Origin of the sequence: Geofilum sp. OHC36d9, from assembly GCF_052400685.1 — a bacterium.
In the GTDB taxonomy this organism is placed as follows: Bacteria; Bacteroidota; Bacteroidia; order Bacteroidales; family Marinilabiliaceae; genus CAZHHH01.
Genome location: NZ_JBQTGJ010000017.1, coordinates 1 through 57,671, shown reverse-complemented (window position 1 = coordinate 57,671; position 57,671 = coordinate 1). Strand labels below are relative to the sequence as shown.

Below are 57,671 nucleotides of genomic sequence, written 5' to 3'. Positions count from 1 at the left end.
TTCGCCAATTAGCTTCCTCCGAAACAGGCTGTAACGAGACACAATCCTGCACAGTAACCTTACGTCCGGTTTCGAATACGGCCACTGCCGAACCCGCAAAATGCTTAAACTGTATTTGACGTACCCACACATTTTCAGCATTCTCAATAGAAATGGCATCAAAGCAATGTGACTCATCCTTGCTATTAAGGGTATTATAAGAAGATTCCAAATTCAAATTTTCAATACCTATTTCTGAAATCCGTCCCGGCCATTTCTGTAAATTTATAACCGATTGACCATAGACTGTATCAAGCGCCATGGTTAAAGGCACGTCCCAAAAAATTGTATCACGTGATATTTTAGTAATTTTGCGCTCCCAACGAACGACTCTCTGTCCCGGCTTCCAGCCCAAATACCCGGTTTCTTCACCACCAAATGTCTTCATACCCAAAGCCTCAATCCACTTAATGGTAGAAGGCCTTTTTATTTCGATAGACTGTCCGACTTTAAACAACGATGCATTTTCAACAATAGTGTAAAACGAATTAACCGGCACAAAAGGCTGTTTAATTGGTCCTGCATCCTCAAATATCCTGTCATCCTGTCCAAAAATTCTTATTAGGGTTTGCCGATTGGTACCAGTTGCTACCAATGTTGTTCCTCCTTCGCCGAACCCAGATCCTCGTAGAACAATACCAGATTCTTTTATTTGTAACCGACCCGCCAATTCAAAAACACCAGCAGCCAATTGCACCGCACCCCGAAAACCATTTGCTTGTATGGGCATAGAAGCCACCCTATCAATAGCCTCCTGAATAACATCCGTTGCATCGCCATCTGCATAAGGAACAAAAACTTTGGGCTCTACCCATAAAATATTCTTTTCGGAAGCGTGGTAACCGCAATAAGAAAAATCAATAATTCTGTTACCCTTCTGATCCTGCTCATATTGCAAGATTCCATTTTTATATCGTACGGGTACTTCCATTTGCGCCTGCATAGACAAAAAGCACAAAACGGCTATTCCAAGGCTCCAAAGACGCCTTGCGTATGAAAACGTTTTCAGAAATGAAGTAAAAAAAAATTTAAATAACATACTTGACTAAAATTAAAATGGCATATGCACAAAAAGGCTTTTCGCAAAATATCAAAAATGATTTTAAAACCAAAAGAATTACAACAACTCCTTTAAACGCTCATGCCACTCTTTACTTGCCTTATTCAAATCATACCCCTCTCCAGACAAATAATTATTAATACGCCCTTTGTACTTCCCGAATACCGCATGTTTGGCATGCGAAGAGCCCTGATCCATGGCAATCTCGCGTGCCTCAAGTAGCCAAGTCTCAATTTGGCTAATCTGCTCTTCTGTAAGATCAGGCAACATATCCTTATAACCATTAAAAGTGTGATTATAAACATTGTAAGTCATACCATTTTTCACCTGATCAACTTCATCATCCGACAAAAGTCGGGATAGATTCCGAATATAACGGCGATGCAGCCTGGCCAATCGTTTCATTGCCATTGACTCTACTTTGCTTTTCTCACGGTTGAAAGTTTCACCCGTCAATTCATTTTTTAATTGTTTAATTTGGGTCTCTTTTGAATCTTGAACTTTATTCAAATCCCAGTACTGCTTAACAATCAGATCACGAACAGATAATGCTTTTTCCGGACTGTCTAAAACCAAATAGTCATCAATAATTTTTTGTGCCCGTACTCGCAATACTTCAACATATTTTACTTCCTCAGCAGTTTTTGGTTTTTGTGCACTGACAACAGGGAAATATAAAACCGCCAACAAAAATAATCCGCTAAACCGTACTAACATTTTGTATTTTTTTAATTATTCAATGAGAAAAACAACCATCCAAATAAAGATCAAGAATGGTTGTTTTTCTTAAACCAGCTCTCTAACTACATCATCGATGTTTTATCTTTCAAGGTATCGTGGTTATTGCTAAGATCAGACCAATCAATATTTTGGGTCGGATCAATACCATTGATATACTTTTCAATATTGGTATATCCATCACCGTTGATGTCTCCGTTGGCATCAGACGAATTTTTAGGATCAAGTCCATATTTTTTCTCCCAGGTATCTGGCATGCCGTCACGATCGGTATCTTTATAAGCTTTACCCACATAATCGGGATAACCACCAACCTGATCAGGATGTGTTATAATTCCCATTTTATATGAATCATCTGGTAGCCGTCGGTATTTAAACTTAGGAATTTTATCCAGATTAACATTCTCGGCATACTCAATAACCCCAGTTTTGACCTCGCGAGTAATACGTTGATCAACAGCGTCACGAACAGGCCAGGTAGCCCCCACGTTCTCAATCACATAATTAAAAGCCTCGTCAGCCGACATAATTGTTAAATATGGCATAGCCCAGGGTTCGTGCCAACGGATTTCATCGGTGTAACTACCTGCGTCAGGCATACTTTCTATTTGAACGCCGCCATCCCAATTATCTTTGGTAACGCGCTCATTTCCTTCAACCACATTTCCATGCACATATGCCATGCCGTAAACCTTTTTATCCAGCTGGCTACGACCTGATTCAGGTTTCAAAATACGATGACTGATAGCTTCGTCCAATTGAGTAATAGGTCCTGGTTTAAAATAATTATTGATAATATTATATTTGGCGGTATAATCACCGCCATCAACTGAACGATGCCTCCAGTTAAAAACAACATTATTTACAAAATTAAAAATGCCATTCCAGCCTATGGAAGGATTCCTTCCTGTATTATTGGCGTAAAGATTGCGCATAAAAGAACAATTTTCACCTCCCAGGGTAGCTCCGAAGGCATGATTCCAGGTATCCAAAGCCTCCGCGAAAATAGAATTTTGAATGGTAATATTAACAGTTCCCAGTTTTACATCTTTCTTTCCAGTACTATCATTCCACATGTGGCGATAAATTGACATATTTTCATCTAAACCCCATGTTGCAGAAATATGATCCAACATAATATTACCAACAGGATTACCTCCAAGCGAATCATCACGTCGTCCAACCCAGGTCTCCCCTCTGCGAAAACGCATATGACGAATCACCACATCATGCGTGTTAATCCAAACCGATTCGCCGGCAATACAAACACCATCACCAGGGGCGGTCTGACCAGCAATTGTCACGTAAGGTGCACGAATGACCACGGGGCTCTTGATACGTATGATGCCTGAGACATTAAACACGATAATTCTGGCACCACCTTGTTCGCATGCCCATCGAAAAGACCCCGGGCCACTGTCGGCAAGCGTATTAACCACTATAACTTTTCCGCCTCTACCACCAAAAGAAAACATTCCGCCACCCTCTGCTCCGGGAAAAGCAGGAATATTGGCCTGCGGTAAATCTGTAGGTCTTGCCGCCCAAGGGATATATGGTTTTCCCTCTTTAGCTTGTTGCTCAACAATAGGCCAGGCTACTTGCCAGGCACTATCCGAATGCTGGTAAACATGTTGCATTAATTCGGCTGAAGCTTTTTGATCCTTCTCCGAAATGGTAGGATACTGGGCAGTAACAACCAGACTCCCTCCCAATAATAAATACAATGCAATAAAAAATCTTAAATCCATTTTCATTTATATTTTAGTTTGCCAAATAATACCTTCATTCCAATGTTATAAGTTTAGGAAACTTTTAATATTGAAGCTGTTTATAGTATGTTTTTATAAAAAAAATAAAACTCTTCAAAGAATCATTCCTTGGGCTAAGTCATCCTTTACCAAAACCGTTTCATGTCTCAGAAATTTGCTTATATAATATCAGTAAAAAAGTGCCATTTTTTCGTTACTCTCGTTTTCAAAGTGATTATTTACAACAGTAAATCCACATTTTTCAATTTTTGAGACGAACATGCTCACAGAAAAACGGAAAATGAAATTTTCTTAACTGATCTAACGCATACTTAAACAAATTATCGTAACTATAAGACAACAAACCTGTTATTTAAACTCACCTTCTGATAACCAATTTATCAGAAAAAGGCATTTCACCTTCAGATTCACAATACAAAAAATACACACCTGTGCCGAGTTCTGATAATGAAACCTGCATGACATCCTGCTCATATATGATCCGGCATCCAGAGATGTCAAACAACAAAAATTTGGTTGGATGACTAAAAAAAATCTTATTGTTGATTAATTGGTAACTTTTTTTATCAGCAATGCGACCGGCATCAGATAAAAATCCGGGGATAACTTCTGTTCCGTCACTCAAAGCGCCATATTCATCAATGGAAAGCACTTTAAAAACAGACAAATCAGAAACAGGCTCAGAAACCACGAAACTATTGCCCGAGGCAAAATCAATAACACGCCCATTCTTATATATTGCATAACCGATGGCTTCGTCCACTGGATCCCAGACTAATTGAATTCCATCAATCGAAACATTCAAAGGTGCATGTAAAGCAGTAACCACTGGCTTTGGGAACCAATTAACATTTTCTTTACGAAGGAAAAAACTGGAAAGATAAAGTACTGTTGCCTCATATTCAGTCAACTGAGTACTCCACGAAACCCGTTGAGTCACATCAGCCAAATTGCCATCTACATTTTTATTTAAATACTCTGAAAAATAAGCTGATTCATGATTATCATTGGTGCTCCATTCACTCCATCCAGTCGGACTTATATGATCCCCAAGTATACAATAAATATACGCAACAGAAGCGTTGGCCTGCCATGGACGGGCTAAGTATACAGAGCCAATATCAACTCCAGCCTCTGCTGTTAAATTACAATTGGAAAACAGAAAACCATGATAAAAATCTCCCGTACTTAATGGAGTTATTAACTTACTATCGGCAGGGGCGGCAATATAATTTCCACCATTAAGACTTTTGATAATGCAGCTATCAAAAACAGCAGTAGCGTCTCCATAAATGAAATCCGTATTACCTTCCACTATACATTTAAAATTGTACTGCCTATTTTTATGAGCATAATAAGTATCCTGATGACCTTTAAATACACAATTTTTAAAGACCTGACGGTCACCGGTTGTACGTATAGCAACTGCCTGAGACCCTGAACCATAAGAATTAACAACGGTAATATTTTCCATATAAAAATCATCACCTTCTGCTAAAAAAGTATAGCTGTCAGCGCCAGACAAACCATCTTTCCCCTGATAATCGTCCCAATTGATTACAACGTCATCCACATTTTCGCCAACCAGACTAACCGATATTTTAGAAGGACCAAGCCAAACCTTTTCATTATAAACGCCATTCCTTACAAATATCAGAGTACGAGTCGTGCTATTCTCAGATATAGAGTTCAAAGCCTCGTTAATGGAGGTGAAATTTCCATTTCCATTAATATCAACCACATAATCATAAACCTGCGAAAAAACAGGCGCAGCTGAAAAAAAAAACAGAAATTTCAAAAAATACATTAAAACTTTACTATTCATATGTTTATAATTTATTTCTCAGTTGCCATATGAAACTCGTCGGGATAATCATTTCCCTTTTTGAGAGTTGCTCTCATGCTCGTTTCATAACTTTACAATTTTTTTAGTGAGAATCTGGTTTCCCTCTAAATAAACCCGAATAATGTAAACACCCGGATACAGATCCGTCAATGATATTTGTCCGATACTGTCAATGTTTTTAAAAACAGCAAGAAGAAGGCCTGTACTGTTATATAATTCGACCTTTATCAGATATGCATAAGTTGAGATAAAAAGTTTATCAGCCACAGGATTGGGGTAAAAACAAACATCGTTGTTCGTCTCTGTAAATTTCACCTCGGTTGGCACGTCTTCTCCTGATAAGTCAAATAAATAAAGTTCAAGCCAAGAATAACCGGAAGCAGAAAGAATCCTTCCATCCGTTTCATCCTGATAATTAAGTCCATTAATGATCTCCCATTCATCTGGGATTCCATCTCTATCAGTGTCAACAGGAGCCAGTTCGCTGGTTGAAGTGCTGTAAACATCCCAGGCTGTTGTTCCTTCCGGATCAGATGGAGAGACCAAATTAACCTGCGTATCAATAATACCCGACGTCACACCTTTCAATGGCGTAGTCTGATCATCAACTGTAGTATAGGCATATCTAACAATAGGGATTTCTCCTTTAGTTTCAGCAACCACTCGCGCGTCAATAGCATCACGCATAGGCAAAACAGCGCCTGCATTAGCGAGTACCGTCTCCCATGCTTGCGCCGCAGTTTCGGTATACTGATCATAATTCTCCAGATAACCAGAAATATCCTGTATTTCAACAGTTTTAAGAAGCACCTCATCTGATTGTATATTATCAATTCCCCCAACCTCAGACCCATCTACTCCACTCCAATTATCAACTGATATAATCTCATCGCCTTCCATCGTATTTCCATCAAAAAACCATTTGGCATATCCATCAAGCGTGACACCTGAACGGTTAAGGGACGGGCGTGCAAAAATAGGGTCGCTAGGTGTCGCCGGTCCGGGTTTAAAATAATTGTTCACTACGTTGACATGGCTAAAACCCAAGCCATTGGTACCTTCCCATTCGCCGCCATAAAAAGCACCGACGCTCCCCCAATTATAGTTAATATTATTGCGGTAATCCACCAACGATTCCACATCGTTGCTATTTGATCCGTTGATACGCGGCATACGAGAATTATGATGAGCCAGCAAGTTATGATGATAAGAGGCATATTCGCCCCCCCATTGTGTGCCATAACCACGTGCGCCTTTTTTATGAATAGAATTGTAAAGCGATTCACTTATAATGCACCATTGAACGGTAGTCCCGTTATTGCTTGAAAAATGAGTTGTTTCCTCAATGGCCCAGCTAAACGAGCAGTGGTCAATAATAAAATTGCTTCCGTTTTCAATTCTGAAGGCCGATACTTCTTCACCTAATTCATCGCCCGGACGAGATCTTATATAACGAACAATAAGATTATTGCTCCCGCTAAAATTAAGAGTTGCACCTCTAAAGCAAACACCATCACCGAGAGCGGTTTGTCCTGCAATTGTCAAATTATCACGTTGCACACGAATATCTCCTTTTAGATTTATGACACCCCCAACCTGAAATACAATTGTCAAAGGACGTTTAACTTCAATTTCTCCCACATAAGGGTTTATCACCACATCAACCCCCTGCTGAAGCGCCCAGCGAAAAGACCCTTCTGGTGGATTTTCAAGGTCATCTTCAAGATTTGTGACAATAGCGACTCTGCCTGACGTGCCATTTCCCCTTCCTCCCGAGGCAAAGCGTCCATAACCATGGGCGCCTGGAAACGCAATCAATTGAGCATTTCCAATACCGTCGAAAAAAATTAGAAAAAATAAAATAATAGATACTATTGTTTTCATACTATAACATTTTAATAGTTTATTCAGCTAAAGGATCAAATGTCCCATAAATCCAGCCTTTCGTCTGCTCAATGGCAGGACTTCTTCGTAAAACACTTTGACTAATACCAAAGTAATAGTATAAATCCTGGTAATTTATAAATGCGCTCTCATTTTCCAAACCGAACGCGGCAAGTGTCGCATCCATCTCCTTCAGAGTTCCGGCAAAATATGTTGTCGCATCTCCTTCTCTTTCAATATCCACATATCCCAAATAAACGGCTGTATCAATCCGTCTCCATCCTGCATACTCACCGGTTCTTACTCGCCCTGTCTTCCAAACGCCATTACCGTCAATAATCAACCCATAGCGTTTTGAACCGTTTAATTTCGGCGTATTAGGGCCCAAATCTTCGGTAAACATTTTTCGCCGACGCAAATCCCAGTAGCGTTTATTCTCAAAAGCAAATTCGACAGCTCTTTCATTCATTATTAGCTCGCGCATTTGCGCGATAGAGAGGTTTGAACCAAGACCATAGTTCTCTGCAGCATCGATCCCAGCCCTATCCCTAATATTACTTAAAAGCTCAACGGCAACACTTGTTTTACCTATTTCATTGGCACACTCAGCCAGATTCATAAGTACTTCGGCATATCTTATCTCAACCCAGGCTGTAGATGTGTTTCCTGTATTTTCAATAGTAACGGTTGGATTACTCGCCTTTTTACAATAAAAACCGGTGGCAGGAGTTCTTCTATTCTCTCCAATATACTGGTTGAAGGTCCATAATACATTCGTTGAATGACCTGCCATTTGCCACGAACAACCATTAAAACCAATAGTTGCGTAAAAGCGAGGATCACGATTCCTCCAAAAATAAACAGAGTCGTAACCAGACGTTATATCTGAGATAGGCTTCCCATTGACCATTGAAAATGTCTTAACCAAATTCCAGGAAGGCGCATATGACATGTTTCCACCTCCGGAGGGAGGACGAATAGAAGCTTCCCAATCATTGATGTAATCTTCTGTATCGGATTTATAGGCCCTATACATCACAGCTTCAGGGTTATCCACTGGAGAATCGGTAAAAATATCGGTAAAAACAGGATTCAAACTATAACCATTGTCATCCAATATTTTTCTCGCATCTACATTTGCGTCATAGGCATCAGTCCAGCGGTCGATATTATTATCAGGGCTAAACATAGGACTGGCCCAGGCCAACAATACCCGACCTTTAAAAGCAGCTGCAGCCCCACTGGTAATACGCCCCTGATCTTCCTGCAAGTCCCATCTTGCAGGCAACATCGTTATTGCATTATTCAAATCAGAAACAATTGCTTCTACTGAAGCTTTCGTACTGCTGCGAGCCACATCAAAATCGTCGAAATATGGATCCTGAACAGCAAAAATAAGTGGAATACCACCATATAACTTAACTAATTCCCAATTTCGCCATGCTCTAAAAAACAAAACCTGGCCCAATAATAATTGCTTATCGTCATCGTTCATGTCTCCGTCACGAATTCCCTTTATGGCAATGTTAATAGACCTAATAAGTTGAAATGTTTCCAAACTGAAAGCGTTCATATAGCTAATACCGTCATCCCCTACCAGACCATACATCAGCATAGTAATTGCTTCATTACTCGAATAACCTTCGTCAGTGTAACCAATATTCGATGCCATAGAAAAAATCGGCATATTGTCAGCATAAATATTGTTGATATATGTTTTGGCGGATGAATATTCATTCCAGATACTGTCGTCCACTTTGTTTAAATCTCTTTTATCAAGGACATCCTCGCAAGCGAAACAAATGACGGCCACCAAAGCAATAAATATTATTAAGACCTTTTTCATATTATGTCATTTTTTAATTAATATATCCTTTTCAAATTATAGAGTAAGACTTACGCCAAGATTAAAAGTCTTAAGCAAGGGGTATGTATTGTAACGAGAAATTGCGTCTTCTTTATAATCGAAAGTGCTAATAGGAGACCACAAATTAGTGCCGGCAAAGAAAATTCTAAATGACGACATACCCCACCTTGATACAAGCCTTTGAGGTATTGAATATGAGAGATTCAAAGTACGTAATCTCAATTGAAAGACATCTTTCATCCAAAAAACCGAAGACCGAGCATTATCAGAAGCGTAAATAGGGCTGGGATATTTTGCATCACTATTGTCATCAGTATAATAATCACGCCAGAAAGATGGGCTATTTTCCAATAAAGTAGGGGCAGTTCTAGCCAGTTTATCAACAATTCCGGAGGAAGTACCAAAGGCCATGTTGAACTGCATACTCAGTGAAAGGCCTTTCCAGTTTCCGCCTAATGATATTGAAGATGGCAACAAATTTTTCCAAACAAAATTTTCATTCACATTTTGAATATAGGTAATATCAACATTTTCAGTCACCTTGCCATCAGGTTCATAAACGATGTCAGGTTCTCCCGCATCGCTGTTACCGGGACGAGCAATATCCTGAAAATATAGCATCCCAACAGCAAGAGAACTTCCGAAAACATTATAATCGAAACCATATTTCTCCAAATTAGCTGCATTAATAGCATCAATCTCTTCCTGTGTACGAATAATTCCATTTGTGACATAACCTTGTTCAGCACTACTCATATAAGTACTTTTACCAATGGGATACCTAAAATCCGATTTCTGATAGTCCGTAGGAATATCCAAAACCTTGTTATTATTATAACCAAAAATCCCCTTGATAAACCAACTTCCATTTTTCCCAATATCCTGTTTATACTCCATTTCCATATCGAACCCGCATACTTCCATACGGCCTAAATTTTCACTCACCATATCAACAATACCGGAGGTTGATGCAAATTCCACTTTCCTGTTAGTTAAAATATCAAAATTGTAATTATAATATCCGTCAATGGAAAAAGACAACCGGTTATCTAAGAATCTGGCATCTAAGCCAATATTTGTTTTGTCTGACTTTTCCCAGGTTACCCCCGAAGAAACCACACCTTCATTTTGAACGGCAATCCCTGATTGAGCGGTAGTTGCGAAAAGGTAACTGTCATCAATACCATATTGTAACCTATATTCATAGGCTCCAGAATAATCTGTTCCTGTACGCCCATACGATCCACGAAGCTTTAAATAATCGATAGGCAAATTTCTGTCTTTAAAAAAATTCTCCTCGGAAATAACCCACCCGGCTGCAAATGCCGGGAAAACTCCGATACGCTGACCAGGGGCAAATTTGGTAGAACTCTCAATCCGCACAACACCCTCAAAAATGTATTTACCGGCATAACTGTAGTTCAAACGACCAATGCCCGATAAGCGTCCACCTTCTGACAATTCCCCTTTTGAAATCGCTGATTCATTATTAAAACCCAATTGTGTTTCGACGCCCTCCAACACCTGGGTTTTGGCTGTAGCTCCAAAACTGTTACCTTCAGACTCGGTCTGTTCATAATTAGCAAAGATTTTAAAATTGTGGAGATTTATTGTTTTGTCGTAGGTTAATCCCGCATTTAGCTGATAATTCTGGGCATATCCATAGCTTTCACTAATGGCATTACGATTCTCAATGTAACGGGCTTCCAATAACTCGTCAGAAAATAGATAGGTCGACTCCTCCTGCGTTGCAAATTCATAAAGATAATATGGAACCGAATACTCTTTACTATAACCATGTCCCTCTCTGCGACTATAAGTTGCCTGAGCTTCCAAACCGGGAATTTTATCAAATTCATATTTTAAGCTCATATTAACGGTATTACCTTTATTTTGGCTCCGGCGATAACTCTCAGTTTCGAAAAAAGCAAAAGGATTTTCACCAACCACATCATCATAAGTTGGGTATACCGCATAGCCATTGATGTGGTGAGGCATCCATTTTGGTGCTTGCAACAACGGTTGAAAAAGGTTCTCCATAGTATTGGTTCCAACCGACTGATTGTAAGGTATATCAACTATCTTATTATCAATACTAAGCGTAAGCGAAGCTGTTAAATTTTTAACAACTTCAATATCTAACCCCAACCGGTAAGAATACTTTGTAACATCAAGATTATCAAAATTACCCGTTTCGTAAACATGTGTCCCGGCGGCAAAATAACGTACCTTATCAGTCCCTCCGGACAAGGTCACAGAATGTCTGGATATGGAAGACAATTTCCAGGCATCGTCCAGCCAATTATAGTTTAAATTTCTGGTCTCCTGAAGCTCTGCATCTGAAAATGGCGTGTAATCGGTATTCGCAGAGTATCTGTCATTTAGCATCTTAGCCTGATCATAGGCGCTCAGCATCTCTGTTTGGCAAGTAGCATCTCCTATTCCGTAGCTTCCAGAGTAAGACACTTTCATTTTACCTTCTTTACCTCTTTTGGTTTGAATAAGCACAACTCCATTAGCGCCTCTTGCCCCATATACAGCAGCAGAAGCATCTTTCAAAACTGAGAAACTTTCGACTTCCGAAGGATCCAGTAAATCGAACTCCTCCTGTGTAACAACAAATCCATCAACCACATAAAGCGGATTAATTTCTTTTGAAGCCCCGCCTGCAGTCCCAAAAGTTCCTGTTCCATGAACTTGTATTCGGGTGGATGCACCCGGTCTCCCTGTCGGTTGAGCAGGCTCAACAGATATGCCAGCCATCTTTCCATCCAGCAAACTGGTAATACTTGTCGCTGGAAAATCTTCAAGTTCTTCCACAGATATACTTGCCACAGATCCAACAATATTAGCCCGTTTGGAAGAACCATAACCAACTAGAACCACTTCGTCCAGCGAAGTTACAGATGTTTCGAGCATAGCATTAATCTCAAGCCTTCCATTAATAGGTATATTTTTTATTTTGAATCCTATAAAAGAAAATGTTAACACATCATCTGAAAATGCTTCCATTAAATACATTCCTTCAAAATTGGAAATAGTTCCTTGCATAGGGTCTCGTTCGGTAACAATATTAACCCCTGGTAATGGTTCGCCTGCTTCGTCGGTTACAATACCTCGTACCACAATCCGTTGGGACATTTGGGCTTGAGCAGGATTCATTGACTTGTATAGAAAAAACAAAAGCAACACAACAACCAATGGAGCAAACGGACGAGAGATAGCACATCCGTCAACTCTATTTTTTGGGGATATCAGGTTTTTTTTCATGTGTTTATAATTTAATTTTTAAGGACACGTGGAACTCGCCGGAATTAATCACACTTCTGTGTGTGAAACAATTTCTCAGCGCTCGTTTCATGTGCTTATAATTTGATCAGTAAGGGGACACAAAACTTAGGAGAATCAGTCATGCTCATGTATGTTAAAAAATCCTCATAACTCGTTTCAATTTTTTCTCTCTTTAAGAAAAAAGTTAGTTTAATTGAAACTCAAGTCAGGCTCAAAATTCATTTAGTCATATTTATACCCAATGTTTGCGGGTTTATATTAGAAATATAATCTACACGTTATCATAACTCTACCCAATGCAGATCCAAATCGTATTAACACGATCTGAATCTGCATTTATCTTAATCAAAAACAACTATTTTCTTAAAATTTTTGTAACTGCAATTTTTGAATCTACCTGAGCTTTAATAACATAAATACCACTTACTAAATCTTTAACTGAAACAAACCTGGCCTTTTCAACATGTTTAATTAATGTACCGGTAAGACTATAAATACTAATATCACAGGCTTCATTAACTGAAACTAAGTCGCCGGTGTAAGAAATACCTAAATCTTGAGAAAGAACAGGATTCAAAGCCGTTGGAAGATCGCCATAAACTATAAAATCATGAATACGCAAAGACTGAGAAACAGCCGTCGAAAATCTTATTTTAAGATGTTCATTAAGTTCGGGATCGGGTGAAAAATAAAGCTTATCCTCCCAAAGCATGCCATATGAGGAAGGATCACACCTATAGATGTTTGGTGTTTTTTCAGAAGTAAATATATCTTTAGTAAAAGCATCGTTATAAGCTGCATCGGGTTGGTAACGTAGTGTATCCCAGGAAACGCCATTATCAAGACTAAACTCAACCATTAAACCGCGCTTATTGCCTCCCGTACTTGAATGTGAATACTGAATCATCTCAATATATGGCAAATTCCCCAAATCAATTTCAAAATATCCAGGTATTGTATATTGTGATTCATACTCACGGCTAATTTCCACAAAACCATTGGACACGCCAACTGTATTAAATCCAGTTCCTGGAATGGCAACCTCATCTCTGTAAGCATAAGCAGTCATCCATTCCGGCGCAAAAGCACATTGATAAAAAATAAGATCAACAGAGCTGCTCGATCCAATAAAAGATTTAGTTTCCTGCAAATCCATGTAACCAGGCGTAATATATTCAGGATCTGTCGGATCTAACTCAGGATTGACAACCCCACGACTATTCCCTGAGTTAGCGTCCGCCTGAGAATGAAAATGCTCAAAATTCTGAAATTTCAAGTTAAGAAGAAGACTTGAACCAGCTTCTGACCAACCGGTACCAGTACCTGTATCCTGTGCCAGTCCATTAGAAATAAAAAATAAAGTCATTGTTCCAACAACAAAAAACTTAACAAATTGTCTCATTTTTTTCATAATCATTTAATTTTAAGGTGAAACTGATAAAAGATATTTTTTAGATATTAGAATTATCTTTAACGATATTCCGCCACCCAACATAAGTAAGATGTGGGTCTATAATTTTGCCTTTAAATAAGAAACTGGTCAGCCAGCCAACAAAGAAGACAATAATGTGACTATACACGCCAATCATATATTTATGCTGTGTATAGTTAAAGAAACCTAAATTAAGGATGAGTTTTTCTTTTCCATCTACATCCATCGATGTAGATGTTAATAAAGCATAAGCAGTGAAAACGACACAGACCCCAATTCCAAAATAAAGGCCTTGTTTATTAGCACGTGGCACAAAAATGCCCAACAAGAAGATACCAGCAACCCCACCTGAAAAAATTGCATAGAGAGCGAATACAATTCCCAATACCCCTTCACCACCTGCATGGACATAAAACAGGGCTACACCAATAGCTGCAATACCTGCCATTAAAACAAAAAATCGACTCATCCACATTTTGTTATCCTCCGAAGCATGCGGTTTAAATCGCATATAATAGTCTTCGAGACAAACGGCAGACAAGCAATTTAAGTCAGAATCAAGGCTGGAAATTGCGGCTGCTATAAGTGCTGATAAAACCAAGCCAACGACACCGACGGGTAGTTGAGTCATGATAAAATGGGGGAAAACCGCATCTGGTCGAATGCCTTCCGGCAATGTATTTCCGCTAATCTGGTAGTAAGAAAACAAAGCCGTGCCAATAAACATAAATAGGGCCCACACCGGAACACTCAATAAAACGCCCATTAAAGAAGCCTTAACAGCAGATTTATCTGATTTTGCTGTCAAATATCGCTGAACAATGGTTTGATCGGTTCCGTATTTCTGGATGGCATAAAAAATTCCATTGAGAACCATCACAACAAAAGTCAGATTTACAAACTCCATATCAAATGGGCCAAAACCTATTTTGCCATTTTCCATAGCCACATTCCAAACTGCAATAGGACCTCCTTCAGTCGTAAATAGCAAAACCCCCAACGATACCAGACCTCCAATTACAAGTAATCCACCCTGAATAACATCCAACCAAATAACGGCCTCAATACCTCCTAGCAGCGTAATAATCACAACCGTAACTCCCATAATAATAATGACCGTAACAATATCTATCCCCATCATTTTACCCAAAGCCATGGCAATTAGATAAAACACCGTTCCCATTTTTGAAAAATGGGTTAAAACAAAAGCCAGAGAACTGTAAACTCGTGCAAAAAAACCAAACCGTTGTTCAAAATATTCGAAAGCACTTAATTTTATCACTCTTCGAAACAAAGGCACAATGAACCATATCATAAAGACCAATACTAAAGGCACCATTAACCCTTGCACCAACCGAATCCAGTTTGACGAAAAACCCTCACCGGGGTAGGCCAAAAAAGTAACACTGCTAATAAGAGTAGCTAAAATAGACATCGCGATGGCCCAGGAAGGAAGAGTTCCTGATGCCTTAAAATAATTAGAAGTATTTTTTTGACGCTTGGTAAAATAAACACCAACACCTATAGAACCTAACAACGAAAAAATGATAATCAGATAATCAATTAAGTGAATATAACTCATTTTTTTATTATTTAACAATTAATTCTTTCTTAAAAAAAAATATCCTGTGGCCAATCGTAACTACCTGGTTTTGTGGTTATACAAAACCCATTATACTTATCTGTTAGCATTTGTATTACCCCCGGTTTTATTTCCCGAAAAGGATATAAACTTTTAATTTTAAGCCTATTGATAATCTCATATGCCGTAGCCCCCCCCTCTATAAAAAGATCTTGCAACTCTGTTTTTGCCATAACGAACTCAACCAATATGGCAATGCTTTTTTGAATACGTAAAGCCAACTCCGAGCCAGTTAAATCATTAAAATTAATAGCAACAGCCACTTTTACTTTATTCGTTATTAAATGAACAACTTCATCAGCCCAATTTTCAATTGATTTATAATCAAAACAATTATTCATATAAACCTCTCTGGGCATAAATGAAAAGACGAGCCCATTAGAAATTAACCCAGTCATTATTGCTTCACTTTTGGGGAAGGCACTGCCAAATACAAAAAGTGAGTGATCGCCGACCTTGTAGTCTTTTACAAAATTTTCTACTTCAGGTATCTGAAGGTTCAAAATAGCATCAAAAAAACCAGCGCCTCCTGCTGGAATCGTTTCATCATTTAATTTCAAAACCCATTTTTGCATGTCAGCTTCATTAGCAACATCTCCAAAAATAATTCCTTCTTCAGGAATCACATCATCAGGCCCCAAAGATGTATAAACACAAAGTGCTGATAAATGTAAAATACGATTAATATCGCTTGACTGAACCGGAAACCCGGGATCATTGGCAAAAAATGTTTTATGAAGAGGCACTTCATTTACATAATAATTTCCACCGATAATCAAACGACCAAAAGCCGGATTACCAGCTACAATAATTACCCTTTTTTTCTTCATAACTTTTGCCTGAGCAATGATTTCAGAAATGATATATCCTCTCAATACGGAATCCAATTTTTTAAATATATACTGAGGTTTAAACCGTCTCAATTTATGAATCACCCGTTCCACTTCCCGCGCTGCTTCATCTTCCGGCATAGATCGGGTATTGGTAGCCACTACAATTAAATCTGCATCTTGCGGATGATTTAATTCAGTTTCTATAATAACACGTAAACCATGTCTTAAACCAACTCCACCAATCTCGGCGGCACCCGTAAAATCATCTGCTATAACAGCAATCATCCCTTATTTCAGTTTATTATTGTATAACTTAATTGCATAATTTATAGCCAAAATCAATGCCTCAGGACTGGCTTTTCCTTGTCCTGCTATTTCAAAGGCCGTACCGTGATCCACAGAGGTTCGGATTATTGGCAACCCTAATGTGATATTAACCCCTTTAACACTTTTCATTGCTTTAGTACTTTTATCCCACTGAAAACCCAAAACTTTAAAAGGGATATGCCCTTGATCATGATACATCGCCACACAGCCGTCAAAACGGCCACCATTAGCCAACGCAAACAGAGAGTCGGGCGGAACCGGGCCTTCAACATTTAATCCTTTCTTTTTAGCGATCTCAATAGCAGGACTAATTTCAAGCGCCTCTTCGTTACCAAACAAACCACCATCACTGCTATGAGGATTTAAGCCAGCCACTCCGATTCGAGGATGCGTAAAACCCAGTTGCCGAAGTGCATCATTCAATAATAAAATCACCTCAATAATTCTGTCTTTTTTTACCAAATCACAAGCTTGTCGCATTGAAACATGCGTACTAACATGAACCACTCGCAAATTTTCATCGGCCAGTAACATCCCATACTTCTTGGTATTGGTATAGTGTGCATAAATTTCGGTGTGCCCTGAAAAAGAATAACCCGCAGCATGAATCGATTCTTTATTAACAGGGCACGTTACAGTGCCATCGACGTCTTTATTTAATGCCAGATCAATCGCTTTTTTAACACACATAAAAGCCAGTCTGCCAGCAATTGGGGACACAACACCTGGTAAAATTTCTGCGACACCATCATTATCCGGACAAATTTCATATACATCCATTGTTCCGTGGATAAACATCGCCTTGCTAACATCTGTAATACCATTAATTTTTAAATGAAGACCAGTTAATTTCAAAGTCTTTTTCATCAATAAAACATTCCCAATAAGAAGAGGACGACATATATCCAAAACAGCCGCATTGGCAAACGCTTTTGCTGCAATTTCAGGCCCTATTCCGGCAGCATCTCCCATTGTAATGGCCAATATTGGTTTTAGACTCTTCATATCACAAAACATTCAATTCTTTTAACGTCGCATTCATCTCCTTTAGATAAAGCTGTTCTTCGTCTTCTTTCATTCTATACATTGGAGGTACCACTTCCTTTCCACATAATCCTTTTAATGACATCAAAGCCTTGAGAGCCGGAATTGACTCACTCAAAACCCTCCCCTCCTGATATAGCCTGGAAATATTATTTGTGAGATGTTGCAACCTGTCTGCATTAATTTTATCACCTTTTTGTAGCGAATCAACCAATTCCCTGTACAAAACAGGCACTATATTTCCCGTACTGGGAACGATACCTGAAGCGCCCAAAGTAAGTGCCTTAACGGACATTGCAGCCCAACCCAGCAAATAAACAAAATCGGTTCTGTTTTTAAACTTGCTAATTAAAATTTCAAGCCGTTGTTCATCTCTTTCTGAGTCCTTCAAACCCACAATATTCTCATGACGACTAAGAACTTCAACCACCTCGACAGGGATATTGTGTTTGGTCATTGCCGGCATATTATAAAGGATCAGGGGTTTAGGCAAGGCATCAGCCAACGCTGAAAAATAGGCAATCATCTGATTATTGGTCATAGGATAATACGCTGGAGGCGTCGCCACTAAAATATCAGCTCCCATCTCAGCAAATAACTGTCCATCAGCAATACTTTCAGACAGACAGTTGCCGGATATACCAACGAATAAAAGACTTTGTTTTTTAATTGCTTTTACAGATGCTTCAACTAAACCACGTTTTTGGATTACCGATAAAGAAGGAGCCTCTCCTGTTGATCCCAAAATAAAGGGGCTAACCCGCGTCTGAATAAATGACCTAATGATCTTTTCAACCGCTGGTTCATCAATTTTCCCGGATGAACCTATGGGGGTAACCATAGGCACAATCACGCCGTTATATATTTTTCTATAATCCATCAAAAGCTCTTTTATATATATTTATTGCATCACCAAGAGTTACTTCACGCAAATTATTATTCAGTAAACGTTGTACTTTTAGTGCTTCTACCGCCATTTCAGGAATAGAATCTTCTGGAATGTCAAAAGAGGAAAGTCCGCCTTCAATGCCGCATCGTTGCAAAAAACGTCGTAAAAAGATTATACCTTTATCAGCTATGGCGACATCGTCCCCGGTCTTCTCCACACCAAGTGCCATCGCGACATCGGCAAATCGCGCGGGGGCCATAGCCACATTAAACGCCATGACGTATGGTAACATCAACGCATTTGCTAATCCATGAGCCATGCCAAACATGCTCCCTAAAGGGTAAGCCAATGCATGAACAGCTGCCGTATTGACGGGACCCAAACACATACCTCCATAAAGACTACCCAGAGCAACATTACTTCGAGCTTCGATATTAAGGCCATCAATACAAGCAATAGGTAGCGACGATGCAATGAGTTTAATACCCTCAAGTGCCAACAAATCGGTCATTGGATGAGCAAACTTATTCATATATGCCTCAATACAGTGCGTTAAGGCATCGATACCGGTACTGGCTGTAACAATGGGTGGAAGTTCAATGGTCAATTCAGGATCTACATAAGCGGCATCAGGCACCAAAAATGGACTTATAACACCTTTTTTCCCACCATCTCTTAAATCCAAAAAAATAGCATTTGGAGAAACCTCACTACCAGTTCCCGAAGTTGTAGGAATGCAAACCAGCCATACATTACGTCTTTTAACCATTCCCATTCCTATTACCTCATCCCACGTCTGATCACTTTTATACAAAACCGATAAAAGCTTAGCGGTATCCATTACGCTTCCACCCCCTATTCCTACAATTCCCTGTGGACCATACTTTTGAATTTTAGTAAGCAAACTATCAAGATCCTGAAAAACAGGTTCCTTTGTAATAGAATAATCAAAATAACAATGAATCCCTGACGCCTCTAGCGCTTGAGAAAACCCGTTCAATTTAGCCTTAAGAGGTTCAATAGTGAATATAAAGAGTCGTTCAATTCCTTTTTCGTTACAATCAGTAATAAAACGTTTAATAACGCCTAATCCAATAATTACTTTTCCCGGATTATAAAATATTAATTCTCGCATCATTATTTTTCTGCTTCTGTATTTTTCCTTATCGTCAAAATGATAACGTTATCATAAGAGTGAAAATATATATCAATATTTAACAAATAAACAAAGTTCTAAACTTTATCACAGCATAATCTGTCATATAATAAACGATGAAATAATCCTAATAAATATCATTATAAGCTATTAACAAAGGCTCAAAAATTAAGACAAAACACAATAAATAATAAAAGCTTATATACAAATGTAATGAAATCGTTTTCAATAATGCAAGTAATTTTAAGATAAAACTATTCATTTCTTAAATTATGTCAACAAAAAAAAGATTATGCACCTACATTTTAGAGGAAACATAATCTTCAAGTTATATTTTTTTTGATAATAATTATTTCTCTACCAAATTAACATGATTTTCTCACCATCAGTTGTGTATTAAGTGTCATTTGAATAGCAGGGCGAGTTGGGTCACTTATACGCTGAATAAGTAATTCTGCGGCTCGTTTCCCAATCTCATAAGCAGGTTGACGAACAGCAGTTAAAGGTGGATTAAGCGAATTGGACCAATACATATCATCAAAACCAACAATTGCTACGTCATCAGGAATTATCAATCCTCTCCGATGTATTGTTTCCAAAGCCCCAAGGGTAATCAGATTATTACCGGTAAAGATAGCATCAGGCGGTTTTGCCAAGGAAAGTAACTCTTCACACAGCAAAATTCCACTTTCATGTTTTGAATCACCATATTTTATATACTCTCTGTCGATGGGTATACCGAACTTTTCCAAAGCCTCAATATAACCAAGTTCGCGATAGCGACTTGAAGGAATTTCTGGTTTACCAGATATATAGGCAATACGTTTGTACCCCAACTTCAAAAGATGTTCTACGGCCATAAATGCCCCTCGCTGATTATTAACCAGCACCACATCAACATCAACATTCCCAAGCCCGCGATCGACACAAACCATAGGGAGTCCACTTTTCAATAACTCAATAACCTTCTTGTCATCTTCTCTTACCGGTGCTACAATGAGACCGTCAACGGACTCGGATTGGAGTATATCCAAGTACATTTCCTCCTTTTTTTCATCCTGACTAAAATTACACATAATAATAGCATAGTTATGTGTATAAACAACATCCTCAATACCTCTCAATACATCTACATAAAACGGATTTTGAATATCAGGCACTAAAACGCCTAATAAATTACCCGATAAAGTTTTTGATCTCAATCGTTTAGCAACCCGGTTTGGCTGATACTTCAATTCCTTAATAACCTTGAGCACTCGTTTCCTGGTTTCATCATTTACATTATTATTATTATTGATCACTCGGGAAACTGTGACGATAGAAACACCAGCTTTCTTCGCAACATCGTTCATGCTTGACATTGTCCAAATAGTTTTAAAATGTAATTCTCAATTAGTAGTGTCAGCAAAAAAACTCCATTTTTTTCGTTACTCTCCCCTTCAAAATGGTCATTTACAATAGTAAACCCATATCTTCCGAGCATCGAAACAATCCTGCCTGCAAAAAAACGCAAATAATAATGGACATTGGACATGTAAATTCCATGCGACCTGTTAAAAACAAATTATTTACGTATAAAAACCTCAAAAATGAAGCTTCCATATCTGCCAACAGAATTTTCGGGCAATCACTGAGTAACAAATATAAAAATATTGAAAACGATAACAATAATAAACAGCAAAATGAGCCTTAATAGATTGAAAAAAAATAGAACTGAGAATGAATCACCATATAATCAATTAAAAAATCAATGATTGATGTTTCAATATTCAATCATTTCCCAAATATTCAAACCAATTATATTGCGCTTGTGTTGATGAGATCCGATCGTTTATTGTGGTTGCAAACATTCCGTATAAACAACCCGTAAAACCACCTGCCGTTTGGGTACTAAGTAAACGGGCGTCCAGATTTTGACCGATTTGATTCCAGACAGAATCGTTATTTGAATAGTAGCAGCGATAAACATCCCGATCTGAAGCAATTTTAAGAAACAAACTATTATGCTGCTTTGGCATTGGTGTGGTATCTAACAATTTCAAACCGCCTTCCTTGGTTGAACTGTACAACTGAATAACATTCACATCATTATCAAGCGATTGACAGAGAAAATAAAAATTACCAGTATTCTGAAAAACCATTAAACCGGCTTTTTCGTCAGATGATTTCGGCGTAAAAGACATTGACACGGATGCCGAACTCTTCAGGTGCTGTTGCCGACGCCCAATAAAAGAAGGATTTCCATCTGTCAAGAAACTGTAAGGCCGTAACTGTAACAACAACCGACCTCCATCGATGGTATCGATATCAAACCATTGTTCATAGGGTGTACGTATCATCAGCCAATACAAATCGAGCGTTGTATTGGTAAATTCATCGCGCATAGCCATGAGTCCATTCCTATTGTTAATATCCTCGGATTGCGGCAAGGCAGCTGTAAATTGATAGTGCAGCTGCACCTCATCAGCATTGGGATTAATGAGTGGCCAGCCATCCTCCCACTCCACCGGCGCCATAAAAGTTTCACGGCCCAAATTATAATGATTACCGTCATAAGGCCGACAAGCCAGAAATACGGCCCACCAATTACCTTGTAAATCCTGAATCAAATCGGCATGCCCCGTCGAAGTCACAGGATTTTTTCTGCCAGCGTCCAAATGACGTTGGGTTAAAATCGGATTCTTTTCCCATGGTACAAATGGCCCATCAACCTTATTGCTTCGAAATATCACCTGTCGATGGTCAACACCGGTGCCGCCCTCCGCTGCACATAAATAATAATACCCATCCTTTTTATAAAGGTGTGGACCTTCAATCCAGGCAGGCTTCTGCGTGAGATCAACCCCTCCGTTTATAAGAATTTTTTCGTTGCCCAACAAAGTCAAGGTATTCTTATCTATCTCAACCATTCGAATGGTTCGATGCCCACTGTAAAGCGACTCATTATTGGGCGGTTCGCTGTTAAAAACCATAAAAAGACGATCATTATCGTCAAAAAAAAGCGACGGATCAATACCACTCACTGGAATCCAGTGCGGGTCAGACCATGAGCCGGCAGGATTTCCGGCTGTGACAATAAAATTTCCTCTTCCGCGAACCTCGGTGCAAGCCACATAATACAAACCATCATGATAATCAATACTGGGGGCATAAACCCCATCATGCGATACATCCAAACCATCGAGTTTCAACTGCCCCGGACGATTCAACACATTGCCCACTTGTTGCCATTGAACCAAATCAGGACTGTAAAATACCGGAATACCTGGGTAATAGCCAAACGTAGAATTCACCAGGTAATAACCATCAGCACCTTTACATACGCTGGGATCAGGATAAAAACCAGGCAATACCGGATTCTCTATAGTAACCGTTGTAAACATTTGTTTTGGTTTTGACTGACACCCACCAAATATTAGCAACATAAAAACACCAGTGTACAAAATAAATTTAAATCGTATAGTCATCGTATTCATCATTAAATCAATTATGGTTTGTCATTTCAAACTTAATTTCTTTCAGTTCCTCCAAATCGTAAATTGGCCGCTCCAACTCTGCGGGAATGGGTCGTTTTGAAAATGTCTGAAAATAAAGCACACAAGCATCCCGCCACCAAATAGCTTCACGAGTTTGTAACTTTAGCTTATATTGTACATCACTAAAACGCTGATGGTCAACATAACCTTCCAAACGATCCCACTCTTTCTGAAAATAACGAACTTCGCCAACTCCATCGTAATATTTATAAACAAGTTCATTCCAAAGCGTTTGCCCATTATGCATCCTATAATCCCATGGGAGATGGTGAAACCAAAGCAGCAAATTCTCCGGACATGTGGAAACATTATTATAAAGATCCTTCACCGGACTGAAATACTGATTCACCGAATTACTTCCTGTTGATGACCGGTCAAAGCCGATTCCATCTTCGGAAGCACGGTGATAATAACTGGGCAACCAATCAGGACGAGCCCCTTCAACGGTGCACCAGGGTTCAGGTCCGTGATGATGATTCCATCCCATAAGATGATGTAACCCCAACGGGGTCATATAGTTAACCACAGCCTCTCGCGAACGCATCATTACTTCAACCACCGGGTCAACAAAATCCGGATCTTCAGTAAAAGTTTGAATCACCCATTCTCGCGCAATCTGATCAGATGAAAGCTGATGATTCCATGATAAACGACCAAATGCATACCAGTTAGCCTGCGCAAAATGATGCCCTGTCCAGTTAACATCCCGGCCAATATTAGACACTCCGGCAATCGCAGATAAAGTATGGTTAAACAAGGTTCCGTCAGTTGCTTTAGCCACTGTTGAGCCGGTCCCTTTAGCATAGGTATCAGCATCCAGCGTCTCCTTCCACATGGTTGACAGGTAGGCCAGGTGTGTTGAAAACCCAAGATACTCCTGGGTTATCTGAAATTCGAGCATTACTGATGCATTTTGCATCGCTCCAAACATCGGACTAAAAGGCTCGCGTGGCTGAAAATCAATGGGGCCATTCTTAACCTGAATAATCACATTGTCGTCAAAAGCACTGTCGAGAGGCACAAACTCAGAATAAGCCTGTCCGGCACGATCATCATGTCCTGCGGCATAAACAAATGCCCGCCACATAACAACCCCCTCATAGGGTTTTAAAACCCTGGCCAGCATATTGGCTCCGTCGGCATGTGTTCGGCCAAAGTCTTGAGGACCAGGCTGACCTTCGGAATTCGCTTTTACCAAAAACCCACCAAAATCCGGGATTATTTTATAGATCTCCGCCACCTTCATTTTCCACCATTCTATTACCTTTTCATTTAAAGGATCGGAAGTCTGTAATCCGCCCAAAATAACCGGTGATGAAAAATTTATTGACATATAAACCTTAATATTATAAGGTCGCAGGACATCGGCAATACGCGCAAACTGGCGGATATACCCATCGGTAAGCACCTGCGGATTGGCATTCACATTATTTAAAACAGCCCCATTTATACCTACCGAAGCATTGGCACGGGCATAGTCGATATATTTCCGTTTCAATTGATCAAATGGTTCTGTACGATTCCACCATATAGAATAACCTGCATACCCGCGTTCAACCGTGCCATCCAAATTATCCCAATGATTAAGAACTCTTAATTGATATTTTGGTGCCTCAACAACGTTAACATCTTTTAAAGAAGCACCGGTCTGAATCATCCGAAGAAGTTCGAACGTGCCATACAACACCCCGGCCTCGCTGCTACCTGCCACCACCATATAATGCCGGCCCTTTACCTGTATGGTTTTAATAATGTAACTCTCACGGCCCAAATCCTTAACGTCATCTGCCAAATTTAATTTGTTGATTAATGGACTTTTAGAAGTTACCAAAATGAGAGCGTTCTTCGTCAGGTCAGAAACTTTAGGTAGCCTCGTTCCAATCAAGCCTTCGCAAGCCCTCTGCACCTCATCGGCAGCAGCCATCATGACAGGGCCCGATTCATTCATCACCAACGTCTCAATGGTTGAGACAAACTCTGTCTTTCGGCTGTCATCAAGCGTCGCATAACGCAACCACAACTTCTCACCCGTCTCTGCAACGGTGTCGAATGCGAGTAACAGTAGTACTGTCACAAACAAAAAAACATTACTTTTCACAAATTATCTTCTTTAAATTTCAGCAAAATCATTCCCTTTTATCTTATTGACAAATAAGTTCACCAACAACTTTAACGCGACCGGTCAATACAGCTTCATTTTTTAGTCGGACTGAACTGGGCTGGGCACTGCCAACATATAAGTCAACCGGGCCAGCATAAACCACTTTACCATACTCAGGATGATATAGCGACAATTGTGAGGGAGCCAACTTAAAGACAATCGTTTTTGTTTCCCCTCTCTTCAGAAAAACCCTTTTGAAACCTTGCAGACTGCGAATTGGCGCATATTCATTATCAGGATGACTCAAATACAATTGAACCACTTCTTCGCCATCCATACGACCGGTATTGGTTACGTCAACACTAACAACCAACGAATCGTCGGCCATAATTTCGTTAAGCATCTGCAAATTAGAATATTCAAAAGTGGTGTAGCTCAAACCAAATCCAAACTCATACAAAGATTCGCCTTCAAAATATCTGTATGAACGACCTTTCATACTGTAATCGTCAAAGGCAGGCAACTGCTTCACCGATTTATAATATGTCAAAGGCAATCGACCCGCCGGGTTATAATCGCCAAAAAGCACATCTGCAATGGCTCGTCCACCGGCCTGTCCGGGGTACCAGGCTTCAAGGATGGCCGGGATATTCTCAGCTTCCCAATTAAATGCCAACGGACTCCCGTTAATCAGAACCAAAACAGTTGGCTTGTTAAGCGCCATCACTGATTTTATGAAATCAGACTGTATTTTAGGCAATGCAATATCGGTACGATCGCCCCCGGCAAAACCCGGCACATGCACATCCATTTCTTCTCCTTCGAGCAATGGGCTTAAGCCCATGCAAAGAACAATAACATCAGAAGTGGCCGCCAAATGTAAGGCTTCCTTTTCACGATCAAAGCCAGGTATTTCCCATCTGATATTTGCCATTGGACGCATCATTTGACGCTGATGAAATTCAAACCTAACATTGTATAACTTGCCGGCTTCCAGATACACACCCTTATATTTAGTACCGGGATGATGAACCTGACTTCTTCCGGCCAGTAAGCTATCATTTAAATAAAAGGCATAATCAGGAAACCCGTCACCCCCGAGTTGATAATTACCGGTAACAGGTGGTACCAAAACACCCGTCCAGCGAGCTGAAAACAGCTTGTTGTCGATGCCCGGCTTAGGTTCCTTATCCCACCACACAAAATTCAAACTCTCATCAACACCCGTAAAATCAGGAGCACCCGTAAAATCCTCACGATTAAAGTATTCACTCTTCAACCCGTTTTGCGACAACGATTCATCCGTAAACAGATACTTTGATGCCACGGGTTCAAGATAAGGATAGCCTTCGGCCCAGGAAGTACCTAACGCATATTGAACTTCGGCCATCGGTAACTTCTCCGCAATACCATTAAAAGGAGTTTTAGGGTCAGATGGAAAACCATTATAATTACCTAATAAAACGGCCTCATTATTAGCATTAGGACCTATTACAGCCACTTTTTTAACCATCTGCTTGTCAAGAGGAAGTATCTGATTCTCATTTTTAAGCAACACAATGGACTTTTGGGCTGTTTTGAGCGCCAGTTCGGCATTTTCGCGACTATCAACCACCGAATAAGGAATAGAGTTATAGGGAACCATGGCAGGCGGATCAAACATGCCCAACTTCATTCGTGCCAGCATCAAACGCTTAACAGACTGATCAATCTCTGCCTCAGAAATTAAACCTTTATTTAAAGCTTCAATTAAACCTTTATAAGAATTGCCGCAATTAAGGTCAGTGCCTCCTTTCACTGCCATGGCAGAAGCCTCGGCAGCATCTGCTGCAACTTCATGGTCGCCGGGATGGTAAAAATCACGTATAGCGCCACAATCGGAAACCACATACCCCTGAAAACCCCAATCCACTCTAAGAAGATTGTCCAGAAATTCACTCCCGCAACAGGGCTGACCATTCAGACGATTATAGGCACACATAACCGAATAAACATGGGCCTCTTCAACCGTTTTCTTAAAATGCGGCAAATAGGTCTCAACCAAATCATAATCAGACGGAGTGGCATTAAATTTATGACGGTCGGGTTCGGGTCCACTGTGCACCACGAAATGTTTGGCAGTAGCCACAACTTTCAGATACTTCTCATCGTTACCCTGTAGACCTTTAATAAAATTAACGGCCAATTCGCCGACCAGATACGGGTCTTCACCATAAGTTTCCATACCCCGTCCCCACCGGGGATCCCTGAAAATATTAATATTTGGCGTCCAAAAAGTCAATCCTTGATAACGCCCACGTTCACCTTTTGCTTCAAATTCGCTATGTTTGGCTCTAGCCTCATCAGAAATGGCTGTAGCTACCTGCAACATCTGATCTTCGTCCCACATGGCTGCCATTCCAATGGCCTGCGGAAAAACAGTGGCTAATCCTGCGCGGCCCACGCCATGCAGGCATTCATTCCACCAGTTGTACTCAGAAACCCCTAATCGTTCAATCGCCGGTGCCTCATCAAGCATCTGCGACACTTTTTCTTCCACTGTCATACGCGACACCAAATCTGCGGCACGCTCCTCAAATGTAAGTGACGTATCCTGATAAGGTAATTTTGGCTGAGAACAACCTGCCAACCAAAATGCACCAACCAAAAAATAAAGAATGACCGGAGCCGGCTTTAAAATATTAGCCTTTCGAAGTGTAATTCCTATTTGCATAACGATAATAATTAATTTTTTCAATAGATAATCACCTAAAAATCACAATAAAAGTATAACTTATCGCGAGAATAACATCGTTATTATGTACGATTGATACATCCCGATATTAAAAAGGTGCGATAATAGCTTCAAATGGGATTGCCGGCAAACCATCAACATTAAATAACCGTGCATTTTGGGGATTATCGGCCCATGCATATCTTACTTTTACGGGATCAGGTACATCATCATTCCATACTTCAACCTTACAGCCTTTAATTGCAGCATTGGCCCACATCCACTTTCCATCTCTTCCTGCCACGGCAAATCCGGTCAGGTCCTTACCTTCACACTTCAATCCGTTTTCGGCATGACTAAAGGATACGGTACATTTATGGCCGACAACTGTAATAGACTCAAATTGCGGTCCGGAATAAACAACATCTTCGTGGTAGGCCACCTTTTGAGCCGCCAGCGCCAAACGATGCCCGACTTCCTTTTTATTTAATGGATGAATATCATTCCATTCACCAATATCATATGTCACAGCCATAGCCGTATTTGGAAGTGCAAGAGCCGATGCTTGTGCCTCCCGCAATTGAGCAAGGTCACTCTCACAAGGTTCCGCACACGCTTTATTCAAATTGGCCAGCTGCACATACAAAAAAGGAAAGTCACCTTGTCTCCAGCAACTTCTCCAGTTCGTTATCATTGTCGGAAACAATTGACTATAATCATTGGCCTGTCCCACATTTGATTCGCCTTGATACCAAAGAGTGCCTTTGATAGTATAAGCAACCAAAGGAGCAATCATCGCATTAAACAACCCCCCGGGTTTCCATCGGATAAACGTTTGCGGTTTGGCCGGTGCCATAACAGCTCCCATTTTCCAATGCCATTCACCGGTTAAATTAACCGAAAAATTACCGGCAGTTATTTCGTAAGGCTTATCGGGCACAAAACCACCAGAACCATTTTCATTAATGATGCGCACAACAATTACATTTTTACCCGCTTTTAACACATCTTTAGGTATGTGATACCAGCGTGGAGGATACTGATAGGAGGTACTCCCTATAAAACAGCCATTAATAATTACCGAATCGGCATCGATAATGCGCCCCAGGTTTAAAAAAGCTTCGGAACCTAAGAGACTATCAGGCCATTCAAAAATTTTACGAAACCAGGCTGATCCATTTCCGGCCTTTTCATTAGCAATGTTCCAATAACCCGGCACAGTATATGAAGACCAGTCTGAATCATTAATAGCTTCGGACCACCAGGAAGGTGTTGCCAAAACACCGGGATCAGAAGCGTTTAACTGGCGGTACCAATCATCTCTATTGGATTGATTTTCTGCCTCAATGACTTCAATCAAAGAATCGCTTTTAAACCTTTGCATTTCATCATAATAAGGCGGAAACGACTTTAAAGAAGTTTCACTCATCCAGGCTTCGACCGGAGATCCTCCCAGGCTGGCATTAATAATTCCAATTGGAACTTTGTATTTAGTATTAAGTTCTGCAGCAAAAAAATAGGCAACCGCCGAAAATGAAAGTACGGACTCCGGCGTTACTTTTTGCCAACGTCCCCCGTCTAATCGTTTTTGAGCGCTCTTAAAATTATATGTTTTGGGAACTTCAAAATACCTAATCTCAGCATTTTCGGCCTTCGACATCTCTTCTTTATACAACGGTAACACCCGTCTGATGGGCAACTCCATATTCGACTGACCGGAACACAACCACACATCGCCCAATAAAATATCATTAAGAATGATGGTTGAATCAGCGGAAAAAATGGTCATTTTATAAGGACCTCCGGCATCACCAGTTGTTAACCCGACACACCATCTTCCGCTGGAATCGGCAACCGAATCATACTGCCTGTTTCGAAAGTCAAGAGAGACTTTATCACCGGCCTTACTCCAGCCCCAGATGTTAACGCTGTCATTCCGTTGCAAGACCATATGGTCAGACACTAAAACAGGCAAATAAAGTTGAGCAGGTGAAACTTCAAACAACCATAAAAAGACAAAAAGTAAACATAAATGACGATAAATAGAAAACATAAACACTTAGAATAAAGAATATCTTAATACTGCAAATAAATTTTAATTTTCACACAAAATAAGCGACAACAAATGAGTGAATTTAATAAGTTAAAAAAGGAGTTGCAGATGCAACTCCTTTTTTAAAAATTGAGAGCATTTTCTATAAATCCCGATAGCCCGGATTTTGATAATCATACTTTTCTTGTTCCGTCATTTCCAAAGCGTCTAACTGACCCTGTGGAATAGGACGTAAATAGTGATAATCTTCAATTGTTCGAGAATAAGAAACAGGTGTATGATCGCCGAGACCAGACCCGCAAATCTCATATAAACCAGCCAAATCAGCCCATGTTTGCGTACGAACTAAGTCAAACCAACGGTATCCTTCGCCATAATACTCTCGAGAACGTTCTGCGAGAATATAATCAATGGTAATAACAGAAGGTGTTGCAGCAATCATATCAGCACTCCTGTCTTCAACTTTCTCCGAATTGCCATTATTATCCCAACGCCACTTCCCTGCACGAGCACGAATAATATTGATTAAATCAACAGCCGTTTTACCCTCTTGAGTTGATGCGCCTTTTACTGCGGCTTCTGCTGCAACAAAATATAACTCTGAGAATTTAGCTATATTAAAGGGACGCGTACTGGCGGCATTAGGTTGCCCCAGTCCATTGCCATTATCAGTCCGGTAACAACCCAACTTCCATAAACCAGGATATGTTAAACGACTAATTCCACGGGGAGAAATTACATAATCGGATCTTCCAGGTAATACACCTGCACCAATATTACTCTTGTAAACTGAATTTGAGTAATCAATTGTTGTTGCAGGTTCTTCATCTAAAAACGTTAAAATAGCGTCTCCCGGATATACAATCATATTATTAGCATTATACAAATAATCATTGTCAACGCCACCTTTGGGCCAGTTTGCCCGATAACTTGTTACAAAAGTTCCGTCATAACGGGAATCATTAGCCTTATCGGCAAAAGTATTTTCAATCACACCAATAGTGGGGCACATACGTGTCCATGGACGGCCGTAGGCCTGAGCTGCTTCACGCTGAACAGAACTCTTCAAATCCGTCCAGGTCTCATCAACGGAACTTCTAATATTTGTGTAATTCCAGGTCATCATCCAAACGGCAAAATTGTCAGGTGCTGAACCACTACCATATGAAAGACTACCACCATTATAATATTCACTATCTTCAGTATGATCGGCATACAATAAAATTTCATTATTGCGATCATTCTGTGCCAGGTTAACATCATAAAACGTCTCCTGCAAGCCAAAAGTCCCAGGATTATCAATTGCTTCAACAGCTATATCGTACGCCTGTTGAAAGTACCATGAAGCATCATGTCCATCCGGATCAACCCGATCACACTCCGGGTATGTCGAAATATTATTTGGATTTTCTAACCACCATGCATATGTCAGATAAGCTTTGGCTAAAAATAAACGTGCTGCAGTTTTTGTAACACCACCTGTTACGCGTCCCGCTTCTGGCAAATTTTCAACAGCCTTTATCAAATCCGGGAATATACCAATAGTATATACTTCAGGTACGGTATTACGAACAGATGTTCTTGAAGTTGAAGTATTGAACTCCATAATACCAGCTCCTAAATCCAACGGTACGCCACCAAAAGTTTGCACCAACAAAAAATAGTCGAATGCACGAAAAAAACGGGCTTCTGCGATTAAAGCATCCGAAATAGTTCCTACAACTTCGGCATTTTCAATAATACCGCTAGCCGTATTTATGTTAGAAAATGCAGTTCCCCACAACACATCCGAACGACTGGTTGAAGCCGTAAGGGTTCCAACACCCGAGAGATCATGATCCTTAAAATTACCGTCCGCGCTTTGGGCATAAGTAGCTTCATCGGTACCTGTTTGACAAGCGTTATAATAGTAGGCCTGTCCATAAATATAACGAAGATGGGCGTACATTGAAGTTAACCCTCCCATAACCCCTTCTTCTGTTTTAAAGGCACTTGGCTCATAAATACTGCGCGGCGTTTCGTCCAACACGTCAGAGCATGATGTTACCGACAAATTCAGCAAAACAACCGCTCCAATAATAAAGTTAATATATCCTCTTTTCATTATCGTTCTTTTAAAATGTCAAATTAATACCAATCAAATAGTTTCGAGTAGATGGTGTATTTGTACCAATAGTCAGTAAACGTTTCAAATTCTCACTATATGATACAGCTGCATTTTCATCACCATATGAGTTGGTTTCAGGATCCATTCCCGATTCTCTTTTATATGGTGAAAAAATAACAAATGGATTCTGCACGGTACAATAAATTCTAAATTTGTCAACACCCATATTTTGCATCCATTCCTGATGAAAATTATAGCCAAGCGAAATGGTGCGAACTTTTAAAAATGAGGCGTCAAAATATCCGAGTGTACTTCCATATTTAGGATTATCACCACTGGTAGGACCACCAGGGGCAGGATAATCAGCTCCCGTATTTTGAGGCGTCCAATAATCGACATCTACATTTCCTCTACGGCCACTGAGCATATTCAAATACCCAGAAGATGAATACAAACTACTAATTAGAGTACCACCTCTTTTAAAAGATCCAACAATGCTCAAATCAAAATTATTATAAGCCACACGAGTATTAAAACCACCCTGGAAGTCAGGCTCCAAACTCATCACTTGCCGGTCATCAGCTCCAATTTGTCTTGTAGGAACGCCATTTTCGTCATAATCGCCTGTATATTCAACTTTTATCATACCTGGTTCGCCGGCGGTCCCTTCCAGTTCAAGTAAATAGGGATCATCTTCTTGCCAAATTCCAATTTTTTTGTGGTCGTAAACAACATCAATGGGATGACCTACAAACCACCAGTTACTTTCATCCGTCATCTGCCCTGAAGCAAGTTTAAGCAGCTTGTTACGATTTGCATACAAATTAACACCTGCCTCCCATGTCCAACCATCTACATCGTCTAAAATTACACCATTAAGAGACACTTCAAATCCTTTATTCTCTGATTCTCCGATATTAGCGTAATAACTGCTAACTCCTGATGTACTTGGCAAATTAACACTTAATAAAATATCATTGGTCTTTTGAACATAATACTCAAAAGTACCCGACAAACGATGATTCAGCAGCGAAAAATCAACACCATAGTTCATTGTTTCCGAATATTCCCATCCCAAATTATCATTTGGTAATTCAGACACATAGGCTCCGGTAGAATAGGTATCTCCAAAATTATAAGGTCTAGTGCTCATAAGACCTAAAGTTTTGTATGGATCAACCGACTGGTTAGAAGTCTGACCATAACCGATACGCAATTTTAAAGAATTGATAGCAGTAAGGCTTTCCATAAAAGACTCATTATTAATATTCCAGCCTGCAGACACAGCTGGATATGTGTGCCATTTATGCCCTTCAGCTAATCGAGATGAACCGTCGGAGCGCAACGTCACGCTCAACATATAGCGATTATCATATGAATACATGGCACGCCCCATCCATGACATCAAACCGCTCTCACTGTATAACTGATTATCAGGATCTATAGTTATTTTGGTGCTTGGTGCTTGTCCCAAATTGTAAAACTGGAAATGATCAGCTGGAATATCAGTTGCAGAAATCTGAGACTTATTATACTTGGTCTCTTCAGCCGAATACAACGCGACAATATTTAAATTATGTTTTTGAGCAAAAGTACGATCGTATGTCAACATATTTTCGATTGCCCAATTTATATTATGAGAATTACTGATAGAAGCGCTAGATGGGTTATCTAAGTTACCGCTAAAAACGCCAACTCCAGTGTAATTTCCACTATTACTTTGTCGATAATTCAAACCAATATTAATGCGATATTTCAATCCTTCGACCCCTGGAATTTTAACCTCACCATACAGAGTATTATAAGAGCCAAAAGCCCTTGTCTGATCAATCCATTTATCGCCAAGATTATCGATTGATTCCTCAGTGTAAACCCAACTTTTATCATCAGGCATTTCAATGATAGATTTCAACGACCCATCTTCATTGTAAGGATTGGCAATAGGCGAATTACTTAAGGTTGAATAAAGACTTAAGTTATTGCCATTATTTACAGAGTAATTACTGTTAGTCGTGAATCCAACTTTAAATATTTTACCAATTTCCTGTTCTAAAGTCCCTCGTATTGAATAACGTTCAAAATCCTGCCCAGGTAATATAGCCTCATCTTTATAGTAACCTATGCCAAAATTATAATTACCTTTTTCAGTACCACCTGAAACCCCAATGTTGTGACTTGTCACCATCCCGTTTCGATATAACAAATCCTGCCAATCCGTATTGACATCTCGCGATTCATCTAAACCGTCAGTTTCATACTTCCCTGCCACATCACGCATTGCAGCAAATGTAGGGCCATCCATCATTGGATAACGCGCAAAAAGAGTCTTCAAACCATGGTAGCCATTATAAGTAAACTGAGCAGTTTGCCCTTTACGGCCATTTTCAGTAGTTATTAAAATGACGCCATTGGCACCACGCGAACCATAGATAGCCGTTGCAGACGCGTCTTTTAAAATATCGATACTTTTAATGTCGTTAGGATTAATATCGCCTATAGAACCGGCAAAAGGAATTCCATTGAGTACTACCAATGGATCGTTACTTGCATTAAGTGATCGTGTACCCCGAATACGAATTTGCATTTCAGCCCCTGGTTTAGAGGAAGTCTGTGACATTTCAACACCAGATACACGTCCCTGCAAAGCCTGTGTAATGTTTGAAGCCGGTACTTCACGCACGATATCACCTTTAACTGAAGCGACCGATCCTGTTACAGCTTCTTTTCGCTGCGTACCATAACCAACCACAACCACTTCTTCGAGACTCATAAGATCTTCCTGAAGCGTCACATTAATCACTGATTGCTGATTAACAGGCAGGCTTTGGACCGAAAAACCTATAAAATTAAATTGCAGAACACCGTCGGCAGGCACTTCAATTCTATAATTACCATCAACATCAGAAACAGTACCTTGTTGAGTACCCTCCAATACAATGTTCACACCCGGAAGAGAGGCGCCCGAAGCGTCGGTAACGTTACCGGTTACTGTGATATTTTGAGAAAAGAGTCCCAAATTCACAGACATTAACAATAAAAAGGTACAAAAAACCTTTTTTAATAGTAGAATCTCTTTCATTGAAAATAGATTTGGTAATAGTAAATAATACATATTTGATAAACCACTAATTTTTCTAACATTTTGACAGGATTTGGAAATCTCTGCATTGAATGGAAATCTTTAATTGCTCTTATAATTTGTTGTCAAATGCTAAAATTTGTATTTGTAAAAATATGTCAACAAACCTTATATTTGGTAGAATTTTATAGCTATAAAGGGGAATTTTATAGAAGAAAGAGGAAATATTAATGTTTTGAGAGTAAAAATTTAATATAGAGGAAGAGGACTTATAAAAATTGAAAATCCGAACAGGTCGCATAAATTTTAACTTCATAGCTATTGTCAGCAATAAAACTCCATTTTTTTCGCTACGCTCGCTTTCAAAATGATCATTTATACCAATAAACTCAGATTTTTCAAGCTTCGCAAGCCTCAAAAATGAAGCTTTCTTATCTGCCACAAGAATTTTTTTGCAATCACTTGCTACAATAAATGCAATAAAACGTCTAATAGGAAAATGGTAAAGAATAGCGCACGAACCAGAAACAGTCAATAGTTAAACATAGATGTCCACTTGAAATAAAGAGAATTGTGTAAAACCCGATTTTAATAAAAGGGCGAAAAATTTTAAGTTGTATTGAGGTCGCTTTCTGTCTCAAATGATTTCAGAATTACTAACAACAGCTATATTTTAATATAATTGAATTTTGTGATACACAATAAAAAGACAAACATTAAATTGAAATAGAAACTTGCAGAGATGTAACAAAAAAGGGCCGGGAAATATACCGGCCCTTTAAAAAGACATCTAAAGATCTTTAGTATTGCAATTCACCAGTAAAATCTTCGCTCACATCCCTGCCTGCCAATCCATCAGCAAACGTTTTGTATGAGAGCTTACGCTCATAATTGGCATCCCACAAATTTGGTGCGTCATCAGGTATCCAATTTTCATGCTCAGCCGGATTATCACTAATCCCCCATACATTAATACCATACTGCTGATCTTCAGGAATTATAGAAAGGTAAGATTCCACAACAAACTGATACATCTCAGCCTGCTTCTCGAAATGATCGGCCGACGGCGCATCGGTTGACACCTGAATGTCAAACTCTGTTACTTTAATCATTTTTCCTGTGGCAGCCAGCTTTTCAAACATTGCTACAATATTATCTTTATTGGTGTTAATGCTGAGGTGCATCTGAGTACCAATTCCATCGACCTCGGCTCCCTGACTTTCAATGTAATTAACATATTCAATCAAACCATCACATTTAGTCAAATTTGACTCAAGATTGTAATCATTAATAAACAAAATATCTTCAGAATTACCATAATCTCTTGCTAATTTAAAGGCTCTAACAGCGTAGTCCCGACCTAGATACTTCTGCCAGTAAAACTCATCTGCAGCCGGCTCTGAAACATTCCCGTCTCGCACAGTTCCATTTTCATTCATTGGCTCATTCACAACGTCCCAGGCGTGCACATCATCCTTATAATGAGTCACCATTTGCATAATGTAGCTATCCATGGCCTCGCCTATAATCTGAGCTTTCTCTTCATCCGTTTTTTCAATAATAGTAACTGATTTTAACTTAGGAGCTGTTTCGGCTACAGGTTTCAATCCAAACACAATATTATCAATATAATAGGTGCAAGCCGTTTCGCCAAAATCAAAAATAAACTTCGTTTTATCATCCGTGGTAGGGACGATTGTTTTCTCTACCAGCATCCAGGAAGTTCCTACTTCAATACCACCATAATAATCGCCACTGTAATCATCATTTTGAATTTGTACTTGCAACATAGCATTAGTGGAAGCTTTTATCATAAACGAGCAGGAGTACTCAGTCCCATTTTGCAATGGAGCATCAAAAGTATATACCTGTTGGGCTTCATAATTTGAAGCAGGAGTTGGATTAGTCAAAACCATTGCATAACCATTTCCTCCATATCCATCACCTTCTGCCGAAACTTCCCTTGTAGAACTATTACCCCATCCATTCCAGGGCGAAAGTGTTCCGTTTTCAAAATCACCATTGCTAATCAGATTAACAACCGTAGGTTCAGCATCTAAATCAATAACAGTTAGATTCTCAATATCAATGTAATAAGTAACACCTGGTAAATAACCTAAATCAAATGAGATTTGAAAAGTTGAAGCAGAAAAACTGCTCAGGTTAAATTTAACCTGTTGCCAAACGGCATTTGTTTCAAAAGCTTCAGTCGCACTCCCGGTGTCCATCCAATCGATCCATGGATAAGTATCTGTAAGTCCTGAAAATGAAATACGCCCCTTACCCGGTTGATCAGAGCGAATATAAAAAGACACCTCATAAGTATGCCCATCAATGACAGGTATTTCAGGCGTAATTAACTGCAAATCCCAAGCATTGGCAGCGGTAGCACCAGATATAAGCTGAACTGCACTGGCTCCAGTTCCCAACCCGGATTCGGCCACCGTTTGAATTCCATCACCCGGATTGGCTTTATTCCACCCCGTATAAGAATTATCGTTGAGCACCGAGACATCAAGCAGGCTGCTTCCTGCAGGACCCGGAATAACATCAGGTGCAATGATACTATTCAAATAACTTGCATTTTGATTTTGATGCCAAACAAGCGTGTGCCCATATACACTAAGTCCGTTGTCCCTGGCTTTAGCAATAAAAGCATCAACATTGTCAAAGTTTATTTCACCCTTACTGTTTACCATTGCGCCATGTTTCATATGATAACCCAGAACTACTTCGTCAAAATTTTCATTTACAACGCTATCATAAATAGCATCCTCCATGTACATGGTTAAATCAATACCTGCACCTAAGCGCATATCGGTATACTCTTTCAATGGTTCATAGCGCGATATTTTTTCAATCGTAGATAGTGGAATTTCTGCCACTGTAACTTTCTGACTGGAATCACGCTCTTCCCAATCCATTTTTTCATCATCGCAAGACGTACTGAAAAGTGCCGCCAATACAACAACAGGCAATATATATTTGTAAATCATTGTTTTATCATTTTAATTGAAACTTTAGTATTATTTCATAAGTGATGTAAAAAAAATTACTCTCAAAATAAAATACTATTCGGGCAATTCTTCATCCGGGAAATCTGAATAGACAGGCGTTTCAAGAGGAACCACCCGCCAGTTGTCGGTATAAACATCAACAGATGTTGCGCTGGAGGGAAATTCAATACTTTCATCAGCACTATTCCCCGTAATTTGAGAAAGATTAAAATCAGAATTTTCAAAAAAGATGCCGAAATTTTTGTAGGTAGCACCTTCACGAGCGGCGATAACATCCTCAAAAGTATATTCTGCTTCGGCATCTGAGAAACCATAGAATGAGCTAAAAGGAATAGTTACAGTTGTCCAGCCATCTGTAACAAATGGAACAACATCTTTTCCAATAACCCATGGCACATAATTATAAGTATTGCCGCTCCATTCGCCGCCATTAAAATTATTATACAACAGAATTTTCAGAAAACCTGTATTGGCCCACTCATTAGGGACATAAATATCAAACTGAAAAGCCACTTCTCTAACGGATGTTGATGCCGGAATATAAGACGTTAACTGCCCTCTCCAGTCATCAACATCATTCCCGGCAGTCCAAACCTCAGAACGACGATTGGCTGCAGGCGAAAATTCAGTTAACCGGGCAGGCCGATGCGGCACATAATTGCCTTGTGAAACATTACCTGTACCTATAGACTCTGACATCAAATCTTCATCATTAATCATGCTTCCCGTTTCGGACCAGCTCCAGAAGCCTTGTGCGCCAAGACCATCAAAATCAAGAATTACACCTTCTTTAAAATTAAAATAGGCTGGAGAATAGGCGCCCCCGTTCGCTCCCTCAACTAAAAGAGAACCACTTTCGGTAATACCTGCAGGAACGGTTACTGTAACAAAAGTGCCCTCCTCATCGGAAACAATTCCTTCGGTAACTTCAATATCCCCTGGAAAAACCACCTTGTTAATTTCAACAAGACCAGTGCCATAAATTGTTATAGACTCACCAGCTAATGGCATGGTGTGTGAAACACCAGTAATAGCAGGAGCCGCTTCTCTAATTTCTAACGCATACACTAACTCTGCGGCTGTTTTTACAAAATGGATAGTATTACGTACGTCAGCTTCTGCTTCTGATGTCGGCGTATCACCACTCAACTGCAAAAACATATTGTTGTCCGTTACATAAACAGGATTAAAATAAGTGCTATAACCGTTGACATAAACCCTACGCATTCCGGTAAAACCGGAACCCTCAATTCGCAATACCTGTCCCAGACGCGCAAAATTGACTGCCCGGCTGGGAACTGTTGATTCAGCTTCTTGCAAATAAACATTACTAATGACAATGGGCGTACTGCCACTTGTATCCTCATCGTCATCACAGGCTGTTGCAAACCCCAAAATCCCAAGGAATCCCAACAATAACCATATATTATTTAAAATTTTCATACGTTTTTGTTTTAAAATTTAAACTTCCCAAACTAAAATAATTAGTTTTCAAACAGATTTATTCTTTCTTCTGTAAACTCAAAGGGTACAGGATCCTGTCGCAGCAAGGGATTTTGAACCAGCTCCGATTCAGGATAAGGTAAAAGAAGAGACGCTGCGGTTGCAGTAGCAACTTGTTGCGCTGTATTTAAATCTCCTTCCACATAAGTGCCATCTGCATATTCATAACTAACGGCTCGTTTCTGTGTGTCATTAACATAATTAAGAACTTCCTGCTGACGATAATAAGCCCGGCGAACCAAATCATACCAATACTGACCTTCCATGGCCAATTCTACACGACGTTCGTAGCGAATGTCTTCATAGGTAATGACATCTTTGGTTGGCATTCCGGCCCTTGTTCTTACTTTATTAAAATATTTAAGCGCCTCAGCATCGGTTGTAGAGGCATTATTACCAAGAATTGCCTCTGCATAAATTAAATAGACTTCTGATAAACGAAGCATTTTGGTTGTTAAACCAGAATTCATGCGTTGCACAATACCATCATTATCTTTCGATGATCCTACAACCCCCTTTTTAACATTACAACGGTCGGTTTCTTCATAAATATAACCGCCGGCAGCTTTGACCAATTCAGGATATTCAGCACCATAAGTTGCAAATGTTGCATGAAGGCGTACGGTATCTTTCACATCGTATTCATTAATCATATCCCATGAGGCGAAAGTATAATACCCCCAGGCAGCGTCATCGCCTGTAATTTCAGAATTCCACGCAAAAAAAGCCTGTTGCGTGTTGGTTATACCATACTCTGTTGAACCACCTACCCATTGCAGGCCAAATAAAAGCTCAGGATCATTATTGCCAGCCAGCGTAAACAATGCTGCATAATCCTCATTTAGCTCAAGTCCGCTTTCCTCACACACCATTTTAGCTGCTTTACGCGCCATGTCAAGATATTCTGAATCGCGAACGCCACCATCTCGATCAGAAATATTATGCAACCCTGCATAAGATAAATATACACGGGCCAACATTCCATATGCGCTCCACCTGGTCAGTCGGCCTGTCTGAGTAACCGTTTCAGGTAAATATTTAGCCGCAAATTCAAGATCACGTATCGCAAATTCAAAAACATCATTACGGGAGTTGGTATTTACAATGGGGTTATTGACTAATTTAGTATTATCCTCAATAATAATCACATCACCCCAAAGAGAAGCCAGATACCAATAGGCCGTGCCTCGCATGAACCGGGCTTCGGCAATAGTCATATTCTTTTCTTCTTCTGTAACATTGATCGAATAATCTCTAATGTTATTCATCGTGTTGTTGGCCTGACCAACCACATTATACAGCGACCGCCAAGCTGACACCAAAGGACCCGTTAACGAAGTTTCTGTGAAATTGGTAAACGGATAGATATAATCAGAATAAGGTGCAAACAAATTATTACTTCGGCCATCACCTAAGGCATAATAAAATTTGTCGTTAAAATCGAACCAGACTTTGCTATACAGAGGAGCTGTAGCAGCCTGTAATTCAGCATTACTTGTAAAATAATTATCAAGGGTCAGTTGATCATTCGGTTTCATCTCTAAAAAATCCTCATTGCACCCTGATAAAATCAGCATGGCAGTTGCCGCCACCACCAAAAATTTATTTTTTATTTTCATGATCATACACATTTAATTGATTAGAACGTTAGGTTAACTCCAAATGTATAGATGCGAGGAGATGGATAACGGGCGTTATCAATACCGCTCATTAAGGCATCCTGATTATATGAGCCAACCTCCGGATCATAGCCCGAATATTTGGTCCAAGTATAAACATTCTGCAAGTTGGCATAAACTTTCGCATTGGTCAGTCCAATCATACTAATCCATTTCAACGGCAAATTATAACCTATTGAGATATTCTGAATACGAATAAAGGAGCCGTCCTCAACATAACGATCACTCATCCTGTTATTAGCATTTGAAGAAGATGCTGACAGGCGATACATGTGCGAATCGCCACCGACCACGTGAAGATTACGATAATCGTCATCAGGGCCTGCCGGATCAATAACATCAATCCGGGCATATCCCAGGGCACTGGTTAACAAATTATGATTTTCACGAGGATTCTCCAACCAGCGTCTCTGGTAATTTATTATATCATTACCATAAGAACCAGACAGGTTAACCGACAAATCAAATCCCTTAAAAGAAAATGAATTACCCAACCCATAAGTAAACTCTGGTTCCGGATTTCCAATATAAGTACGATCATCTTCGTTAATCACTCCATCTTCATTCATGTCTTTAAAGATATAATCACCAATCCAGACGCCCGTTTGACTTATGCCAAGACCCTCAGGACGAGCTACCTCTTGTATCACACCATCGGCATCTTTGTAATAGAAATCGGTCGCTTCATTAAACCTGCCAATGATTTTATAACCATAGAATTGGCCTATTGGTTCGCCCACGGCAGTTCGGGTCACAATGGTTGTTTCGGATCCTTCCTGAATGGTTTTATCAATAGTACTAGACTCAGTATCCAATTCTTTAACTTTATTTCGGTTTAGTGAAAAAACCACGTTGGTTCGCCATTGAAAGCCACCTCTATCTACATTCACAGTATTTAAAGTAACCTCAACACCTTTATTTTCCAAAGCACCAATATTAGCCCATGGTGCTGAGGTCGAACCTTGTCCTTCAGAACCCACATAAGCCGGTAGTGGCAACATTAACAATAAATTATCAGTCTGTTTATAATAGGCATCAGCAATCAGCTCAACGCGGTTTTGAAAAAGATTCAAATCCAAACCAATATTGCTTGATTGAGTTGTTTCCCATTGCAAATCAGGATTTGCCATATTACCAGTAAGTTGCCCGGTACCCCAAACAGTTGTTACTGAAGACAAAACAGAAGTATATGCATACGCACTGGCGTTCTGATTGCCAACAGCCCCCCATCCCAGGCGGAGCTTTAAATTATTTATGACAGGATTATTCTGCATAAAAGGCTCATTGGAAATACGCCAGGCTATTGCCGCAGAAGGAAACCACCCCCATCGATTTCCATCGCCAAAATTTGAAGATCCATCTCGCCGTAAAGTAGTCGTTAGTAAATATTTATCATTAAAAGAATAAAACAAACGACCAAAATACGACAACAAAGCATGTTCGCCACTACTGCCATTAGCCTCAGCTGTTGTTCCGTCACCGGCATTCAAATCGTGCGCCGAATTATTCAAAAAGCCAGAACGGTAGCCTCGCAAATATTCCCATTTTGAATCTTGCATTTCCTGCCCCAACATAAAAGTTACACTATGAACATTGGCTAATATTTTATTATAAGTCAATATGTTACGCCATGACCAATACTTACTATATGATTTAGATCTGTCTGATTGAATTGTTTCATTGGTTATAGCCCCAAAAGAATAAGACGGATTAAACTTGTACGTATTATTAATTCCAAAATCGCTTGACAACTCAGTACGAAGCGTTAATCCATCGATAAATGAGCCTTCAAGAAAGACACTGCTTCTAATGCCCATTTTTTCATTTTCGTTTTCACGTAACATGGCGAGTCCAACGGGATTTGTTTGCACATACATATCTGTATCAGGGCCATCAAAGGTTCCATCGGCATTTCGGACGGCTACGTTAGGCGTTTGCTTCATGGCTATTTTAATCAACGATTGGCCTTCAACCGTCAAATTTTGTTTTGAATTACTTAATGCAAAATTAACACCTGCCTTTAACCAATCCTTCACTTGCGACTCAAAATTACCGCGCAAATTTATACGTTCAAATCCGGAGCCAATGGCAATACCTTCCTGATTAAGGTAACCCAGACCTAATGAATAAATTGATTTTTCATTACCCCCAGAAACAGAAAGATTATGACTTTGCATCACTGCCGATTGAAATAATTCATCCTGCCAATCTGTTCCTTCTCCAAATAATTCAGGATTGATAAAATAATTGTCATGTGGAACAAGCCCTGCATCAGCACGATCATTCTTGTGTTGTGCATACTGACGTAGATTCAACAAATCCAACTTACTTGGCATTTCCTGAACACCAACATAACCATCGTAGGTAACACGAGCTTCCCCGGCTTTTCCTCTTTTAGTAGTTATAATAATAACCCCATTGGCGCCTCGTGAGCCATAGATAGCCGTTGCAGAGGCATCCTTTAGGATATCCATTGAAACAATATCGGAAGGGTTAATGGAAGCTAATGCATTATCGCTTCCTGAACCCGTAGCAGCATCAATTACAACCCCGTCTATGACAAAAATAGGTTCGTTTGAAGCACTCAAAGAGTTGATACCACGGATACGGATAGATGAGCTACCTCCGGGTGTACCCGAATTCTGTTGCACCTGTACACCTGCTGCACGTCCCTGGAGTACCTGATCGATAGAGGTTGGAACCGATTTTTCGATAGCATCACTTGCTACCGAAACCATTGAGCCAGTCACATCCGAACGTTTCATTTGACCATAGCCGACAACAACCACTTCATCAAGTGACATAATATCTTCTTTCATCGACACGTCAATGGTTGTGCGGTTATTTACGAGCTCCCGATGCAGACTGAACCCCAAAAAATTAAATATAATGTTAGCATCGCTGGGTGCCTCAATCTGATAGTTTCCATCTACATCAGTTATGACACCCCTATTGGTACCTTCAATAACAATACTAACGCCAGGCAACGGTAACCCGGTATTATCTGTAACAGTACCCCTTACTGTTATATTCTGAGCCAAGGCTCCAAAAGGAACAGAAAGAAACAGAAATAATGCGACCATTATTCCTTTCCACAAAACATCAGTTTTTTTCATAAGACTTCAATTTGATTATTACGGTATTTGAATTATACTTTTTATATGTTAAAATAGACTGCATACTTTTTCATTAAAAAAAATCATTCTGTGCTGTTCTGTTGAAATTTTGAAAAAATTGTTGTCTTATCGTCGAAAAATTCTTTATCTCTAAAGAAAAAACACAGCTGATAACAACAATTATTAATTATTAACAAATGTAGATGGAGTTGCAAAATTAAAAGTCGAATATTATATGAAAATGGAGTAAATTTTATCTTTTAATGCTTTACTCTTGCGAATAAATTTAAAGTTGACGTATACCCACGCTAACGAGAATTAGTACGAAAATGGCAGTTTTTTTGTCCTGCGCACTCTCAAAATGGCCATTGACACCAAAAACACACATCTTTGAAACTGCAAAAGCTTTGAGTCTAGCCTTTCACCCCAAACTCCTTACTTTAGAGACATAAACAATAGCATCAATAGTACACTTTTATTATTTAGGGCAGAACAACATTAAGTTATTTTAGCAACGAAAAGCAGTGTGAAGAAAATCAAATAATAGATAAAAAACAGAATAAGTTGTTCCCCCTATTCAAAATACTCGAAGTCAGCATTGTTATGAATAAAATCAACATCAAACACAAAAAGCTTCAAATCAATTTATGTTATAAAAAAAGAATAGTGGTCTTTATCAAATCAATTATCCGTGATATTTTTTTATATATTCGGTGGGTTTTTCGCCAATTTCTTTAGCAAAGCACTTACTAAAATACTTGGGATCGGAAAATCCTACCATAAAACTAACTTCTGATACCGATAGTTTATCCTGCCGAAATATTTGAGCCGCCTTCTGAATACGCATGGTGCGTATAAACTCAACCAAAGACATGCCTGTTAAATCTTTTACACGCTTAAGTATAATAGAATGACTCATGTGCATATCATCAATAAGATTAGCAACATCAAAGGTTGGATCGACCATGCGACGTTCCGTAATTTCTTTTAATCTGGCAAGAAACTTTTCATCGGAAGTAGTAAGAACCTCTTCGGTAGGCGCCAGAACCATTTGCCTACTAAACTTATTTCTGAAGGCATTCCTTGATTTTACCAAAGACAAGACCTGCGCTTCCAGCACATTAATATTAAATGGCTTGATTAAATAATTATCTGCACCGGCACTTAATCCACCCACCATATTATCATCATCGGCCTTAGCCGTTAATATAATAATAGGAATATGTGAAGTGTTTCGGTTGGCTTTAATCCTGGTAGTTAATTCAATACCGTTCATACCTGGCAACATAACATCACAAATAACCAGATCAGGTTGAGCATCTTTAAAAGCCTCAAAAGCCTGACTACCATCAAAAAATAGACTGACATCAAAACGAACACCAAAAACAGATTTAAGATAAAGAGCCAACTCAACGTCATCTTCAATAATCCACAAATTCAATTTTTTGGACGCTAAATCATCACCTTCTTTCGGGTCTTCAGAAGCAGTACTGTGAACAACATCTAACTGTTCAGCGGTCCATTTATTATTGGTCAATTCAGCCTGAGTCTCACCAATTACCGCCTTCTTCACGGGAAGAACCACTTCAAAACAGCACCCTTTGGATTCATTGTTATAGACTTTTACACTTCCTGCATGCTGTTCCACAAACTCCTTAACAATTGAAAGTCCAATTCCTGAACCGCCCAAATGCCCCTGCTCTGTTTTCTTAAGTTGATAAAATCGGTTAAAAACTTTTTGAAGGGCGTGCTCCGGAATACCTGGGCCTTCATCAGAAAGTTTAAACACGGCACTGTTCCCAGCAACCTCTTCACGCTCCTCTATTTTAATATGCAACTGCCCATTTTCAGGCGAATATTTGATGGCATTCGACAAGAGATTATACACAACAGTACCGAGTAGACGTCTATCGGCATTTACCACGACATCGCCCGAAGACTCCAGATTAACAACGATGGACTTTTGATGAATAATTGCAGCAAAATCAGGCAATGTTTCTTCAAATAAATCTTTTAATGAAAAATTACTGTAAATCATTTGATACCGGTCCTTCTCCATTTTACGAAGCTCCAACAGTTGATTTACCTGATTAAGCAGACGCTTGACATTTCGAAGAATCATGGACAATACTTTACCTGTATCCGTTTCGGGGCCCTCTTTTTCAAGCAATTGTTGAAGTGGTGCATAAATAAGTGTAAGAGGGGTTCTTATTTCATGGGAAACATTGGTAAAAAAACGCATTTTTGCTTCCGCAATTTCGGTTTCTTTTTTATGCTCTATACTCTCAATAACAAACTGATTTTTACGCGTTACTGCGATTAATGAATACCGACGAAAAATAATCAGCAGAAACAGGAACACAAGAAGATAAATCAGATAAGCCCATACTGTCAGGTAAAAGGGCGGGTGGATTATAATCTTTAACTGGCGTACGGTATCAGACAGCACGCCATCGTTGTTCGTTGCCTTTACCTGAAAAACATATTCGCCAAAACGTAAATTGGTATAAGTTGCCCGGCGGCTCAAACTACTAACCTCCTGCCAGTTATCATTAAAACCAAGCAAACGGTATGAATACCGAACCTTATCAGGACTGGAAAAATGCAAAGCCGAAAATGCAAATGAAATTTCGTTGTCGTTAAAAGCCAGATCTAACTGATCGGTATAAGCAATATCATTTATTAGAATAATACGACCATTAACTTTCTCGCCAGGTAAAACTGACCTGTTATGCAGTCTAAAACCAGAAATATTAATACGGGCTTCAAAAGGGTTAGACGCTATACTATCGGGATCAAAATAGGTGATACCGTTTACACCGCCAAAAAACAGCCGGCCATTGCTGTCATTCCATGCACTGTTTTGGTTAAATTTTCCGGATGCTAAGCCATCATTAATACCATAATTTATCAGATTCTTATCCTTTATTGAATAGCGCGATAAACCTTTATTGGTTCCAAGCCACAAATTTCCTTTTGTATCTTCCTTTATGGAATAAACCATGTCGCCAGGTAGCCCCTGTTTCTCATTTATAACTTCAAATGTAATCTTTCCGGATTGAATGGCTTCATTACGCACCATTCCATCAGGAACAATAATTCGGTTCAAACCACTTGCAGTACCGAGCCAGATGGTCCCTTGTGAGTCCTCAAAAATATCAAACACATCGTTATAGGATAAAGAATTAATGCTGCCGGGTTGATGTCTGAATATCGTAAATGCGCCCCTGCGATGAATCACATCATCAAAAGGAGCCACATTAACTCCACCTCCTTTTGTGCCGGCCCATAGCAAACCTTTTGAATCAAGATAAACCTTTAATATTTTATCACTGCTAAGTCCCATTGTTTGCTCCGAGACCTCATTATATTGTTCAATTCTAAACGTTTTCTTATTAATGTAACCCAGTCCCTGCCCCCAGGTTCCAAACCAAACATTGCCACGGTGGTCGTCCATAAGGGAAAAAATAAAACCATTAACATCATAGCTTTTAAACCCTTCTGATTTTGAGTAACAAACCAAACTATTCGTAGCTGAACCGATCCACAATACACCATCGCTATCGCACAACAAATCCGAAATTTCACTTTTCCATTGTCCCTGACCGATATAAATACGGGGAATGCTATACAATTTATTAACGGTTTCCTGTTCGAATTTAAATACATCGATACCTTTAGCAGAGGTTCCGACATAAAGCAACTCTTTATTCCCGGTTATTGCCGTCACCAGATTGTCTGAAAGCCCCTTATTATCCCAGGAGTCTGGCAATATTGATCGAAATTGCTTGGCAAATAAATCGACGTATAAGGCCTCATGACTTTCTGTTCCTATCCAAAGGACGCCTGTTCTATCAATAAAAAGACTGTTCAGCAACTTATCTGAAATACGATTAGGTAACGTGCTTGTATTATTGAACACATTGGCTACCCTGTCGTCAACCATCCTAATCAACCCTGCCCCCCTAGTGGCAAGCCAAATATTCCCTGACTGGTCTTCAACCATATCTTCCACCCAATCCACAGGCAGTCGAAAGCTAACATCCGGCTTCGAAGTACTGTATTCAAAAATCCGATAATCGGTATGCCCCTGAACAGGATCTAACCGGAAAACGCCATCATAACTGGAAGTCCATATCCGTCCTTTACTATCCTGTAAAAGTGAGGTAAATACACTTTTAGTCAAAGTAATATCTGATATGGATTGGAAAGAATTTTGATTGATATCATACTCAAACAACCCCTCCTCGGCACCGGTCAAAAGCTTTCCCTCACCTAACAAAAGAATTGAGACTATAGGAATATTCTTCCGTATAGGAATAAATGGCACATTGGTCTTTCTGCGGAAAACAGCATGGTTCGAAACATTTATAAACTCCCCCTTTTCATGGGTATCGACCGGGGGTTTAAACAGAAAAAGCCCTTCGGTAGTTCCGGCCCAGATATTTCCGTTAGGATCACAATAAATATCACGTATTAAATCGTCATAAGTCAGATTGGTAAATCGGGTAATTTTACCTGTAGAAAGCTCCATTCGGTTAATACCGCCACTCCGGGTCCCAATCCATAAATAGCGATCACCTTCAATCTCTAAGCAGCTTACTTCGTTGTTGGAGATAGAATTAGTGTTTTTAGGATCGTATTTATACGACACAAATTCGTAGCCGTCAAATCGGTTTAGCCCGTCCTTGGTTCCAAACCATAAAAAACCCTTAGAATCCTGAATCATCGACAATACAGACGACTGGCTCAGGCTATTTGACGCCGATACCGTTCTAAAACTAATATCTAAGTCGTTACCCGATGCTAATTCTGTAATAAATAATAAAATTATCGCTACAAAAATTTTATTTAGTGGTAATGCCATATAACTCCTCTTGTATAATTAAGCGATAAAAAATCAATTTAGTGTCAGCAATAAAACTCCTGTTTTCGTTACTCTCGCTTTCAAAATGGACTTTTACACGGGTAAACTCAAATTTCTCAAGCTTCGGAAGTCTTAAATATGAAGTATTCTCCTGTGTCACAATAGTTTTCGGTCAAGTACAATTGACATAAAACAGACAGTTGGATGATAAAAAAATGATTCATTTCGCCAATAAAAATAAATCAGTGATAATAAAATATTCAAACATAATTTACATTTACAAAGGTTAAAAAAATATTCTAATTCCTTATAAATATTGTCTTGCTTTCCATTTTCCGTATCAGACAAAATTATTAGAGATGCTCAGACCATGGCATAACACTCAGTTCAAATAAAAATAATTATACGCAAAAAAAGTAGTAACTGTATAGGTTGCTTTATTTTGTTAAAAGACAATATTCAGCCAGGCAATAACTGCCCTAAGACAATAAATTATTGTACTTTTATTAAAAATAAAACAGATGTACAAATCGGTTTATCACAGGGATTTTTCATCCGAATGGAAGTTTTCAGCGGTACGGAGCAGCGGCGCTGGCGGACAAAACGTTAACAAAGTAAATACGCGTGTTGAATTACGATTTCCAATCACTAAATCGCAACAATTATCTGATGACGAAAAAAACTTGTTATATAGGAAGTTGAAAAACCGTATCAATTCAGAAAATGAGTTAATCCTAACCTGCCAAAGCGAACGCTCCCAACTTAGAAATAAACAGAAAGTGATTGAGCGTTTCTTTGATTTACTGGCCGAGTCATTAAAGCAGGAAAAACATCGCATAGCCACCAAACGCACAAAGGCTTCGCAACTCAAACGAATTGAAAGCAAAAAATTACAGGCATCTAAAAAAGAAAGGCGTAAGCCGCCAATGTTATAACACTATATTATTCAAACAAATAAAGAACCATGACAACAAACGACATTAAGCTGGGAAATGGAATAGGGGAACTAAAATTTGGCATGACCCGGGATCAGGTAAAAAATATACTTGGAGAACCCGACGAAATTGAACAAATTGAAGACGACGGTGAAACAGGTGCTTCCGAAGCCTGGCATTACGACAGCAAAGAGCTATCGGTTACTTTCGACGAAGAAGAGGAATGGCGACTTACTGCTATGGCAGCCAGTTCAGCAAGTATAAGCTTTGAAGGGGTCGATTTATTGGGATTAAGCCAGGAAGAAACAATGCAACAAATTGAATTGATGAATCTGGGTGAAATTGAAATCGATGATATTGTTGACGAAGATGAAGACAAACAGCAAGTAGCAAGCATTCCCGAAGTAAGTCTGAATCTATGGTTCGATGAAGGCGTTTTATCCGAAATTCAATGGGGCCCATTTTGGGATGACGAAGAAGAAGCCTATATCTGGCCCGAATAAACAAAATAAAAAAAAGTTGTTTTAGAGCTATTATCCAACTAAAACTTCTTAAAAAATGAAAACCTTATTCTCAAATGAAAAACATTTGGCAGCACTTTTTTTACGTGTAGGCTTTGGTTTTTTTATTGTAATTGGTCACGGCTTCGACAAACTACAATGGCTCATTGACGGAAATATTCAATTCCCCGAAATGCTGGGTTTAAGCCCAACCATAAGTTTAGGCCTGGCAACATTTGCCGAATTTGTTGCCGGAATAGCTGTATTAATTGGTTTCAGGACTCGTCTTGCTTCAATTCCGCTTATCATTACAATGTTAGTAGCCATTTTTATAGCTCATGCAGGCGACCCGTTATTTTTGACACATGGGCCAGCTAAAGAACCGGCCTTCATGTATTTGATCGGCTTTGTTGGAACTTTTTTATTAGGTTCAGGAAAGTACTCGGTTGACAGCTTAATTTGAACCGAATATAAAGTACTGCTTCTGCGCTATGTTACACTAGGCGTCAGACTCCCGACTTTACTGCTACTAAAAAACAAGTTAAAATAATAACAAACACCGACAGTCAGAACCATTTTTTCACAGGTCTGATTCGTCGGTGTTTTTATTTTCCTAAAACTATCAAAATCTATAAAAAATTATTAAATTAGAGTCACTCTTTATTTTTATACAATGCATAAAATACTCAAATTATGAAAATCACTGATATTAATGGCACCGTTGCTTTAGCAAATGGAGTAGAAATGCCGTATTTCGGACTTGGAGTCTTTAAATCACGTGATGGAGCTGAAGTCATTAATGCGATAGGATGGGCGCTTGAAGCCGGGTATCGTCATATTGACACAGCCGCCATGTATGAAAATGAGAATGGCGTTGGTGAAGCGGTGAAACGTTCGCATATCAACCGTAAGGAGATATGGCTGACCAGCAAAGTATGGAATTCGAAACAAGGATACGATTCAACCATTAAAGCATTCCAGGAAACACTCAACCGACTTGGCACCGATTATCTTGATTTATATCTGATTCACTGGCCTGTAAAACAAAAATTTACCGACACATGGAAGGCCCTTGAAACACTATACGAAGAGGGCAAAGTAAGAGCGATTGGTGTTAGTAACTTTTTGGAGCATCATTTGGATGAATTAATGCAGACAGCAAAAATAACCCCAATGATCAATCAATATGAGTTTCATCCACGTCTGATTCAGCCCGAGTTGCTTCAAAAATGCCGGTCAATGGGAATTCAATCGGAAGCCTGGAGTCCACTCATGCAGGGTGAAGTATTTGAGATAAAGGAATTACAGAAATTGACAAATAAGTACAATAAAAATGTGGCACAAATAGTTCTGCGGTGGAACCTGCAAAAAGGCGTTATTACCATTCCAAAAAGTGTCAACAAGGAAAGAATAATCAGCAACAGCCAAATATTTGACTTCGTCATTTCAGATGATGACATGAAAGAGATTGACCAATTGAACCGCCATCATCGAATAGGAGCAGATCCTGATAACTTTGACTTCTAATGGGAATAGATCAAAACAACCCTGTTACTGCAAGCAGGGAAATACTTAACGGACTTGTCACTCAACGCATGCCTTTTGGTAAATATAAAGGATGGTTGCTATGCGATATACCGGAACCTTACCTGGTTTGGATGTCACAAAAAAGTTTTCCTTCCGGAAAATTAGGAATGATGCTAAGAACCTTATATGAAATAAAGCTTAATGGGTTGGAATATTTGCTGAAGCCTCTAAGAAAATAAGAAAGAGGACCGTTCATAAATGACGGTCCTCTTTCTTAATGCCTCATATACTATCTGATTACCCTTTAGAAATCAGGGCTGTTGCCATCTCACGAAGTTTATACTTCTGAATTTTTCCACTCGCTGTTTTTGGGAAGTCATCCACAAAAAACACATGCTTCGGTATTTTGTAACGAGCTATTTGCCCTCGGCAAAACTCCTGCACCGACTCCTGGGTCAGTTGCTTATCGGTTTTCAGTTTAATAAAAGCACCAACAATTTCGCCGTACTTTTCATCGGGAATACCAACCACTTCAACCATCTCCACTTCAGGCATTCTGTAGATAAAATTTTCGATCTCGCGAGGATAAACATTTTCACCGCCTCTAATTATCATATCTTTAATGCGCCCTGTTATACGGTAAAAACCATCCTCTGTTTTAACCGCTAAATCACCCGAATGGAGCCACCCGTCTTCATCAATAGCTTTGGCGGTGGCTTCCGGATTATTATAATAACCTTTCATAACATTGTAGCCACGGCAACATATTTCACCCTGTTCCTCAACGGCGCACTCTTCGCCTGTATCAGGATTTACAATTTTAATTTCCACTGCCGGCAAATTGGTCCCAACGGTAGTAGCTCGTATTTCAGGAGAATCAAACACCCGCGTTGTGGTCATTCCCGGTGATGACTCTGTCAGTCCGTATACGCTAATAATATCTTTGGCATTCATTTTTGTCATTACGGCCTTCATTGCTTCTATCGGACAAAGCGCCCCTGCCATGATCCCTGTTCTAAGCGAGCTTAAATCGAACATATCGAACATTGGATGATTTAACTCGGCGAAAAACATCGTAGGAACACCATAAATAGAGGTGCATTTTTCTTTCTGGACACCAGCCAAAACCCGTAAAGCATCAAAATCCTCTGTCAAAACCATTGCTGCTCCATGTGTAACTACGGCACATAACGACAACACACAACCAAAACAATGAAATAACGGCACAGGTGTCATCACCCTATCTTTATTGGTATAATGCATATTTTCACCCACAAAAAAGCCATTATTCAAAATATTGTAGTGGGTCAGCATAACACCTTTGGGAAAACCTGTTGTTCCGGACGTATACTGCATATTGACGACATCATGACAATCAATTTTCGATGAAATATCAGATAAAAGACCATCATCAATGTTGTCTCCAAGCAACAATAGCTCAGGCGTATTATACATACCACGCCGCTTTTGGGGACCTATAAACACAAGATTCTTTAGGACTGGAAATTTTTCAGAAACAAGATACCCGCGTTCACAAGTCTTCAATTCGGGAATGAGCTCATTAACCATGCAAACGTAATCGCTGTCTCGGTATCCATCAATAATACAAAGAGTATGAAGATCTGCATTTTTAATTAAAAATTCGAGTTCAGCTAATTTATAATTGGTATTGATCGTAACTAAAACACCTCCCACTTTGGCTACCGCAAACATAAAAGTGACCCAGTCGGGAACATTATTGGCCCAAATGCCCACCTTATCATGAGGTTTCACCCCTATCCCAATCAGTCCTTTGGCCAGTTTATCAACCCTTTCGTTAAACTCCTTATAGTTAAAACGCAATCCTCGATCGGGGTAAACCACAAAATCATTGTCGGGCGTTTCCCCGGCCCACTTTTCGAGAATACTTCCCATCGTGTGTGTCAAAAACTCCATAACAATTTATTAAACAGGTTGATACACTACCGCCATTAATAATGCCTTATCATTATTGGCCGAATGAATTTGATGATTTACAATAGAATCCAAATAAATACTGTCGCCCTCATTCAATTCAATAAGGTCTTTACCATAATGAATCAAAATAGAACCCCGCAGTACATAAATAAACTCTTCACCTTCATGTGTCGATGCCAAAGGATTAGAAGGAACACCGGGTTTAATATCGACCAAAAAAGGTTCCATATGCCTGTCTGCTTTTTCGCGTGCCAAACTAAAAAACGCCAGCTTGTCATTTTTTGCGGCACTCGCATTGGTGTAACTGGCTGACAAATCAGCTTCTCCCTTACGCGTCACAACGGGTCCCTGGCGTACTTCGTCATCTAAAAATGTACCCAGGCGAACGCCTAATACCCTTGCTAATTTTATCAGCACCCCCAAAGAAGGTGCATACGTTCCTTCTTCAATGTTTTCCAACTGGTTAATTTCAAGTTGAACACGTTCAGCGACTTCGTCCAGAGAGAGCTTTTTATCGTTTCTTAGCGTACGAATTTTTTCACCAGGTTTCATCTAATTTCAGTTTTAAAATTTCAAAATCTAGTTTGCCATTATACATCCAATATAGCCCTCTGCAATTTCTCGTAAACAAAAATCTACCTAATAATATCAGTCAGACAATTCTTTCGGGACTTAAATCATATAAAAGCAATACTTACATATTTATTCCTTTTTAAGCAAAAATATATTAAATCAGCTTCATTCGGCCCAAAATAATTAGAAGATTAACTATCAAATTGAAACTAAAACAGGCTTACAGTTATAAATACAACGAACTAACAAATTACTATTCAGTTCATTATAAAACATTAAATATAACACAACAACCTAATTAAACAGATTAATTTATAATTATTCCATTTTACTATAAGATATTGTCAATACAACAAAAACCATTTAAAGCACTCAGCAACAAATATCGAACTAAATATCAATCAAACAGCCCCATAACATCAAAACAAAGACAAAATCAGGCAGTCGTCAAAAAAACAGCAGAAAACCAACAAAATTTATCAACAAACGCTTCGCAAATTCCATCCTTTCTATATATTTGAAACCAGAAATAAAACAACATCATTTTTTTTTAAAACACTGATAAAAAACCATATATAAACATTTAAAGAACAAACAAGAGACGTATACAGACCTATTTTTAATGGTTCAATATCAAAAACAAACAAGAAGATCTAAAAAAAGAGTGTAGAATTTGACCCATAAATTAATTTATAATTCTAATCAAATGAATGTACAAATTTTAAGTGCAGCCACGATCAGTAATAAATACGATAAGATTGTGGATTTTGAGGATTCTCCTGATGATTACTTAGTAGAGGGGGAAGACGAAGATTGGGATGACGATGAGCTCCCTTTCGATGATGATGATGATCTTCCTTTTGATGATGACGAAGATGATCTACCATTAGATGAGGACTTTGATGACGAGTTTGATGACGATGAAGAAGATGAAGAAGATGACGATTTCGATGGAGATCTTGATGAAGAAGATTTGGATGATCTTTTAAGCGAAGACTTCGACGAAGACGACGACTTTTAAAAAAAATGCCACTTCAGGATTTTGTCCCGGAGTGGCATTTTTTATCAGCCTAATAATTTAGATCAATTTTCTTTCAACTGTTTCTGAATACGTTTTATGGCGTTTTCAATAGGTTGCTCGGGCTCAATCACATTATAATCGCCCCAAAAATCTTCATTTGCAAAACCCTGAACGGCATCCTCCATTATCACATTCATTTTCAACTTATCGGAAGCTTTAAAAGAGCCATTCTCTGTATTTATTCTATCAGTAACAGCCAACTCCATCGTTGTATAATAATTGCTATTAAACAACTTCTTACGCCAGTTAATCTTAAAATCAACCTGGCCTCTGGAATAGGCAAAATACCAATGACCATCTTTCTCGCGATAGTTAACCATATAAGTTGCCTTAGTTGGATATACTTTGGCTCCCTTAGGCTTTTTACGTATAAACATACGTGCTGCCGCCTCCTTATTATCCAAATTCAGATTAAATGAAGCCGAAGTAATGGCTAAATTTTCGGTATCTACATATAAATCACCGTAAAACCATGGTTCACCTTCAACAGGCTTTTGCTGAAATGAAATAACATAGAGTAACCGATCATCTAATCGCGTAACCTTATTTATTTGAAACTGATATTCTTCAATATTTTCTTCATAAAACAAAGTGTAGGGTTCCTTCATGATGTCCAACATAAGTGCAGCTAACGGACCTCCCTGAAGCTTAAAAACCAAAGTATCTACCTTATCATAATCAGTACTCTTGCGACCAATTAACAAACTAACCTGATCAGCCCGCCCCGATGAATAGGACTGTTTATAAATATCAACCACAGCCTCTGTTAGCGACACATAGTTCCATCCTTTTTTTATGGTTTCACGATAAAAAGCGATATTTCGCATCGATTGATCCATATAATTCTCATTCCTGCGACCCATTATAGCCTTTATCAACAAATTGGGATCGGTAGGAAAAACTGAAACTTCCACCAAATTAACTGAAATAGGTTTTAATGCCAGTTTGTTAGCATCAGCCTTTAAAGATGTTAAGGGTAATTTCTTTCTATCATAACCGATAAAAGAAACCGATAAATCATTCTCAGCAGAAGATTCAGGAACTTTTAATATGAACTCTCCTTCCGAATTGGTTACCGTTGCAATATTAGTTCCCTCAACAGCTAAGGTTGCAAAAACCAATGGTTCATTTGTCGCGGCATCAATTACAATCCCTTTAAAAGACTTGAAATTACCCGAGCCATCATTCTGAGCCAAATTAGTAGAATAAAAGCCAGGAAACATGCAAAGTATAAAAACGAACTGCAAAATTTTGAAATTTGACGTTGCTTTCATAGTAGTAAATTTAAGTTTGACACCCTATCTTTACTCTATGACAAAACAAAATAACAATACCCTAGTTATTCGGTAAATTTATTTTACCATCAAAGACAACTCGTAGTAAGAACATCACACCCCCCGCTATAGTAAAACACAAAAAAAAGCCGATTCATTTCTGAATCGGCTTCTTTTTTTAAGAAAGGCAGCGACCTACTCTCCCACTGTTACGCAGTACCATCGGCGCTATAGGGC

General features: G+C 39.3%; 35 protein-coding genes (1 of these 35 running past the window's edge). 6 read left to right on the top strand and 29 right to left on the bottom strand.

Annotation, left to right across the window (positions count from 1 at the left end; genetic code table 11):
* The 26 genes from ACT3CD_RS14110 to ACT3CD_RS13985 all read right to left on the bottom strand — a co-directional run.
* Positions 1-1,078 carry the beginning of a DUF6298 domain-containing protein gene (locus ACT3CD_RS14110; RefSeq protein ID WP_444646290.1) on the bottom strand. It extends 2,072 nt beyond the left edge of the window, so the window shows 1,078 of its 3,150 coding nt (coding positions 1-1,078); it begins with the start codon at positions 1,076-1,078; its stop codon lies off the left edge, out of view.
* Positions 1,079-1,156: 78 nt separating this feature from the next.
* On the bottom strand, positions 1,157-1,816 hold the full coding sequence (locus ACT3CD_RS14105; RefSeq protein ID WP_444646289.1) for a DUF3826 domain-containing protein: 660 nt from the start codon (positions 1,814-1,816) through the stop codon (positions 1,157-1,159).
* Between the two features lie 86 nt (positions 1,817-1,902).
* A complete protein-coding gene (locus ACT3CD_RS14100; protein ID WP_444646288.1) occupies positions 1,903-3,585 on the bottom strand; it encodes a pectate lyase family protein in 1,683 nt (560 codons plus the stop codon).
* Positions 3,586-3,964: 379 nt separating this feature from the next.
* Positions 3,965-5,431, bottom strand: a complete 1,467-nt coding sequence (locus ACT3CD_RS14095) for a pectinesterase family protein (RefSeq protein WP_444646287.1) — start codon at positions 5,429-5,431, stop codon at positions 3,965-3,967.
* An 84-nt stretch (positions 5,432-5,515) separates the two neighbouring features.
* Complete coding sequence (locus ACT3CD_RS14090) at positions 5,516-7,336, bottom strand: T9SS type A sorting domain-containing protein (protein ID WP_444646286.1); 1,821 nt, start codon at positions 7,334-7,336, stop codon at positions 5,516-5,518.
* A 19-nt stretch (positions 7,337-7,355) separates the two neighbouring features.
* Entirely contained in the window at positions 7,356-9,182 is a 1,827-nt protein-coding gene (locus ACT3CD_RS14085; protein WP_444646285.1) for a RagB/SusD family nutrient uptake outer membrane protein, read from the bottom strand.
* Positions 9,183-9,218: 36 nt separating this feature from the next.
* Positions 9,219-12,473, bottom strand: coding sequence for a SusC/RagA family TonB-linked outer membrane protein (locus ACT3CD_RS14080; RefSeq protein WP_444646284.1), 3,255 nt, complete (start codon positions 12,471-12,473; stop codon positions 9,219-9,221).
* A 376-nt stretch (positions 12,474-12,849) separates the two neighbouring features.
* On the bottom strand, positions 12,850-13,905 hold the full coding sequence (locus ACT3CD_RS14075) for a T9SS type A sorting domain-containing protein (protein ID WP_444646283.1): 1,056 nt from the start codon (positions 13,903-13,905) through the stop codon (positions 12,850-12,852).
* Between the two features lie 40 nt (positions 13,906-13,945).
* Complete coding sequence (locus ACT3CD_RS14070) at positions 13,946-15,508, bottom strand: sodium:solute symporter (protein WP_444646282.1); 1,563 nt, start codon at positions 15,506-15,508, stop codon at positions 13,946-13,948.
* A 29-nt stretch (positions 15,509-15,537) separates the two neighbouring features.
* Positions 15,538-16,686, bottom strand: coding sequence for a four-carbon acid sugar kinase family protein (locus tag ACT3CD_RS14065; protein WP_444646281.1), 1,149 nt, complete (start codon positions 16,684-16,686; stop codon positions 15,538-15,540).
* 3 nt (positions 16,687-16,689) lie between these two features.
* Positions 16,690-17,733, bottom strand: a complete 1,044-nt coding sequence (gene pdxA / locus ACT3CD_RS14060) for a 4-hydroxythreonine-4-phosphate dehydrogenase PdxA (RefSeq protein WP_444646280.1) — start codon at positions 17,731-17,733, stop codon at positions 16,690-16,692.
* Between the two features lies 1 nt (position 17,734).
* Positions 17,735-18,652, bottom strand: a complete 918-nt coding sequence (locus ACT3CD_RS14055) for a dihydrodipicolinate synthase family protein (RefSeq protein ID WP_444646279.1) — start codon at positions 18,650-18,652, stop codon at positions 17,735-17,737.
* The gene (locus tag ACT3CD_RS14050) at positions 18,642-19,799 is read right to left on the bottom strand and encodes an iron-containing alcohol dehydrogenase (protein ID WP_444646278.1); all 1,158 of its coding nucleotides are present in this window, start codon (positions 19,797-19,799) and stop codon (positions 18,642-18,644) included. The genes ACT3CD_RS14055 and ACT3CD_RS14050 overlap by 11 nt, the downstream gene beginning before the upstream one ends.
* Positions 19,800-20,182: 383 nt before the next feature.
* The gene (locus ACT3CD_RS14045; RefSeq protein WP_444646277.1) at positions 20,183-21,178 is read right to left on the bottom strand and encodes a LacI family DNA-binding transcriptional regulator; all 996 of its coding nucleotides are present in this window, start codon (positions 21,176-21,178) and stop codon (positions 20,183-20,185) included.
* Between the two features lie 408 nt (positions 21,179-21,586).
* A complete protein-coding gene (locus tag ACT3CD_RS14040; protein WP_444646276.1) occupies positions 21,587-23,200 on the bottom strand; it encodes a glycoside hydrolase family 43 protein in 1,614 nt (537 codons plus the stop codon).
* 100 nt (positions 23,201-23,300) lie between these two features.
* Positions 23,301-25,451, bottom strand: a complete 2,151-nt coding sequence (locus ACT3CD_RS14035) for an alpha-glucuronidase family glycosyl hydrolase (protein WP_444646275.1) — start codon at positions 25,449-25,451, stop codon at positions 23,301-23,303.
* 43 nt (positions 25,452-25,494) lie between these two features.
* Positions 25,495-28,167 (bottom strand): glycoside hydrolase family 3 C-terminal domain-containing protein, encoded by a 2,673-nt coding sequence (locus ACT3CD_RS14030; protein WP_444646274.1) that lies wholly within the window; start codon positions 28,165-28,167, stop codon positions 25,495-25,497.
* A 109-nt stretch (positions 28,168-28,276) separates the two neighbouring features.
* Complete coding sequence (locus ACT3CD_RS14025) at positions 28,277-30,220, bottom strand: sialate O-acetylesterase (RefSeq protein WP_444646273.1); 1,944 nt, start codon at positions 30,218-30,220, stop codon at positions 28,277-28,279.
* Positions 30,221-30,362: 142 nt separating this feature from the next.
* Complete coding sequence (locus tag ACT3CD_RS14020; RefSeq protein WP_444646272.1) at positions 30,363-32,324, bottom strand: RagB/SusD family nutrient uptake outer membrane protein; 1,962 nt, start codon at positions 32,322-32,324, stop codon at positions 30,363-30,365.
* A 10-nt stretch (positions 32,325-32,334) separates the two neighbouring features.
* Positions 32,335-35,406, bottom strand: a complete 3,072-nt coding sequence (locus ACT3CD_RS14015) for a SusC/RagA family TonB-linked outer membrane protein (RefSeq protein WP_444646271.1) — start codon at positions 35,404-35,406, stop codon at positions 32,335-32,337.
* A 112-nt stretch (positions 35,407-35,518) separates the two neighbouring features.
* Entirely contained in the window at positions 35,519-35,848 is a 330-nt protein-coding gene (locus ACT3CD_RS14010; protein WP_444646270.1) for a hypothetical protein, read from the bottom strand.
* Positions 35,849-36,206: 358 nt separating this feature from the next.
* Positions 36,207-38,402: an endo-1,4-beta-xylanase gene (locus tag ACT3CD_RS14005; protein WP_444646269.1), complete on the bottom strand. Its 2,196-nt coding sequence runs from the start codon at positions 38,400-38,402 to the stop codon at positions 36,207-36,209.
* Between the two features lie 75 nt (positions 38,403-38,477).
* Positions 38,478-39,866, bottom strand: coding sequence for a glycan-binding surface protein (locus ACT3CD_RS14000; protein ID WP_444646268.1), 1,389 nt, complete (start codon positions 39,864-39,866; stop codon positions 38,478-38,480).
* Between the two features lie 41 nt (positions 39,867-39,907).
* Positions 39,908-41,545, bottom strand: coding sequence for a RagB/SusD family nutrient uptake outer membrane protein (locus ACT3CD_RS13995; protein ID WP_444646267.1), 1,638 nt, complete (start codon positions 41,543-41,545; stop codon positions 39,908-39,910).
* A 20-nt stretch (positions 41,546-41,565) separates the two neighbouring features.
* Positions 41,566-44,721, bottom strand: coding sequence for a SusC/RagA family TonB-linked outer membrane protein (locus ACT3CD_RS13990; RefSeq protein WP_444646266.1), 3,156 nt, complete (start codon positions 44,719-44,721; stop codon positions 41,566-41,568).
* Between the two features lie 685 nt (positions 44,722-45,406).
* Entirely contained in the window at positions 45,407-49,588 is a 4,182-nt protein-coding gene (locus tag ACT3CD_RS13985; RefSeq protein ID WP_444646265.1) for a hybrid sensor histidine kinase/response regulator transcription factor, read from the bottom strand.
* A 521-nt stretch (positions 49,589-50,109) separates the two neighbouring features.
* On the opposite strand from ACT3CD_RS13985, the gene arfB reads away from it, so the two are divergent.
* The 5 genes from arfB to ACT3CD_RS13960 all read left to right on the top strand — a co-directional run bounded on the left by arfB (position 50,110) and on the right by ACT3CD_RS13960 (position 52,789).
* A complete protein-coding gene (gene arfB, locus ACT3CD_RS13980) occupies positions 50,110-50,523 on the top strand; it encodes an alternative ribosome rescue aminoacyl-tRNA hydrolase ArfB (protein ID WP_444646263.1) in 414 nt (137 codons plus the stop codon).
* A 29-nt stretch (positions 50,524-50,552) separates the two neighbouring features.
* Entirely contained in the window at positions 50,553-51,026 is a 474-nt protein-coding gene (locus tag ACT3CD_RS13975) for a hypothetical protein (protein WP_444646262.1), read from the top strand.
* Between the two features lie 55 nt (positions 51,027-51,081).
* The gene (locus ACT3CD_RS13970) at positions 51,082-51,486 is read left to right on the top strand and encodes a DoxX family protein (RefSeq protein WP_444646261.1); all 405 of its coding nucleotides are present in this window, start codon (positions 51,082-51,084) and stop codon (positions 51,484-51,486) included.
* A gap of 230 nt (positions 51,487-51,716) precedes the next feature.
* Complete coding sequence (locus ACT3CD_RS13965) at positions 51,717-52,550, top strand: aldo/keto reductase (protein ID WP_444646260.1); 834 nt, start codon at positions 51,717-51,719, stop codon at positions 52,548-52,550.
* Positions 52,550-52,789 carry a DUF3820 family protein gene (locus ACT3CD_RS13960; protein WP_444646259.1) on the top strand — a complete coding sequence of 80 codons (240 nt, stop codon included), beginning with the start codon at positions 52,550-52,552 and terminating at the stop codon, positions 52,787-52,789. The genes ACT3CD_RS13965 and ACT3CD_RS13960 overlap by 1 nt, the downstream gene beginning before the upstream one ends.
* Before the next feature lie 58 nt (positions 52,790-52,847).
* On the opposite strand, the gene ACT3CD_RS13955 is transcribed toward ACT3CD_RS13960, so the two are convergent.
* Both ACT3CD_RS13955 and ACT3CD_RS13950 read right to left on the bottom strand, forming a co-directional pair.
* Positions 52,848-54,485, bottom strand: coding sequence for an AMP-binding protein (locus tag ACT3CD_RS13955; protein ID WP_444646258.1), 1,638 nt, complete (start codon positions 54,483-54,485; stop codon positions 52,848-52,850).
* 9 nt (positions 54,486-54,494) lie between these two features.
* The gene (locus ACT3CD_RS13950) at positions 54,495-55,058 is read right to left on the bottom strand and encodes a helix-turn-helix domain-containing protein (RefSeq protein ID WP_444646257.1); all 564 of its coding nucleotides are present in this window, start codon (positions 55,056-55,058) and stop codon (positions 54,495-54,497) included.
* Positions 55,059-55,785: 727 nt separating this feature from the next.
* On the opposite strand from ACT3CD_RS13950, the gene ACT3CD_RS13945 reads away from it, so the two are divergent.
* Complete coding sequence (locus ACT3CD_RS13945) at positions 55,786-56,100, top strand: hypothetical protein (protein ID WP_444646256.1); 315 nt, start codon at positions 55,786-55,788, stop codon at positions 56,098-56,100.
* 62 nt (positions 56,101-56,162) lie between these two features.
* Here ACT3CD_RS13945 and ACT3CD_RS13940 read toward each other — a convergent pair whose 3' ends face one another.
* A complete protein-coding gene (locus ACT3CD_RS13940) occupies positions 56,163-57,434 on the bottom strand; it encodes a carboxypeptidase-like regulatory domain-containing protein (protein WP_444646255.1) in 1,272 nt (423 codons plus the stop codon).
* Positions 57,435-57,671 lie beyond the last annotated feature (237 nt).

Coding starts and splice junctions, on each gene's coding strand:
- ACT3CD_RS14105 (WP_444646289.1), bottom strand. CDS start 1,816: ATGTTAGTACGGTTTAGCGGATTATTTTTGTTGGCGGTTTTATATTTC.
- ACT3CD_RS14100 (WP_444646288.1), bottom strand. CDS start 3,585: ATGGATTTAAGATTTTTTATTGCATTGTATTTATTATTGGGAGGGAGT.
- ACT3CD_RS14095 (WP_444646287.1), bottom strand. CDS start 5,431: ATGAATAGTAAAGTTTTAATGTATTTTTTGAAATTTCTGTTTTTTTTT.
- ACT3CD_RS14090 (WP_444646286.1), bottom strand. CDS start 7,336: ATGAAAACAATAGTATCTATTATTTTATTTTTTCTAATTTTTTTCGAC.
- ACT3CD_RS14085 (WP_444646285.1), bottom strand. CDS start 9,182: ATGAAAAAGGTCTTAATAATATTTATTGCTTTGGTGGCCGTCATTTGT.
- ACT3CD_RS14080 (WP_444646284.1), bottom strand. CDS start 12,473: ATGAAAAAAAACCTGATATCCCCAAAAAATAGAGTTGACGGATGTGCT.
- ACT3CD_RS14075 (WP_444646283.1), bottom strand. CDS start 13,905: ATGAAAAAAATGAGACAATTTGTTAAGTTTTTTGTTGTTGGAACAATG.
- ACT3CD_RS14070 (WP_444646282.1), bottom strand. CDS start 15,508: ATGAGTTATATTCACTTAATTGATTATCTGATTATCATTTTTTCGTTG.
- ACT3CD_RS14065 (WP_444646281.1), bottom strand. CDS start 16,686: ATGATTGCTGTTATAGCAGATGATTTTACGGGTGCCGCCGAGATTGGT.
- pdxA (WP_444646280.1), bottom strand. CDS start 17,733: ATGAAGAGTCTAAAACCAATATTGGCCATTACAATGGGAGATGCTGCC.
- ACT3CD_RS14055 (WP_444646279.1), bottom strand. CDS start 18,652: ATGGATTATAGAAAAATATATAACGGCGTGATTGTGCCTATGGTTACC.
- ACT3CD_RS14050 (WP_444646278.1), bottom strand. CDS start 19,799: ATGATGCGAGAATTAATATTTTATAATCCGGGAAAAGTAATTATTGGA.
- ACT3CD_RS14045 (WP_444646277.1), bottom strand. CDS start 21,178: ATGTCAAGCATGAACGATGTTGCGAAGAAAGCTGGTGTTTCTATCGTC.
- ACT3CD_RS14040 (WP_444646276.1), bottom strand. CDS start 23,200: ATGTTTACAACGGTTACTATAGAGAATCCGGTATTGCCTGGTTTTTAT.
- ACT3CD_RS14030 (WP_444646274.1), bottom strand. CDS start 28,167: ATGCAAATAGGAATTACACTTCGAAAGGCTAATATTTTAAAGCCGGCT.
- ACT3CD_RS14025 (WP_444646273.1), bottom strand. CDS start 30,220: ATGTTTTCTATTTATCGTCATTTATGTTTACTTTTTGTCTTTTTATGG.
- ACT3CD_RS14020 (WP_444646272.1), bottom strand. CDS start 32,324: ATGAAAAGAGGATATATTAACTTTATTATTGGAGCGGTTGTTTTGCTG.
- ACT3CD_RS14015 (WP_444646271.1), bottom strand. CDS start 35,406: ATGAAAGAGATTCTACTATTAAAAAAGGTTTTTTGTACCTTTTTATTG.
- ACT3CD_RS14005 (WP_444646269.1), bottom strand. CDS start 38,402: ATGATTTACAAATATATATTGCCTGTTGTTGTATTGGCGGCACTTTTC.
- ACT3CD_RS14000 (WP_444646268.1), bottom strand. CDS start 39,866: ATGAAAATTTTAAATAATATATGGTTATTGTTGGGATTCCTTGGGATT.
- ACT3CD_RS13995 (WP_444646267.1), bottom strand. CDS start 41,545: ATGAAAATAAAAAATAAATTTTTGGTGGTGGCGGCAACTGCCATGCTG.
- ACT3CD_RS13990 (WP_444646266.1), bottom strand. CDS start 44,721: ATGAAAAAAACTGATGTTTTGTGGAAAGGAATAATGGTCGCATTATTT.
- ACT3CD_RS13985 (WP_444646265.1), bottom strand. CDS start 49,588: ATGGCATTACCACTAAATAAAATTTTTGTAGCGATAATTTTATTATTT.
- arfB (WP_444646263.1), top strand. CDS start 50,110: ATGTACAAATCGGTTTATCACAGGGATTTTTCATCCGAATGGAAGTTT.
- ACT3CD_RS13975 (WP_444646262.1), top strand. CDS start 50,553: ATGACAACAAACGACATTAAGCTGGGAAATGGAATAGGGGAACTAAAA.
- ACT3CD_RS13970 (WP_444646261.1), top strand. CDS start 51,082: ATGAAAACCTTATTCTCAAATGAAAAACATTTGGCAGCACTTTTTTTA.
- ACT3CD_RS13965 (WP_444646260.1), top strand. CDS start 51,717: ATGAAAATCACTGATATTAATGGCACCGTTGCTTTAGCAAATGGAGTA.
- ACT3CD_RS13960 (WP_444646259.1), top strand. CDS start 52,550: ATGGGAATAGATCAAAACAACCCTGTTACTGCAAGCAGGGAAATACTT.
- ACT3CD_RS13955 (WP_444646258.1), bottom strand. CDS start 54,485: ATGGAGTTTTTGACACACACGATGGGAAGTATTCTCGAAAAGTGGGCC.
- ACT3CD_RS13950 (WP_444646257.1), bottom strand. CDS start 55,058: ATGAAACCTGGTGAAAAAATTCGTACGCTAAGAAACGATAAAAAGCTC.
- ACT3CD_RS13945 (WP_444646256.1), top strand. CDS start 55,786: ATGAATGTACAAATTTTAAGTGCAGCCACGATCAGTAATAAATACGAT.
- ACT3CD_RS13940 (WP_444646255.1), bottom strand. CDS start 57,434: ATGAAAGCAACGTCAAATTTCAAAATTTTGCAGTTCGTTTTTATACTT.